Genomic DNA, 50,508 nt, shown 5'->3' with positions numbered 1-50,508 from the left:
GAGCTACCAAGGGGCCCTGCCTTCATGCACCCACCACCGGAAGATCACCCCGGCGGGAAACCCGTTCGACTCACACGTTCCATGACCGGTTGAGACACGGCTTCTTAGACATGCCGTGAGAACTGCTGATGCAGGTACATGAGAAGTGCCTGTTCGCCCGGCTGAGAGTTGCAATACGAGGACGCCTTTGACCTTGGGGTTCGCCTTGAGCGCCTATCCCCCGCTCGATACCGCATGCAACGGAAGAACCCACCGATCGGCGAGCGTGCCCCCAGACTTGCCTCGGCTCGGCTCGGCGAGCCGAGGGAGGGAGGGGAGGGCCTCAAGGACGGATCGGTCCTCGTTCGAGCCCCACACCGTTCTACCGATGCTGGAGGGCAGGAGAGCGGGTCGCCCCCGCTTGTGCGGGCTCTACCGATCCGCGAAATGTGCAGGCCCATTCGTCCCCGGGTCACTCCCGCCTACGCGGGCTCCAGTCGGTCAACGGCACCACGGGGCTGTTCAACTGCGGGTCACTCCTGCTCGCGCGGGCGCTACCACCGCGCGCATCAGGCTCCCACCACCGGGCGCGGGTCACTCCCGCTCGCGCGGGCTCTACTTCCGTGCTGTCGGCCGGTGGCGCTCATCAGCCGGGTCACTCCTGCTCGCGCGGGCTCTACCGGGGTAATGGTCTCTGCGCTTACGTCCTGCACGGGGCACTCCCGCTCGCGCGGGCTCTACAGGGCCTGCGTGATCTCGCCCTGGTCGAGCGCCGGGTCACGCCCGCTCGCGCGGGCTCCACCTTTCCGGCCTGGGCCTTCTGAAACGCTTTACCTGTTCTTTGCTTGTGGCTGGCTGGTGAAATGATGCCACGACAGGGGTGGGGCTGAGGGGTGATTGGCCCAGGTCGTGCCTCGTAGGGGTTTGGGCGCTCTGTGTACTGTCGTGCACCGCGGCCGCCACACCGATTGCTGTACGGACCAAAGGTGCCGCTGGCCGACAATTGCCACTGCCCCTCGATGCGCGTCCTTCGCGCCGGGACGACCGCCAACCGCGTGTGACCAGTCATGGTGAGCGCCGCGAGCCGAACGCCTCGTCGCGATAACGGGGACCAGACTGCCGCACGCGATGGCCCCGGGCTGGCAGGAATCCGATTCCAGAACCGCCGGAGTCCCGCAGTGTACGGCTGCACGACGCAGGGAAGTCAGTCCCACTCGCCCAGGCTCCAGTGCACCCGCGTAGAGGAGGAGCCCTGCGGACTGGGCAGGTGCCGTAGAGCCCGCCCGAGCGGGAGTGGCCCGTTATGTGGGCTGTTGCCCCCCCGCCGTGTCCAAAACGTCAAGGGCGAGCTGTTGAAGAGCCACGGTCCTTCCCGTCAGGGGGTCGAAAGTCGCTTCTGCGGGGGTTGATTGAGAGCCAGCCGTCCGACGTAGGTGCTCGATGAGTGGGCCTGTGAGGTGACCACTCATGGCTAGCAGGCGGGCGAGAACGCCTTGGGGCAGGGCAGGGAGAGTGGGGAGCAGTGCGGCGACGTGGGTGGCGAGGTCGCTGTCACGGCGCAGGCGTGCGGCAAGCGGCTGGTGCATGTAGTTGGGAAACTCGTTATGGCGGGCGATGATGCGTGCGATCTCCAGGGCGACGTCGGTGAATTGCTGCGCACTGCTGCTGGAAGCTGCGGATAGTTCGGTCCAGGCCAGGAACCGGGCCCAGGGCACGCGGCCGCTTTTCGGGGAGGTCGCCTCGAGCAGTGAGGGAGTGACGGTGTCGGGTCGCAGCCGTGCGAGTGCCGCGACTTCCCCGTGGACGGGCAGGAACACAGAGGTGCTACTCGGGTCTTCCTCCCAGTTCCCGCGGGCATTGATCAGCTCGTTGACCCACGCGCGCGTTCGCGGGTGATCAGGGAATATCTCGGTGAGTACACGCAGCGCTGTCCAGGCCGGCTGGACCTCGCTGTAGGAGAGCGCCCGACTCGCCTGCAGGACACTCTGGGTGGCAGTCCACAGCAGATCTGCGGGAACGCTTTGACTACGCCACATGAAACTGATGCCGGCGGCGGTCGCGGCAAGCTCCGGTCTGCTGGTCAGCAGTGCGGTGAGGTCGTCATAAGTCGTGGGGTAGTCATGAGCGACCAGGAGGATCTGCTGCCAGAACTCGGTACCGGAGGACGTGGGGGAGTGGAAGCGCCGGGCGAAGCCGTCGCCCAGCACTGCCTTCACCTCGCTCCAGGAGCGGCACACATAGCGGCACAGAAGCGAACTGTCTCCCAGGTAGGACCGTCGGATCGTCAGCGGTTCGCCTGGCGCGTGAGGCTCGGTCATGTCGGTGAGGATGTCCAGGCGGCCCAGTTCAGCCAGTGCGCAGAAGCCCGCGGCGCTGGCCCCCTCGTGCCCGTAGTGGGGGGTCTGCAGGAGTTCGGTGAACAGGGAGACGACAGCATCGTCCACTGTCCCGGCGCTCTTGTGCCGTCGAGCGAGCGCGGCCGCCGCGACGATCTGCACCGTCTGGTCAGGGTCCCGGACCGGACGGTGCAGGAGGGTCGTGGCTTCCGCCTCGGCAATGGGTCGGGCGGCGAGGGCTTCGACGAGCCGTACGCGCAGCGGCGCACTCAGTGCCCTCATGCGCCCGGCAAGGGCGGTGCGGACATGGGGATCCTTGCGCAGGCCGTAGGCCATCGCACCCAGCGGGGCGTCATGCGCGGCAAGGCGCGCAAGGGCCTGGTCGTGCACCGCTGGATGGCGGCAAAGGGCGGAGGAGTAGAGCAGTTCCTCGGACGGGCTGCCCGGCCCGTCGGAGTTGCCGTCCAGGAGCCATTGCATGAGGTGATCAACGTGGGCGTCGCCGTAGTCGATGCCCGCTGTCAGCAGAGCGTCGAGCGATTGCACCACCGCGTCCTGGTGCTTAGTTCCCGGCACCAGACCCGCGAGCCGTGCGAGGGCCTCGTCGCTGTCAGCGATGATCTGGTCGAGGTAGGCGACAGCGGCCGCCGGAATCTCGGTGGGCTTCCCCTCGATCAGGGCAGTCAGGGCCTGCCTCACCAACGGGTCCTGGGGCCAGCCCTCAAGCAGAGCCTTGATGATCCACCCCTTTCCCCAATCACCGTCTTGAGAGAGCAGACGGTGCATCAGCTGGTCACGCACCGCATCGGTGCGGACAACCAGCGAGCACCTGTACATCTGCGGGCTGCTGATCGGGGACTCGGCCAGCTCCACTACCAGGCCCTCGACCGCCGCGATGACCTCCGGATCCTCCCGCCAGGCCGCGGGCACCCACAGCCAGGGAATTTGGTCGACCAGCAGCGTGGCGTGATCGGCGAACAGCCCGCGCTCGGAGGAGAGCAGCTTCAGGAAGTACAGGCGTGCCTCAGGGCGGTCGGGGAAACAGCGCAGGACCAGCGAGACGACGGGGGCTTCCCCGTACCGGAAATGGGTCTCATCGGTGGGATCGGCATCACGTAGATACGCGTCGAAGAGTACGTCGTCGTCCTTGAAGAAATCACACAGCAGCTGGGTGAGGCCCTTCCGCCAGGCCGACCCGCTTTCTCCGCCCTCGAACAAGCCCATCAACGCGTCACGGTGGGCGTCACCGCGGTTACCGCGGCGCAGGTCCGCGGCGACCGAGGCATGCATCACCGCATGGTGCGGATGCTCCCGTCCGGACTCGATGAGAGCGTCAAGCGCCGAATGCCCGGGCCACCCCAGTGACAGCGCTTCCGTGGCCGCAGCACGCCGCCCCCACAACTGCGTCGTGGACGCCAGACCGGCCAGCCTCTCGGCCACGTCACTGTCACCGGCAAAGACACGGCTCAACCCACGGCCGGCCGTCCGCTGCGCCTCGTCGTCGTCGCTGAGCAGCCCATGCCACAGCATCTCCAGCGCGGCATCATCACGCTCCCACTTCGAGGCCGCGTTCAGCACCGAGACATACTCCTGACCAGGACGGGCATCGAGCCAGATCCCGAACCGTTCGCACAAGCCGGTGCGCAGCTCCCTTCGTGCCAGCCCTGGTACCAGCAGTTCCACCAGCCGTGCCCGATGCGCATCGCGTGCCCCGGTCTCGATCTCACGGATGACCCGGGCGAGCAGCCGGCGACGCAGCGGTGCATCCACTGCCCCTGTGCCCACGGCTACCTCGGCCGCCAGCACATCCACCGCCTCGCCCAGCAGACCGTTGTCCGCGGCCTGCGCTTCCAAGGCGTCAAAAATGTTCGCGATTTCGGCCGGCCGTACCAGACCGCGCAGCATGAAACGCAGCACCTGTCCCCACCGGCCGTCGGTGACATGGCGCGTGAACAGAGCGATTTGCTCATCCCCTGCGACAGCCACCAGCCGCTCAGCGGCAAGGAACTCCAGAACCGACCGGTGGAAGAACTGCGTCTCGTCGGGCGCCGGACGCACCATCAAGCCCATCCCCGGGCTGAGCGCGTTGACCAGCAGCCCCGCGATCGTATGCGCCTCGCTTCGGGGGTAGCCGATCAGATCAGTCAGAGCATCGCGGAAGACCTCACGCAAGTCGCTGTCGCCGATCGTGATCACAGATGACCGGTGCATGTGTTCCGCTGTTGCCCCGCTCACCTTGCGGATGTCCCCGGTCGTCGGAAACACATCAGCCGCCCCCGACGTCACGATCTTGCGCCGCCGGTGCTCCCCGATCAGCCGGGCCACCACCTCGCTCAGCACCGCATGCAGATCCTCGGGAAACTCCGTCCGCTGCTCTCTGCTGCGCAGCAGCAGAGACAGGAACAGCGGGAGGTCGGCCAGCTCAGCCAGATGTGCCGACGACTCCACCTCAGCCGACCAACGCGCAGCCTCCTGCTCCACCAGTGCCGCATCCATCAACGGGGCAAGCCACTTCCTGATGAACGCCCGCCGCTGCTCCTGATCCAGCGGGGCCAGGGTCGCCGTTCGCCACCGTGCGGTATCGATCGGCAGTTCCGCCGTGCTGAAAGGGCGGGAGGAGGCCAGGACGCTCACCCGCTTGGTGCCGCAGAACACCTCGAGCCGGTTCAGGCAGAGCCGTGCCGCATCAGGCGATGCCCACTCATCCAACCCGTCGATGACCAGCAGCAGCCGATCATCGTCCAGCGCCCTTTTCACCAGCGGCCATAGACCGGCGCAATCGTATGCGCCCAGCCAGCTGCGCACCGCCCCCAGCACACTGGCACATTCCCGGTCACGGCCCACTGCGGTCGTCCAGAACGCGAAAGGGAGCCACAGCGGCAAAACGGACTGCAGCCGGTCGACGCCGCCCGACAAATCGGGTTCTTCATCCAGTACGTCCAGGACCAGCCGGCGCAACAGCGCGCTCTTGCCTGCTCCGGGCACCCCGACAACCAGATGCCGCGAGCCGCTAGCCAGCCAGTCCATCGTCTGCACCCGCGGGGCGTAGCCAGCAGCCGCAGCCGTCGCCCCAGCAGCAGAGCTCACCTGTCCGGGCGTCCGGTCGCGGAGGAACACCTCTTGGCCGCTCGCGACCCCCGCCCCTGCAACAGACCCGCCCAAAGCGGGCATCGACGAGCCGACGTGCTGCCTCTCCAGGAGCGTCACGTCAGGCAACACGAAGCGGTCCTCCAGAGCAACATCGACCCGATCGCTGTGGATGCCCCTCTCCAGGCCGCGGAACACCTCCCTGTACAGGCGCCGCAGGCTCGCCCGGTACTCGATCACATCACCGGCATCCAGCCGCTCACCCAGAGCCTCGGCCGAACGAGCACCGCAGAACACTCCGACCGCCTCCCGGCCGAAGAAGTCATCGACCAGCCGCGGATGGTCCTTGAGCGCCGCGCTCATCGACGTCTCATCCCACACCTCGAAGGCAATTCCCTGCTGCGCGAGGCGGCTTCGTTCCTCCTCAATGCGATCGGCAGCTTGGGTGGGCTCCATATTCGCAGTGACCGCCAGCACGAACTTCTGGCACTTCTTCACCCAGGCGCCCTTGAGGAAGACGTCCACCGCGGCTGTGATCTTCGCAGCGGGGAACTCACCACTGCTGCGCTTGCACTGTACGACCATGTAAGAGCCGTCCTGCAGCCGGGCGTACAAGTCGATGCCATCCTGAGCCTGGCCGTTCACTCCGAACAGCCGGCATTCCTCAACGGTCCCCTCGAGACGGGTCACGCGGTAGCAGAGCCGCTCGAAGTCTTTGGGCTCCAGCGACCCCAGCGGCAGCAGCTGCGGACGCGTATGCGTCGGAGCTTGGCCGCAAGCCTGCGGTGCGGTGGCAACATACGCTGCGGCAGAAGTCAGGATGCCCGTGGTCATGACGACGAGAGTAATAGTCAAGACCTGTGGATCAGTGAAGTTATCGCCTGATACTCCGGCGCCATCGAATCTCGTCTTCGTGCCATTCGCCGGTAGGCGTGAGGCCGGCTGCGGTGGCGACGGCAGCGGATGCCTGATGTTCGGGGTGGATGTGGGCGATAACGGTCTGCGCCTGCTGCTGGCTGAGCCAGTCGACGAGTTCTCGGGCTGCTTCGGTGGCGATGCCTCTTCCCTGCCACGGGGTGCCCACCACCCAGGCGACCTCGGAGATGGGGCCGTGTCCGGAAGGGCTGATCGTCGCCTGGACCGTGCCCGTCAAACAGGCCTCGCCGCGGAGCCGGATCACCCAGTTCAGCCAGGAGACGGCCGGGTCGGGAGAGCCTGCGGTCATGCGCTGGTAGCGCGAGCGCAGGGCCTGCGGGGTGTCCGGTGTGCCGCCGGTGAAGGCGTGCAGGGCGGGATCGGACAGCACGGCGGCCATCTCTGCGGCATGTTCGACGTGAAGCGGCAGCAGGTCCAGCCGCGCGGTGCTGATGGCCTGGGCCACGATGGTGCTCACGCTGCCGCCTCGGGGCGTTCGACGAGGAGGCCGTTTTCGAAGCGGGCGCCGGCGCGAACGAGGGTGACGAGGTGGGGTGTGGTGACCGCGCGCCAGCGGGCCTGGGCGGACTCGGCGAGTTTGAAGACCATCGCGAGGGCGGCGGCCGGGCTTCCCGCGCCGCGGGTGACCTTGGTCCGGAGTCTCACCGTGGCGAAGGTCGACTCGATGGGGTTGGTCGTGCGCAGGTGGATCCAGTGTTCGGCGGGGAAGTCGTAGAACGTCAGCAGCTCGTCCATGTCATCGGTGATCTTCTTGACAGCCTTGGGCCATTTCGCGCCGTAGGTCGCCGCGAAGTCCTTGACGGCCCTCTCCCCGTGAGCGCGGTCCTCCGCGTTGTAGATCTCCTGCAGCGCCTTCTTTGCTCCCGGCTGCGCGGACTTCGGGACGGCGTTGATCACGTTTCGGGTTTTGTGAACCCAGCACCGCTGATGGCGGGCGGCGGGGAACACCTCGGCCAGGGCCTTCCACAGGCCCATCGCACCGTCGCCGACCACCAGCGCGGGGTCGCGCATGCCGCGCCGACGGCAGTCCCGCAGCAGGTCGGCCCAGGATTCGGTCGACTCCCGCAGCCCCTCGTCCAGCGCGATCAGCTCCTTGGAGCCGTCGACGCGCACACCCATGAGCACCAGGACGCAGGAGTGCACCTGGCCGAGGCGGACCTTGGGGTGCACCCCGTCGGCCCACACGTACACGAAGTCGGAGTCGGACAGGTCACGGGCCTGGAAAGCGGCGTGGTCATCGGTCCATTGCTTGGTCAACCGGGTGATAGTGGCCGGCGACAGCCCGGCCGCCGAGCCGAGGAACTGCTCCAGAGCGGGCACGAAGTCCCCGCTCGACAGCCCGTGCAGATACAGCAGAGGCAGCACCTCGGACACCTTCGGGGACTTCCGGCACCACGGCGGCAGGATCTTCGAGGAGAACCGCTGCCGCTCACCGGTGGCCTCATCTACCCGGCGGTCGTTCACCCGCGGCGCCCTGACCTGCACGGCACCCGCGGCGGTTGTGACTGCGCGTTCGTGGTGGTAGCCGTTGCGGACCACCAGGCGTCGGCCCCGCTCGTCCTTCTGGTCGGCCAACTCGGCTATGTACTGGTTGACTTCAGCCTCCAATGCGGCGGCGAGCATCCGCCGGGCACCCTCCCGGACGATGTCGTCGATCAGGGAGCCGGTCTCGGTGGTGCCGTCCTCGTTCACTACGCTGAGCATGGGCGTGCCTTCCCAACCGACGGTGCAACGTCGGTCTACTCGGTGACCTATCGATCACTCGGGAAGGTACGCCCTTCGCGTCCAACCCGAGGTCGATCCACAGGTCTTGAGCATTGCTCTGACGAACGATTCTCGCACTGCGAACCCCGACCCGGCCTGTCTCCCAACGCCAGCTCACAACCACGGGCGTTACGCGAGCGCACGTCCTTCTTTCGTCTACCAGCCCCAGCTTCCGGGGCGAGAGAGCGTGGTCCACCCGCTCGCAGCGTCAGAGGTACGGTACTGGCACGAAGAGGCCGATGTGTCGTCGTGCAACTATCGACGCCAGCCCGTCATCCTGGCTTCGTCTACCACGGAGGCGGAGGCGGGGCCGGGGGTCCGGCTCAGGGGACGGTGTCCCGTCTGGTTCGAGCCCATAAGGCCACAAGGTGGCCCACAGGGGTGTCATGTCATGGCGCCAGGGGGATGCGAACCCTCGGTCGACTGCTTCACGAGCTGTTTGCCGCAGCTCCGTAGGCGTCCCCAACATCGAAGAAATCGACGAGTCTCTCCCGCTCGCGCGGGCTCTGCATGTCGTAGACGAAGCCGGACTCTACGACTTGCGGGTCATTCCCGCTCCCGCGGGCTCTACGCCGAGCACTGTGCTGACCGTGCGATCAGCGCCGTGTCACTCCCGCTCGCGCGGGCTCTACGACGACTCCGGCACCCCCGAGGGCTGGGAGCTCGTGTCACTCCCGCTCGCGCGGGCTCTACCGGGCCGTAGTGGTGCTGGTGGAGGTAGATGGCGTGTCACTCCCGCTCGCGCGGGCTCTACGACTCCCCCTCGCCTGGGGAGAACCCGCTGGACGCGTCGCTCCAGCTCGCGCGGGCTCTACCTCCAGCCCACGGCTACGAGCAGCGAAGAATCCGGGTCACTCCTGCTCGCGCGGGCTCCACCCCATCGTCGAAATGAACTTGGAGTACATCGCTGCGTCACTCCTACTCACGCAGGCTTTACCCCGACCCCAACCGGTGCGCCAAGGCCCGGTGTCGTGCAGCACCCCTGCTCGCGCAGCTTTCCCCGACCAGCGAGGATATCGTCCGCTATCGGGCCGAGTCACTCCCGCTCGCGCGGGCTCTACCAGGACATGGGCGTGGGCGAGTACGTACTCGTCGCGTCATTCCCGCTCGCGCGGGCTCTACCCGCGCCTGGGCGCGCGCCGCACCGACATCAGCGCGTCACTCCCGCTTGCGCGGGCTCTACTGCGGCGGCTGCGGTGCGGACACTCTTGAATCCGGTTCACTCCCGCGCGGGCGCTGCCTGCACCCCGACTCCGAGGTCTGGCTCACCGGCGGGTCACTCCCGCTCGCGCGGGCTCTACATGCGCTCGTTCACGACCCGTTCGGCCTGTCGCGGTTCACTCCCGCCCGGGCGGGCTTTACTTACCCACCCGCAAAGCGATCATCGAGCGGACCGAGTCATTCCCGCTCGCGCGAGCTCATACGTCTCCGTCATCGAGTGGGGTGACGGACAACTACGGGCCAGTTCCGCTCGCGCGGACTTTGCCGAGTCCATCCTGCTTGCGCAGGCGCTACGCCAAGTTTCAGGCTGAGGCCGAGATGGCCGACGGGTCGCTCCCGCTCGCGCAAGCACCACCGCAGCAGACTCATGCGGCTGCGTGCGCAACGCGAGTCACCCCCGCTCGCGCAGGCTTCACCAGGAACTGGGGCTTCACACCGCCCAGAGCCTCAGGTCACTCCCGCTCGCGCAGGCTCTACACAAAGGACATCCCGACTGCGGAGCAGCTCGCCGGGTCACTCCCGCTCGCGCGGGCTCTACCCGAACTCCGTGACGAGGTCGGCGAGCGGCTGCGTGTCACTCCCGCTCGCGCGGACTCTACCTCAAGCGTGAACCGATGGTGGCGTCACGGATCGAGTCACTCCCGCTCGCGCGGGCATTCCCGCTCTGGCGGGCTCTACTACGCCGGCATCAACGTCACCACCACACCCCTCGGGTCACTCCTGCTCGCGCAGGCTCTGCAAAGCGGCGGTCACCGTTCTGGACAAGAAGTCTGGGTCACTCCCGCTCGCGCGGGCACTACGAGTTGCTGCAGATCGCCGGGCGGGCCCTGCGAGGGTCATTGCCGCTCGCGCAGGCTTGAACCAAGATAATCGTCGTTGACCGGGGCAAAGTCGGGTCATTCCCGCTCACGCGGGCTCTACCTGGAGGAGCTGGCCCGGCAGCCGGATACAGCGGCTCATTCCTGCTCGCGCGGGCTCTACTGCGGCGGCTGCGGTGCGGACGCTCTAGAGTCTGCGTCACTCCCGCTCGCGCGGGCTCTACCAGTGAGCGAAGAACGCACATCACAACAAGCTCGAGGCACTCCTGCTTGGGCGAGCCTCATCGGAGGCAGATGAAGTGGCCGGTCATGCGGTCAGAGTCATTCCCGCTCGCGCGGGCTCTACGAATTGCAGTCCTGGCGAACGAGCACACCATCGGGTCGCTTCTGCGCCCGCTCGAGCGGGCATTACATCCTGGCTCGCGCGGGCTCTACGAGTCGGACGAGGTAGCCCGGCTCCGGCGCGGCGCGTCACTCCCGCTCGCGCGGGCTCTACATCGCCTGGGCCAGACCGGACGCAACGAACGTCGCGTCACTCCCGCTCGCGCGGGCTCTACCCTTTTTGACCTGGTCATTCTGACAGGCTTTGCCTGTCATTTACTCGCGGCTTGCTAGGGAGATGATGCCACATCAGAGGTTAGGCCCGTATGAAGATGGACGGGCGGAGCGTGGATTCTACGGGCACGAGGTTGGTTGCTCTGGGTTTGGGTGATCATGCGGTTGCGGGCTCCAGGAGGTGTCAGCGTGGGGGGATGGGAGCTGTTGAGGACGCCCGGTACGGCGGCGTGGACCTTTGTCCGTGGGGAAAGTTCGATCGCGCGACGCTGATGGCGTATTCGCTGCTGTTCCACTTGATCGATGTGGGTGCGGTGGCCGCGGTACTGTGGGACCGGTTTTTGACCCCGAGCCAACGCAACGTCATCAGTGCCGGGTTCGAAGTCCCGCAGGAGCAGGCTCGTTCGCTGGTGTCTTTCCTGGCAGCCATGCATGACATCGGGAAGCTGATCCCGAACTTCCAGTTCTGTGAGCCCTCGGCGCGCATTCGTCTGGGGGATGACCTGCTGGCGGACACGGGCCCGGTGGTGAACGTGCCGCACGCACGCGCGTCGATGCACGCGGGACTGCGTCTTCTGGGCGAGCTGGGATTCGCCGTCGGCGGCAACGACAGCCCCGCCGTACGTGCTGCTCAGTGTCTGGGCGGGCACCACGGCCGGTTCCTGCAACTCGATGTGGACGGGGCGGCGTCCGGCCGCCGGGCCCAGGCCGCCCTGGGCGGGTCCGTGTGGCAGGATCTGCGCCGCCGCTACACCCGGCTGCTGTGGCACCTGTTCGGCGTCGATGAGGCTCCGGGTCGGATGTCGGCCGAGGCTGCGGTGCTGATCACGGGTCTGACGATGGTCGCCGACCGGGTCGCGAGCCAGCGCCGGTACTGGGTGCCCAACGCGCACACGCCGTCCTTCGCCGCCGCCGAGCACTACAGTCACGCCCGCCAGCAGGCCGAGGAAGAAGTCGAGCGGCTCGGCCTTGCCCGCTTCGTACTGGACCAGGTTCCGTTCACCATCGCTCATCCGGGACTTAAGGTGCCCAACGCTCTTCAATCCTCCGTGATGGAGGAGCTGCCGCGGCTGGTCGCCGAGCGGGGGAGCGGCATCGTGGTGGTCACGGATGCCATGGGGGCGGGCAAGAGCGTGACCGCCTTGGAGATGGCGCGGATCTTCAACGAGCACTGCGGTACTCAGGGGGTGACATGGCTGCTCCCGGCAACGGCCGCAGCCGACCAGGCCTACGAGGTCCTGGACCGGTACGTACGCGCCCACCAGCCCGAGTACGCCCCCGTGACGCTGGTGCACCACCACAGCGACCTCAACGAGGCATACACCAACCGGCGCCTGTCCCCGGCGGACACATCCGTCCTGGACGGACCAGCCGACGACCCGTTCGCCAACGAACAGGACGACCTTCTCGCCGGCGATGAAACCGAGTACGGCCCGGGTACCGCAGGCCCTGACCGGTGGCTGCGCGGCCGGGACCACGCGCTCCTGGCCCAGTACACCGTCACCACCACCGACCAGGCGCAGATGGCCGTCCTGCCCGTCCGCCACAGCGCGCTGCGCATGCTGGCTCTCTCCGGCAAGACCGTCGTGATCGACGAAGCCCACGCACTGGACCCGTTCAGCCAGCTCCAGTTGCTGCGCCTGCTGAACTGGCTGGGAGCCTTGAACAGTCCGGTCGTCCTGCTGTCGGCGACGATGCCCGCCTCCACGTCCACCGAACTGGTGCGGGCCTACCTGTCCGGAGCCGGCCGGACCGGTCTCCACAGTGTTTCGTTCACCCCCGGCTATCCCGGGTGGCTGTTCGCGGACGCGGCGACCGCCACCGCCCATCACATGTCCGAACCAGCTCAGAGTGAGCAACGGGCAGCCCAGCGCAGGACCGCCCGCATCCGTATCCGCCCGGTCACCTACCGGCGCCTCGGACAGGCCGGCCGCAGCGTCGAGGCGGGGGAGCGCCTGGCCGTGATCGCCGACGTGCTCCAGCCGGTGATCCGCTACGGCGGGTGTGCGGTCGTGACGTGCGCGACCGTCGCCGACGCTCAGGACGCCTACGAGTACCTGCGGCGCATATGGACCGGTCCGCCCCACGACCTGGTTCTGGTCCACTCCCGGGTGAGGGAGCGGCGACGGCAGAACACACTGGGAAACCTCCGCCACGAACTGGGGCCCGTCGGCCCGCGTCCGGCCCGACGCATCTTCGTTACCACCAGCCTTCTCGACGTGAGCCTGGATATCGACGTCGATCTGATGGTCAGCGATCTCGCTTCTCTGGCACGGCTGTTGCAGCGTCTGGGCCGTCTGGGCCGCTTTGCCCGCCGGTGGACCGGACAGGACCGCCGGCCTGCCTGGTGGGACCGTGACACCAGCCCGACACTGACGGTGCTGCACCCGGTCAACTCCCGCGGGGCGACCGCCCTTCCGCCCGGCTGGGGCACGGTCGAGCCCTCCGTCACCCTCCATGAAACCGCCCGGCTCCTCCCGGACCTGGAGAAGGAACTCCTCGTTGTACCCGACGATGTTCAGCCTCTCGTTGAACAGGTCCACGGCGTCACTTCCGGTTTCGCGGCGGAGACGATGCGCCTGCAGCAGCTGGCAGCCGCACACCAGACCCGCACCAGCCGTCAGCAGCAGCTCAGCGCCATCCACCTGATACCCCCGCCGAAACGGGTCTCTTCCCTGGCCGACCTGCACCGCCAGCACCTCACCACCACCCAGGCGGCCACCCGGCCTGGGGTCCAGCCCCGCCGCCTGCTGCCCTGCTACCGAGGCCCCGACGGCACCCTGACCCTCGACGCAGCCGGCCTTCTCCCGCTCCCGGACCAAAAGCACCTCAGCCCGCGCCACCTGCGCAGCATTCTGGAACACACACTGCCCGTCCCGGCCGCCTGGGTCGCCCGTGCTTCCGTGCCGCACCAGCCACCCGCGAGCTGGAAGCAGCACCCCCTGCTCGCCGACACCCTGCTGCTGCCCACCGAACCTGTCACACGGAAGAGTGAACATGAGAAGGGGCAGTGTTTCGGCCACCACTGGCTCCGCATGGACGAAGAGCTCGGCCTCCTGCACCACAAGCAGCAATGATCACCGTGCGTGAAGATCATTACCGAAAGCATCGCGCCATTACTTGATTATCGGACTTTCTCGCCGGTAGTGAGGCGCTGCGACGGCATGATTCGCTGTGCCCGCACCACCGAACACCTGGTCGCACATCGCACACCATTTCGCCCCATAAGGGCGCTGCGATGCCCCCTGCGCAACACCTGGTCGCGCTCGGCCGGCCCCCGCCGCCGCGCTGCCCCACAGCAGCAGACCACCCGAGAACACCACCCGGCCCTGGCTGCCCGCACCCCCGCGGCCCGCCTCCGCACGCCCCTCCCTATCTCCGGAAGACACCCTTGCCCTCGTTACCCCCTCCCGCCACGTTCAGCGTCGCCCACAAACCCTGGGTCGATGTCCGCACCGGCCCCCAGTACGACCAAGTAGGCCTGCTAACCCTGTTCCTGGACGCCCACCGCATCGAAGATCTCGCCCTGCCCCACCCACCGGCAGCCTCCGCCCTGCTACGGATCTTGGTCTCCATCACCGCTCGGATCACCGGCCTGGACGACCCCGAGCTCACCGCCTCCCAATGGAACGCCCTGCGCCGCCGCTGTCTGGACCAGGGCCGCTTCGACCCGGACGCCGTCCACGCCTACTTCGACCAGCACGCCTGGGATGTCTTCGACCCCATCCGGCCCTGGCTGCAGGATCCCTCGCTGCGTACGCAGTGCGACCACAGCACCGGCATCAACGTTTTCGTGCCCGGCCGCCCGGGCGGTAACAACCTGGCCTGGTTCAGCGCGCACGGCCACCACACCGCCGAGCCCGTGCCCACCCCTGAGGCCCTGCAGATCCTGCTCATCCACCACTGCTTCGGGCGTCCCGGCAAAAGCACCCTCCGCACCATCGACAACACCACCATCGCGAAGCACAGCAGTGGCCCCCTGCGCGCCAGCGTCTCCTTCCACCCCCTGGGCCGCACCCTGCACGAAACTCTCCTCGCCGGTGTGCCCGCCTTCACCGGCGACGACCAGCCACCCGGCGCCGATGCCTGCCCCTGGGAAGAACCCGCACCACCCGACCCGCAAGCCCCGCTCCGCACGGCGACCTGGCCCGGCCGACAACTGACCGGCCTGAGCCGGCACGCGATCCTCCTCGTGCCCGGCCAGGGCGGCGCCACCGTCACCGACGCCTACATAACCTGGGCCACCCAGCAGCCCAAGCCGATCATCACCGACCCCTACCTCGCCTACCGCTTCATCCCCGAACGCAAGAACGTCGCCCGGCGCCGTACCCTCCACCGCGCCGACGCGTCCCGCGCATGGTGGCGTGACCTGGAGACCCTGCTCCTGGCCCCGGACGAACACGGCACACACCGCCGGCCGGCCATCTTCGATACCCTCAACGACCTTCCCGAACCCGTGCGGCGCAGCCTGCGGATCCGCGTCCACGGATTCGACCAGGACAGCAGCCAGGCGACCGACCGGCAGTGGTACACCGCCATCACCCCACCGCTGCTGAACTGGACCCAGGAACACGACCCGGTCAAAGCCCAGCGCATCGCCGAGTGCTGCCGGGAAGCCGAACACACCGCCCAACGGCTGGCGACCGTCGCCAAAGAAGCCTGGGACACCGCCACCCACAGCCGCACCACACAGCCCCCCTGGGCGAAGAAGGCCCTGACCCGGTACTGGCCGAAGGCCGAGACAGTGTTCTGGCGGCTCCTGGACGAGACCGACGCCGACGCACCCGCCGCTTTCGCCGCGGCGGCTGCCGCCGCTCTGCGGGAGGTCACCGAAGCCGCCCGGATCAGCCACAACTCCGCAGCCCGCGCTGTCGCCTATGCCGTCAGGGATCTCTACCGCCGGCCCTCAGCACCTCGGAAGGCCGCCTGATGCCCACCACTGCCGAACACCGCGCCTCCTGCGACGCGTTCGTCGCTCACATCCACCTCCTGTGCGCCGAACCCGGTGTCCGCGTCCGCCTCAGCCGGGGGAGAGGCAGGCCCGTCGAAGAGTGCGCTCCCATGGACCGCTACCTCTCCCGGCGGACCGCGCGCCGCGCCGGGCGCCGCGCCTACTACACCGTCGCGAGCCTCATCGCGACGGCCGGCCCCCAGGCCCACACCCCAGGCGTGCGCCCCGACCCGGACGACGGTACTGGTCTCATGACCGTGGGAGCCGATCCCGGACCCCACGTCTCTCCCGTTCCCCTCGTCGAACCGCCCCTCGCACCATCGCCTCCAGACCCGGAGGCATGGTTCGCCCGGCCGAACCTCGGCGCCACCCTCGCAACCGCCGTACGCAAAGCCGGCCATGGCGCCGAGCGCACCGAGGATCTCCTGAGCGTTCTGACTCGCCTGAGCGACGACCAGTTGCACCGTCGCCTGCCCGCCGCTGTCACACGGCTCCTGAAAGACGGCGTCACCCCTGACTGGGGTGTCCTCCTCTACGACCTGGTGCAGCGCCCTTACCAACGTGACCAGGTCGGATTGCGCTGGCGCGACGCCTTCTACCTCGCCACCCCCGAGCCGCGGCGTTCCTGAACCCTCGCCTCAACCGGCTCCGTCCCTTTTTGCAGGCGCTGCCCTCCGGCACATCACCCCGGCGCGGACCGCCCGGCAGCTCACGTTCCGGGCCCGTCCGGCGCCCCTCGGGCCCCGGACGCCCGGCCTGGACCGGCCGGCGACGGCGCATAGACCGGCCCCGACCATTCCCGCAGCCCACGGCACCACGTACCCCATGGGGCTGTCCCGGCGGTATGCCCGCCGCCTCACCGAAAGAGTCATCTCATGCATACTCCGGCACGCTTCCTCGACCTGCACGTCCTGCACCCCGTGACTGCGGCGAACCTCAACCGTGACGCGGACAACGACCCCAAGACCATCTCCTTCGGGAACGCGACGAGGGCCCTCGTCTCCCCTCAGGCATGGAAGCGTGCTATCCGCCTCAATGTCGAACAGGATTTGGGAGAGCACGCCGCCCGCACCCGCATGGTTCCGCCCCTCGTCGCCCGGAAACTGCAGGAAGCCCAGTGGCCCGAGGACCTCGCCACGTTCGCCTCCGCACAGATCGTTCACTCGGCCAAGAAGGACGGCCTGCAGCACAACGCCAAAGAGGGCTACCGCACCCAGGCCATGCTCTACCTCCCCACAGGCGTCATCGACGACCTCGTCGCCCTGTGCGAAAAGCACCGCACCGAACTGGAGGAAGCACTCGCCGCCCACAGCCCCAAGAAGAAGATCTCCCCAATCCTGCCCACCAAAGACCTCGCCGCGCACCTGACCAGTCGCACCGCGAGCATCAACCTGTTCGGGCGCATGCTCGCCGAACTGCCCGCCGGCCACGTCGAAGCAGCCGTACAAATGGCTCCCGCCTTCTCCGTGCACCGCAGCGACCCGCAGCCCGACTTCTTCACCGCGGTGGAAGACCTGCCCCAGAACGGTGATTCGGGAAGCGCCCATCTGCAGACCGCGTTCCTGACCACGAGCCTCTTCTACCGGTTCGCGACCATCAACATCACCGACCTCCACCACAACCTCGGATCCTCCACCCCCGCTGACACCGTCAACGACCTCGTCGAGCTTTTCGTCCGGCATTTCATCCTGAGCATGCCGGGCGGAAAAAAGACGTCCACCGCACCGCACACTGTCCCCGACCTCGTCCACTACACGATCCGCGACCGCCGCTCTGTCTCCTACGGCGCCGCCTTCGAACAGCCCGTCAAAGCCGCCCCCCAGGGCGGCTACACCGCCCCCGCCCGCCAGGCGCTCACTGACTACGCCGCCACCATCAGCCGTCTGCTCGGGGCCCGCCACCTCATCGCCCACGGGCACGCTGTCACCACCGCCAAGCCCGTCAAGGACCTCGGTGCTCACCACACGTCCTTCGACGACCTCGCCGCAGCCTGCGCCGCCGCAGCGACCGCTGCTCTCGCCCCCGTAGGCCGGCCGTGACCGGGCTTGTCCTGCGCCTGGCAGGCCTGCTCCAGTCCTCCGGCGAACGCGGCGTTTTCCACTACCGCGACACGTGTGCCTTCCCCACCCGCTCCCAACTCATCGGGATGTTCGCCGCTGCCCAGGGCCGCCCCCGCGAACACGCCCTCGACCCCTACCCTCACCTGCAGTCACCCGATGACACCACCGCCCCCAGCCACCGCGACCTCACCTTCACCATCCGCATCGACCAGCCCGGCACCCTCTACCGCGACTTCCACACCGTCGGTGGCGGCTACCCGCGCGAACAAGGTCTTCTCTGCGGCGACGGCACCCGGCGGTCTCAGGCAAAGGCCACGCTCGTCACCCACCGCGACTACCTCACCGGCGCCGTTTTCACCATCGCCGTTCAAGGGCCCGCAACCCTCATTCACCACATCGCAGAATCCCTGGAGCGGCCCCGCTTCGGACTGTTCCTCGGCCGGCGCGCCTGCCTGCCCGACGAACCCCTCGTCCTCAACGCCCACAGCCCCGACCCCATAACCGAACTCCTCACCCGCGCTCCCCTCACCCGCAACAGGCCCCCCGCCCCCACCGACACGCACCTGTCCACCACCTTCGTCTGGGAACACCCACCCCCCGGCACAGACCCCACCACCCCACCCGACCGGGAAAGCACCAGCGAACCCGTCAACCTCACCCCTCACGCCCGACGCCACCTGCCCCGCCCTTTGTGGATGACCACCGAACACCTCCCCGTCCACCTCTACGCAGGACCCCGACCGATCGACACCCTCACCGCGTACGTGCACGGAGAATCCGCATGACCAACCTCACCCGTATCGTCCTCGATCCCCACAATGCGGCGGCCAAAGCCGACCTCGCCGACGTCGACAGCCTCCACAAGACCCTCATGCGCCTGGTCCCCGACCTCATCAGCCCCACCCCCCGGGCCATAGCAGGCATGCTGTTCCGCACCGAACCCGGACCCGACCCCACCCTTCTCGTGCAGACGGACCACACACCCGACCTCACCGCCCTGCCCACCAGCTACGGCACGGCCCGGACCCTCGACCTCGCCCCTCTGCTGAACTCCCTCACACCCGGGCGCACCATGCGCTACCGCATCACCGCCGCCCCCACCATCGCCCGCTCCGCAGGCAGCCCCACCCGTCACCCCGTCACCGGGAAGCGCCGCGGCAAAATCACCCACCTCACCGGCGACGAGGCCATCGCCTGGTGGCGGCGCCGGGCTGCGGCCGTCGGACTCGAACCCGTCACCGTCTCCTCCCTCCCCAGGCCCTTCCCTCGCGCCCGCAGCACACGCTCGTCCCCCTATTTCACCCTCACCCAGTTCGACGGCGTCGCCCACATCACCGACAACGGTCTCCTCACCCACGCCCTGAAGAACGGCATCGGCAGGGCAAAGAGCTACGGAGCCGGCCTCCTCTCACTCGCCCCCGCCTGACCTCAGAGGGAGCACCGCCGTCATGCCACACATCCCTGACCAGAACGCCCTGCGCTCTGCCGCCATGCACCGCCTCTACACCCTCGAACAGTCACAACAGCTCACCCGCTCCCGGATCATCGGCGTGGCCGACGCCTTCGGCGTCGACCCCCGCACCGTCGACCGCTGGCTCGCCAACGCCCGCGCCAACAACGGCACCTACCAACCCCAAGGCCGCCCCTGCTTTACCCTCACCCCGCGCATGCTCGACGCGGTGGCCCGCTGGCGCGGCAACGCCACCGCCGCGTGGCGAGAACTGCGCGCCGACGGCCACCCCGTCCCGTCCCTGCCCACCTTCCACCGCGCCGCGAACAGAGCCCTCACACCGGGGGCACGGGCCGGCCTCCGCGGCGGTGAGAAGGCCCGCCGCCGCTTCGACATATCCGGTGAACGCGACCGCCACCACCGCAACTACGCCTGGGAAACCGACCACGTCGAAGCCAGCGTCAAAGTCCGCGTCGAAGGCCACATCCGCAAACCATGGATCACCTTCTTCGTCGACTGCGCCACCTCCGCCATCTGCGGCCTCGCCATCACCCCACAACGCCCCAGCCGCGAAGCCGTCCTCGTCGCCATCCGCGACGCCGTCCTCATCGACGAACACCACGGGCCCTTCGGCGGCATCCCCCTGTACGTACGCGTCGACGGCGGCAAAGAATTCCTGTGCACCACGGTCAAAGAAGCACTCGGCGTCCTGGGATCCGAAATCATCGAATTACCCCCCTTCACCCCCGAAGGCAAAGGCAACGTCGAAGCAGTCAACGGAGCCATCAAAAAGACCCTGTTCGCCGGTATGCCCGGCTACACCCACGCCCCCACCCTCCGCGGCGGTAAACCCGTCGACCCCGACCAACCGCTGCTCCACTTCGAAGCGTTCGTCGGCCTGGTCCTCCAATGGGTCCACCGCTGGAACCACGAGAACACCCTCAAGAGCCTGCGTGGCCAGACTCCCCGCCAAGCGTGGGACGCGGACCCCGCGCTGATCGAGACCGTCACCGCCGAAGATCTCCACACCTATACCCTCGAACGCCACGGCAAGCCCCTGGTCATCAACAATGGTGGTGTCCGCTGGCGCCAACGCAATTACATCGCCGACTGGATGCACGGCCGCGTTGGCGAAAAAGTGAGCCTGCGCTACCTCCCGCACCACGATCACCGCGTCGAGCTCTACGACCCACAATCCGGCCGCCACCTCGGCGCCGCCGTCATGGCCGAACAAGCGACCCGGGAGCAGAGCCTCAGCCTCAAACGAGCCCGGCGACGCGAAGCCGACCGCCTGCGCGCCCAGCTGAAGAAGGCCGAGAAGAACCGCAACACCCGCTATGCGGCCGCAACCCGCCCCGCCCCGCCCGTACCCCTGGACGTGATGCCCGAGGAAGAGGCCCTCGAGCACCTGCGAGCCCTCGACGGCTTCGACCCGGCCGCAGAAGCACTGCCCGACCTCATCCAGCTGCCCGAACCCGACGCCGAATGGACCCTGCCCATCGCCCCCAACACAGCGCCTCCACCCCAGCCGCCGACACACCCCAAGGACCAGCCGTGAGCACCCCCACCACCTCGCCCCGCCCCAGCCAGCTCCCGCCACCCAGCCAGGACCACTACCTGGGCCTCACCGGAGCCAACGCCATGGCCACCAAAGCCGTAGCCGAAACTGAATCCCGCATCCTCAAAGCCATCAAACACAACGCCATGGTCTGCATCCACGGACACGTCGGCCTCGGGAAAACCTTCGCCGTCCACACCGTCCTACGCCGCCATGCCCCCGAAACCACCGTCCGGCTGCGCTACAACAGCGGCGCCAACATGAACGAAATCCGAACCCAGCTCTGGCGCCGCCTCGACCTGCCGGGAGAACCGTCGCAGGCCGTCGGCCCCTGCGACCAGCAGATCCAGGACGCACTCGAAGCACAGCCGCGCGTCCTGCTCATCGATGAAGTGCAAGGACTCGGGACGAAGGCACTGGAGTACTTCCGCAACCTGTGGGGCGACGACGCCCGCCGAGCGGCCATCATCCTCGTCGGCAGCGGCAACGCCCGCCAGAAGATCCTCAACAACCAGGCCCTGCACTCCCGGATCCTCGACTGGTACCAGTTCAGCCCCCTCACCCCCACCGAAGTCCAGGCCGTCATCCCCGCCTACCAGCGGATCTGGGCCGGCACGCAGCCCGAACTGATCCTGTACACCGACGACATGGCTGGCCATGGATCGTTCCGGAACTGGGCACGAATCACCCTCCTCCTCCACGACGCACTCGAGGTGAACCCAGGCCTCACTCTCAGCAAGGACCTCATCCGCTGGGTACTCAGCCGCGTCGACCCCACCACCCGCCACACCCCGCAACGCAGTTGACTGCCTTGCCAGCACGTAACTGGGTGCCGCTGCGCAACGGAAGCACCCCTGGGGCGGTTGTTAGCGGACGTCGCGGGTTTCCCAGCCGGGTGGGAGTTTAGGCAGGCCGATCAGCGCGTCGATGTTGAGGTGTTCTTGGAGGAGGGCTTTGAGGCCGCGGCCGTCGATGAGTTGCATGCGGCCGGTGCGCTGGGCGAAGTCGTGGCTTGCTTTGCCGAACCAGGCGGTGGTGACGAGGATGCCTTTGGCGGCGGCTTTGTCGTGCATGACACCGGCCAGGGCACGGACGGCTTCGGTGGGCACGGTGTTCTTGGTGCGTTTGGCCTGGATGATGCACAGCCCGCCCATGATGGGGTCCTCGTTGGTGGCGACCGCGTCGACACCGTCGTCGCGGGAGGCCTGGGTGACCCAGGCCTTGAGCCCGATCGCTTCGAACAGACGGCGAACCAGGTGCTCGAACTCGATCGGGTCCAGCGCTACGAGGTCGGGCCGGTTGTCGAGGCCGGCCACGACGTCGACCTCGGGCGCCCGCTTGTACTTGCTCAGGTCGAAGGTGACCACCGGGCGCACCGGCTCCAGATCGTAAGGGTGCTGCGAGACCACCGCGTTGAGGTGGCGCAGGCATGTCACCGGGTCGAGTTCCGGCTCGTCCAGCACCAGGTCCTCGAACGTCTCGCGGCTGCTGCGGACACTGACCAGGCACGGCCTGATCGCTTTCCCCGTGGCACGGTCCTTGGAATGCACGTGTCCGTTGAACGCCACTACGTTGACCAGCGAGTGGGGAGTGACCGCGAACGCCTCGTCGATGGCCCGCAGGGAAAGGCGCGCCACGAGAGTCCGGTAGAGCTCCTTGACCTCGGCGTCCTTGCGTGGCTGCGGCACCACCGCAGGGGGCACGGACGCCTTGAACCGGTAGTGCGCCGCCGTCGGCGCCACATCCTGGCCGGGAAGGTCGATCTCCAGCAACAGCTCTCGCGTCTCGGGAGCGAACGCCGAACGCCACGCCCCACGCAGCCCCTCCGGATACGGCACCGCGGCAAGTACCTGGTCCACGGCGGCCATCAGTCCTTCAGGCCCCTGTCGCAACAGTGCTTCCTCTACCGCACCCCGGTGAGCCCGCAAACCTGAAGGGCGCTCCACCAGCACCGACTGCATCAGGGCAACCTGCTGCCGTACAGCCTCTGTCCGCTCCTCCGCCTCCTGCCGCAACTGCTCGGCTTCACGCTGCTTGGCCAGCTTCGCGGCCTCCGCCACCTCCCTCGCCAGGGCCTTCTTCTTCAGCTCCGCCTCACGCTCCCGAGCCGCCTGCCGCTTCTCCAGGTCCCGCACCACCTGCTCAGCCTTACGGGCCTGCTCCGCCTCCTGCCGCTCCTTCTCCTTCTTCGCCCGCACCCACTCCTGCGCCTGATCGCGCTCCAGCTTGGCTGCTTCCCGTTCACGCTGCCGCTGTGCCTGCGCAGCGGCCTTCTCTCTGCGGGCCTGCTCCTGCTGCTGACGCTTCGCCTCGGCTGCCTTCGCCTTCTGCGCATCGCGGTACGCCTGCACCACTTGAGCTGCCAGTGACTTCTTACGCGCCATGCCCCCACCCCCGCTCTGCCCAACCCTGATAAGCACTGCCCCATAGGTGGAGCGCGCAACCAGCGACATCAACTCCAGATCGCGGCAAGAGAGACCGCGGTGAGGAGGAGCGCCGGTCACCGCATGCCCGACGCGAGTTTTGGGCCGAGGGCTGCTCACTCTCGCGATACGGTTCGCTGCCGATGACGCCGTTGCCGGCTTCGGTCTGTCCGCCTTCCTCGGGACCGCGTCGCTCACGGTTTTCGTCTGAGCCAGGAGGCGTCATGATCGCGCCATTCAGTGAGGGTTCGCATCCGCAAGGGTTCTGGGTTCGGTAGACCTTGTCGTCGACCAGGTGCCTGGTGTGAGCCGGGCGCCTTCTGGATTCCCGGGGGTATACGTATGGAAAGACAGTCATGGCTTGGCGGCGTGCACATACGAGGGCTGGCGCTGCTGGCGGTTGCTGCTCTTGTGCCTGTGGCACTGCCGGCTTCCGCGGCGGAGCCGGAGCCGCAGCTGCGTGCGGAGACCTTCATGCAGCTGCCGGGTGCAGCTACACCCGCGCTGAGCGCACTGCAGACGCCGCGGGCGCGCAGTGCCCTGACAGGTGAGAGCCGCCGCATTGACGATGTCCGCACGGCGCTGGAGACGGTGGGGCCCGCGGCGTCGTTCGCGCCCAGGACCAGCACGCCGGCGGCTACCGCGTCGGCGTCATCCGGCCAGGCGCTGGCGGCGCCGATGGCCGTCACGTATCCGGCGCCCTCTCGTGCGATGTCGCTGGACGAATGCAAGCGGAAAATGGCCGGTGATGCCAAGGTCTACATCAAGTCCCGCTTCGCGGTGTGTACGGGGCTGAAGGTCACCACGGTGTGGCAGCGCCGCAGCGGTGCCATCGGCACGAGCACGTTCACGGTATACGTGCGGGCAACAGTGCCCAAGGAAGCCGACCGCACCATGCACTTCGACTACGACGTCGTCGACTTCACTCAGATCGGCACCACGGGCGCATCCGGCCTCAAGATCGGCATCAAGCCCAAGATCCCGCAGGACTGGCCGGCCGCGGCCAAGCCGACCCAGAGCGGGAACCTGCCCGTCACTAGAACCTGGCAAGAGCTGCGGCTGATGAACCCGGCGCACTTCAAGCACACCGTGCGCTACGCCCCCGGGCAGGGCACCGGGGCAGGAGCAGCCGATACCGTCTTCGCGGTGTACCAGCCCGAGATCACCTCGACGCTCCCGCCCGGATGGGTGGGGGAGAGCCCCAAGACGGGCAAGCCGTTCATGATCGCCCCGCGCTGGGATGCCGCGAAGTACCTGAACAATTCCACCGGGGGCGGTAACCCGGTCAACAAGGGAAGCGCCGTGTTCAGCTATCTCGCGACGCTGAACTACAGCTCCAAGCAGACAGCCGCAGAACGCGGCGTGGCCCTGCACATCAAGAAGGCCTACACCAACCCGGGCGCCACCAAGCCCCCGAACGCCCTCAAAAAGGTCCCCGGACAGAACGCGAAGACCCCTTTGCACCGCCTGTACTTGGATGAGCGGCGGCGCAAGGACAACCGCGCCCGCGCCGTCACCAACTGCCGAAGGCACTTCGGCCCGAACTACACCGACGGCGGCAAGCAATGCGACGAGTTCCCCTTCGCCACCACATACGAAGGGTGCGCACAGACCGAATACGACCCGCACGCTGAGAAGAACAACTTCTCCGTGCTGCCCGTGAGCAGCGCCGAGAACCGGGACGCGGGCATCCTGCTTTCGCAGTTCTACACGAAGAACCGCCTCATCGACGGCATGGACGACGGCTTCATCGTCAAAATCAGCTGACAGCCGGGCGGGGCAGCAGCCCAGCTCCTGCCCCGCCTTTCATGCATCAACGGGCCAAAACTGTGCCAGATACCGTTCCACACCTTCCGGCACCGACTCCTCGGCCAAGCGCCGCACTTCCTCCCGGCCCGCACAGTAGACCCGCACCCGCCACTGCCTGCCCGCATTGGGAAGCTTCACGTACTCGGGCATGGGGCCGGCCACAGCCCACAGCGCCAACTCCCCGGACGCGCTGTGAATCCGCGCCTCACCCTGCTCCTCCCACACCTCGCGCCCCTCCGCAAAAGGAGGCTCCGCGTCCCACACCTCCACAGTCAGGGAAGCAGTGTGGGTGTGCCCGCCGCTCTCGACATCGATACGGCCGGGATGCTCCGTCAAGAACGCTTCCGGAACACGCCCCTCCGGGTAGCCGACCGGCACGAACCGATCGTCCACCTCCTGGAAACCGAACCCGAAGAAGTCGACCTCGACACTGAGCTCCTGCTGCTGGACCAGTCCCGCCACGCCTACTCCTTTGTACTCGTCAACCACCCTGCCTTCGCGCGAGATCGTATAGGCCCGACTGGAACACCGCGGAAGAGCCCTCACCGCTCCCGCCGCTTTCCGGCCATGCCGACGAGTGCTGCAGACGGCCACAGCCAACCCGAAGACCAGGACCTGGCTGGCTTGCCTGCGGGTAAGCACAGCACTTCGCCACGGTGGACAAGGAGCCCTTGGCGCATCGTTTTTGCAGTGGCCTGATCCATCCATACGAGTGGGTTGACTCCCTACGGACCCGGGCCAACCGGCGGAAGACGCTACGCATACGGCTGTGATCAGGACTCTTCTGCGGGCCGCTTCGGCCGCCGCGCTCGCCATCCTGCCCCTGACAACGACGATGTCTGTACCCGCCCACGCCGCCGAGACCATCTCCCTCACGGAGGGCATCGAGCGGCTTGCTTTCGCTGCCGAGTCCCGCGACGGATACCAGCGCACCAGCTTCAAGCACTGGAACGTCGGCAAACTCAACGACGGCTGCAACACCCGCGCCGAAGTCCTCATCACCGAAGCCACTGAGGCCCCCTCAGTGGGGGAGCGGTGCGCCCTGACCGGGGGAATGTGGCATTCCTACTACGACAATCAGCACGTCACCGCAGCATCCGCTCTAGACGTGGACCACATGGTCCCGCTCGCCGAAGCCTGGAACTCCGGGGCCTCGCAGTGGACTGCGGCTCGCCGCGAGGCCTACGCCAACGACCTCGACGCCGAGCGCTCCCTGGTCGCCGTGACCACCCGCTCCAACCGGGCGAAGGCCGACAAGGACCCTGCCCAGTGGCTGCCCCCGGCCGCCGACGTGCACTGCCAGTACGCGGCCGACTGGGTCACCACCAAACTCCGCTGGGACCTGACCCTCGACACCTCTGAGCACGACGCCCTGCAGATGTCGGCCGAAGGCTGCGCCAGCATCACCGTTACCTTCGAAGCCGCCCCGTAGCCCACTGCTCCCGTGCTCGAGCTCGGCACTGAGAACATGAGCTTAATCCGCTTGGATCGGTGCTGGGCTTACGAGACAGTCGGGTCTTGCCGCAGGTGACGGTGTGGGCGGCGTATCGATGAGCGCTTCGTCACCACTCACACGAGTAGCTGGTGAAGCGCGCCCATGGGGCAGAGCTCTACGACTCATCTCCTCGGTGGGCCTGCTCCCATGCGTCGAGAACTGGTGCGGGGATGCGTCCGCGGAGTGGGACCTCATAACCGTTGCTTCGGGCCCATTCCCGGATTTCGTTCGTGTTGACAGGAGTTCGGGCCGGAGCTGGAGGCGGAGTCCAGGCGCTGGGATCAGAGGGCACGAAGCTGGGCGGCCGTTCAAGGAGGCCCCGCGGGAACTGAGGTACGGCCGTTTCCCCGCTCAGCACCGACACGAGGAACTCGGTCACGGTGCCGTCGAAGGTGAACCACTGGGGGCCGCGAGCTTCGTTGACGGCAATCCGCCAAGTGTTGGGGGCGTCTTGTGGGTCAGTGATCCAAAAGAGGTATTCACCGTTGTCGGTGCCTCCCATCGTGAACAAGTGCCGGGGGTCATACGGAACGGGGTGTGTGCCCTGGTCGTAGTCCCTCTGCAGCTGGGCACGGATCTTGGCGGGCATGGGGCCGGTAAGGTCGACGTACGGGGTGTAACCGTGCGGATGGTAGATGTGAATGAAGTCGGCGAAGCGCCCCGGGCCGTAGGCAGTCGCGAGTTCCTTGTAGTCGGTGGGGAGCTGAATGCCGAGTTGGGCCTCTACAGATCGCCATTCGACGGGGCGAGGCGTGCTGTCGGGTGGCGAGCAGAGTCGGGTCAGAGATTCGAAGGCAGTCACTAGATTCCTCGGCGGCGTCGGTCCTGTTGTGCGGCGTGGTCAGGGTTCTTGAGTGTCTCCTCAAGTTTGAAGCCTTTGTTGCCTTCGGCTTCCATCTGAATCCACTTGGGCACGGAATCTTTATTGTCGTCGGTGTACTCGAGGTAGACGCTGTACTGGACGATCTCACCGTTATCGGGGGACACGGCGTTATAAATGGACTGCTCGAGGTCCCGCATGTCAGGGCTGTTCGTGGGGTTCTGCGTGAGTGTGGCCAGGTTATCGAGTGTGTCGCCGGACCCGCCGAGCATCCGGGCCAGCAGGTGTCCGCGGGCCTGGTTGTGGTCTGTTCCGTGGACGAAACCGGGCGGCCGCAGTCTGTTGTCGGCGTGGGTCCCTTCGTCGAGCATGTCGCGGGTGACGGTGGCGTGCATTTCGTACGGGCGGCCGTGCTCGTCCCGAACGAAGACAACCCGCCCGCCCCAGGTGGGATCATTCTCGCAACCCGCGAGTCCGAGCGGGTCGGCCAGGGTGAAGGGGTTGGGGACGTAGGTGTAGTGATTGACGGCGGCAGCCAGACCGAGGGGGTCAGGCGAGGTGTAGCGGCCGAGGTCGGGGTCGTAGTAGCGGTTGACGTTGTAGTGGAGGCCGGTTTCCGGGTCGAAGTATTGACCGGGGTATCGCAGCGGTGTGTAGGCAGTGGCATCTCGGTGTGACTGGGTCGCGCCCCAGGCGGTGCTGCGGCCGCGCCAGGTCGGCGCTCCGTCGGGACCGATGAGTTCGCTGGGGGCTCCGGTGAGGTCCGTGACGATGGCGAAGAACCGGCGGTCGATCTCTTCTTGGGTCTCGTCGGCCTTGGATTCGCGTTGCGCCAGAGGCTGCAGGCCCAGGTAGTCCCACACCAGGGTGACACCGTTGTTCTGCTGTTCGGCCAACTGGCCGCCGTCCCAGCAGTAGGTGGTGGATTCTTCGATGTGCCCTTCGTGGTCCAGGCGCTGCTTTGCGATACGGCGGCCGAGGGCGTCGTAAAGGTAGCGCCAGTGAGTGTTGCCGGGAGCGCGAACGTGGGTGAGCCTGTCTTCCGCATCCCATGTGAAGGACCAGATGAGTGTCTTGCCGCTGAGCGTGGTGATGCGGCGTTCGGCAAGGCGGCCCTGCGCGTCGTACTGGTAGTGAGTCCGTCCGGCCTTCGTGATGCGGCTACCGGTGTAGTGGCGCTCTCCGGCGGCATTCTGGCCGGGGGCTTGGGCGGGGAGCGTGGCCTGCGTTTGGTCGCCGTCAGGGTTGTAGGCGTAGTGCTCGCTCCACTTATGTGCGCTGACGGCGGTGATCCGGCCGGCTTCGTCGACGGTGTAAGTGCTTCGGCCATAGCGGCTGTCGTCGACGGTGTGCGGTGTGCCGTCGGGATGGTAGGCGACGGCGCGCTCGAGCAGGGTGTCGTGTGGGCTGGTGCAGGACTGGTGGACGAGGCGGCCGACGGGGTCCCAGTCCTGGTGCAAGGTGAGGGTCTCATCGAGGGTGCGGGTGGTTTCGCGGCCCAGGGCGTCGTGTTCGAAGCGGAAGGTGTGCTCGCCTGCCGTGTAGGCGGTCAGTCCGCGTTCGCCGTAGGTGAGAGTACTGTCTGCGCCCGAGGGAGTGCGTCGGTGGGTGCGGCGCCCCATGGCATCGTAAGTGCGGATCAGAGCAAGGCCGTTGACGCGTTCGGTCACGATGCGTCCCGCCCGGTCTCGTTCCAGGTCGATGCGGGCGTGGGCGTTGGCCATATGGCAGACGTGGCCAGTTGCGTCGTAGGCGAATGTAGAGGTGGCGCCGTCGTCGTGGCGCAGGTGCAGGACGCGGCCGAGAACATCGCGCTCGTACGTCAGGGTTTGACCGGCGGCGTTGGTGCGACGGATCAGGCGTCCGAGTGCGTCGTGTTCGTAGGTCAGGGTGCGCCCGTCGAAGTCCGTCTCGGATATCAGGCGGCCGGCCGGGTCGTAGTGGTAGTGCCACTCCAGGCCTTGGGCGTTGGTGACGGTGGCCAGGCGCAGTTCGGTGTCGTGGGTGAAGCGGTACTCACCGCCGTCACTGCTGTGAGTGGTGGCACGTCGGTCGAAGTGGGTGGCGGTGTGAGTACTGGTGCGGCCGGTGCGGTCGGTGTGGCTGAGCAGATTGCCCTCACCATCCCAGGTCCACTCCTCGCGGGTACCGTCGGGCAGTTCACGCCAGGCAGGCTTGCCCTCGGTGGTCCAGCCCTGGCGGACTGTTGCGCCGAGGGCGTCAGTGGCTATGGTGATGCGACCGAAGGCATCGCGCGAGAAGGTGCTGCGAGCGCCGTCGGGTGCCGTGATCTCTATGGGTAGCCCGGCAGCGTTGTTCCGTATGCGGGTAACCGCGCCAGCCGGGTTGCGGACGGCGGTCACGTGGCCGTACTCGTCGAACTCGTACTGGCTGAGGGCGCCATCTGGACCGGTGACGGCAGTCAGGTTTCCCCTGGTGTCGTACTTGAAACGACGCTGCGTGCCGCCGCGCTCTGTGACGACCACGGGCAGATTGAAGTCGTTGAACTCGGCGGTGGTACGGATCCCGTCGGCGGCGATCAGTGCAATGAGGTTGCCCTGGTCGTCGCGTTCGAAGCGAGTGGCGTTGTTCAGCGCGTCGGTCTGCTCAAGGAGTCGGCCCCGGGTGTCGTACGCGAAGTGAGTGGTCTGCCCCAGGGGGTCCACCTCGGCGATGGTCTGAAGCCGCTGATCCAGGTAGTACGTGGTGGTGGCGCCGGTGGAGTCGGTGTAGCGGGTGACCCGGCGCTCCGCGTCATAGGCGAACATCGACGACAGATAGCCATCGGGACCGATGGTCTGAACCGTGCGGCCCGAACTGTCGTACACGTAGCGGAAGGTGGAGTCGTTCCGGTCGGTCCATGCGGCGATGCGGGCCTCAGCGTCGTAGCTGAACGTCAGGGCCCGCCCGGAGGAGTTAGTCACCCCGCCGAGGTTTCCTGCCGCGTCGTAGGAGTACGCCGTCACGCGTATCGTGTCCTCGTCCCCTTCCTGGGTGCGCAGTGCAAGCTCACGAATGCGGCCCAGGTGCCGGTCCCCCCTGATCGTGACGTCGTAGCCACCGCTGTGCGTGACCGAGAGTGGCATGCCGGACGCATCCCGGTGAACGTCGATCTGGTTCCCGTTGCGGTCCTCGATTGTGGTGAGCCACAGCTGCCAGCCCTCAGTGGACGACCGAGAGAAATAGCGGGTCAGCCCCGACTGCGGCTCGGTGACTGCCAACTCCATTTCCGGGGCGCCGAGTGGGCTGACACGATGCAGGGGTATGCGAGGTCCCTCGAGGGGCAGCACCTCCGGCTGCTGTGGGGTCGGCAGCTGATCGTAGACGAGCAGCGAACCGTCCTCGCGGGCCCACACGGCCTTGTTGCGGATGTCGACCTCAATCCGCTCGTCCAGCGTCGAGGCCCAGGAACGACCGAACCACATACCGAACGAATAGTCCGAGACGTGAGTGCGCTTGAGGACCAGGGGCAGGATCCCAGGAAGGCTGAGATCGGTCTGCGGAAGGACCATCTGGCCAGTAGCCACGTCCACCGGGTCGTTCTCACACTTCCGCATGTTGATCGGAACGCCATGCCGGCGCGGGTCATCGCGCGCCTTGCGTAGTAGATCCGGCTTGGTCTCGGCCGCTCCTTTGTGTCCGCCGGGCGTATCGCCGCCCCTAGATGGTGGGTTGGGGCCGCCCTTCCCATCCCGATCCTTGAGGATCTTGTCCAGGGCATCGGCTGTGCCGCGCTCATTGGACTTGTGCCTGCGCGAGCTGTCCCGCACGTTCTTGGGCACCGTCTCGCCAGTGTGCTTGATGACCGCTCGGACGGCCTTCTTCATGCCCTTCGTGGCGCCGTCCAGCACGCCATCGATGGGCGCGGTGAAGGGGTCCTTGCCGCGGGTGCGACTGTGCGCGCCGTGGGCGCGGTCCAGGGGGCCCGACAGCTTGGCGAGGGAGTCCTTGCTGACCCGGTCCAGGTGGCTGGCGCCCTTCTCGTACTCGTCGTGGTCGATACGCAGGTTGCCGGTCTTGCCCGGCCCTATACCACCGCCTGTCGAGCCGCCCGCCGAGTTGAGGTTCATGTCGGAGGCGCCCGACGAGCTGCCGCCTTTTCCCTCAGGTGCCAGGGCGTCCGTGGCCAACTCCAGGACAGCGTCCGAGACCATCTCCTCCAGTTTGGCAGCGACTGGCTCGGTCACCATGGTCAGTACCTGGTCCACGATCTGGTCGCCGGCCTCCTTGATAATCCGGCGCACCACCTCCCGCATCGCCGTGATCTGCGCTGCCCCGATCAGCGCTGACAAACCGCCAGTGACAAACGCCAGGCCAACCGAAATACCCACCGAGGCCGCCATCACACCCAGTTCGATCTCGGCCTTGACCTTCATGGCGTAGATGACGTCCGCAACCACATCCATGGCATCCGCGAACAGCCTTGCCACTTCAGGCAGCTGCTCCAGATGCGAGGACTTGACCTTGCCCCAGTGCTCCGCCAGGGCATCCACCGCTATGCCCTCGCTGGAGGACAGCAGGCGGCCCACCGCCCCGTTCACCTCGCCCGCATGGTCCTCGAAGTCATCCGCAAGCTCCCGCATGGCATCGGCCATCTCGCGGTAGTCATCCTCATCCACATTCGGCCAACTGATGCCGATAAAATCGAGAATCTCATCCAGCCAGCCGGGCAGAACGTAGCCCATCCCCCGTCAACCTCCCCCGTAAGACGCCAGCGCGCACACGCCCCACCGATCACTGTTGATCATCGCATACGCGAATCTGCACCGTAACTGATCGACCAATAGCCCCACAGGGCCTTCGTTCTTTCAGAGCCCCAAGAACCAGTTTCGACGGTGCCCAAACTCCTGGGGACGGACCTTCGGCATGGAGCGGTCGTCCGACGTGGCAGGAGGCGGTGGAACGTTCATCTCCTCGGACGGCCCGGATAGGACCCGGCGGGTGTCGTCGGGGGTAGTGGTTCGGTCGGCTGTATCGCTCGTGCGGCCGCCGTCATGTCATGGTTGCGGGGCGGCGGATGTCTGCGTACACGCGGACCTTCATTCCCGGCGTTCCGGGTTCGCGTCGTACGGGTGTGATGCCGGAGGTGGCCCACCGCTGTTCCAGTTCGGCCATCACCGCGCGGGCGGTGGTCTTGGCTTCGTTGATCTGCACGTGGGCTCCGTCCGCGCACGGTGGCTCGCTCCCCGACCGCTGGGCCAGCCCCACGACGACCCCGTCAACGCCGCGTGCGTTCTGTTCTTCCATCGTTCGCGCCTCCGCTTCGGGGCCCGGGTGGCCCTCGTGCCCTACAGGCGTCGCGGGACAGAAGAGTGGGTTTCTTAACGAAGTTGAGGCGGATGTGACGCCTGTGGCGCCGGTTTCCCCTTGGCGGAGTCGCAAGGCCGGCTGCCGCGGAGGCCGGAGCCGGCGAATCCGGAATCCGCAGGTGCCCGGCCAGAACGACTGAGATCATGGCCGGAGGGTCAGTTCATGATCACGGCCAGCAGTGGGGGCGGCGATGGACGAGAACAACACGGTGCGCGCGGTCGCGATCGATTACAAGGCGGTCCTGCGCGCGCCGGGGCACGCCCACGAGGGGATCGCCGAGCTGCTGCGGTGGCTCGATGAACGCGATGTGGCCTGGGTCCTTCTGACCAACGACCCGATGGACGCCAAGTCGGCCCTTGCCGCGGCCGGCCTTCCCGAACCAGTCCTGCACCTGTGCCGCGACGACATCCCGGACAAGGCGAGGCGCGGAAACGGCGCCTGGCTGGCGGCGGTCGCGGACAGGCTCAGCCTCCGCACGAACCAGCTCATCCTCGTTGGGACCTCCCAGTTCGACTGGTACACGGGCATCCACGCCGGCGTCGTCCACATCCACGCCCGCTGGGCCAGCCGCCTGGGCCAGCCGATCACCTCGCTGACCTCCGACGAGCCGGCCGACGTCATCGAACTCCTGGAGCACTTCCTGCTGCACGAGCCCCGCTGGGCGTTCCGACTCGACGACGAGGACCGCGCCTTCGAGATCCGCTCGATGCTGCCCTTCAACGCGCAGTTCCCCCGCGGCGGCGGCCGGACCTTCACGGTCAAGGACATCTTCACCTACGACAAGACCGTCAAGGTCGGTGACCAGGACGCGCGCGACGTCCTGATGCTCCACCTTCTGTGTGCGGCCTACCTCGACGGCACCCTGCCCGGTCAGAGCTTCTTCTGCGTGTACCCCAGCAGCACGCCGGCCAAGGGCAACCCGCAGCTCGCCGGCTTCCTAGACCGCGCCAAGGTCATGACGGGCTCCTCCTACAAGGAGGATCTTCTCGAACGTGTCGCCCAGGCCCCGGACACCAGCCTGGAGCGGTACAAGAGGAGCGTCGGCCAGTCGACGGGCCGGGACATCTCCATCGCGGCCCAGGCCCGCACCGTACGAGTCAACCCGGCCTACAAAAAGAAGATCGTCGGCAAGACGGTGATCGTCTTCGACGACTTCACCACCGAGGGCAAGTCCCTGGAGTGGGCCCGCACCCTCCTCAGCGAGGCCGGAGCAGCACGGGTCATCGCACTGACCATCGGAAAGTACCCCTCACGCCACACCGTCTACCAGCTGCGCCCCGGCGTCACGATCGATCCCTTCACCACCAACGACATCACCCTCGCGCACTTCCAGACGACCACGGGCCCTGGAGGAGCGGAGGAAGGGCCGTCGATGGTCCTGACCACAGCTATGGAGCATTTCGCCGCCGCTGAGCAGGCCGCCGTCGAACCCCAGGCCCCTGAGGCAGCCCCTGCCCGGATGGCTCATCCGGCACCCCGCCCGGTTCCTGCCGGCACCCGCTCTCCCATGACCGCCTACAAGATCGCCCGGCAGCAGCACCTCGCCGACATGCTCACCCACCTCCAGCAGCATGCGTACCCCCTCGTCTGGCGCGGCGAGTACCTGATGCCTGCCGGGAAGACGACGACCACCGCCTTGTGGTGGATCGCCCTGCCAGGGCAAGTCGAGCAGTGGTACGACACCAACGAGGCAGAGCGCCTGGTCAGCGGCATCTGTTTGGCCGTGGGGATCATCTGGGAACCGGTCGCGGCGCCCGGCGGGGCCACCCAGCTCGCCGAAGCCCTCGCCCGGATGGAACAGCGGCGGCAGGGCTGAAGAACCGGCCCGATGCCCCCCTTCCTGTCCGTACAGGGGCTCCGTACGCCATGATGGAAGTGGCCCGAGAACCGCGCTTCATCCTTCGAACATCCCGGGGCCACGAGTAGAAGGACACCCTGATGGACCTCGATATCACCGCTGACCAGCACGCTCTGCTGACCCTGTGCGCACTGCGCGCCGGCGATGCCACCCTCGACTGGAGCCTGCTCGCCCGCGGCGCCCAGAGCCCCGAGGGCCTGGCCGCGCTCATGGACGGACAGCTACACGAGGACTCGCGTGCCGCGACCAAGAACCGCCCCCTGCTGCAGCAGGCCCTGGCCGCTGGCCTGGACGATGCCCGAGCCCGCGTCGACGACGAGCTCGCTGCCGCCGACAAGATTGGCGCGCGCCTGGTCACCGTCCTGGACAAGGACTACCCGGCGAACCTGCGCGTGATCGGCAACCTGCCGCCGTTTCTCTTCTACTGCGGCGAGCTCGATCAGCGTGACGCCCGTTCCATCGCCGTCGTCGGCACCCGCCAGGCCTCCGAGGACGGGTTGCGCCGGGCGGCCCGGATGGCCCGCGAGCTCGTCGATCACGACGTCGTGATCGCCAGCGGCCTGGCCAAGGGCATCGACGCTACCGCCCATCAGGCCACGCTCACGGCGGGGGGCCGGACCTTCGCCGTCATGGGCACCGGCATCGCCGCCCCGGTCTACCCGGCCGAGAACCATCCGCTCGCGAAGGCGATCCTCAGCGCTGGGGGAGCGCTGCTGAGCCAGTTCTGGCCCACCCATCCCCCGGCCAGGCACACCTTCCCCCGCCGCAACGTCGTCACCAGCGGCACCACCCTGGGCAGCGTCGTCATCGAGGCTTCCAGCACGTCGGGCGCCAAGATGCAGGCCCGCCTGGCCGCCGAGCACGGCAAGCTCGTTTTCCTGATCCGCTCCCTCGCCGACACCCAGCCCTGGGCGAAGAAGATGCTGGACGAGGACCGGGCGATCCTGGTCACCGCCTCCAGCGACATCACCGACCGCCTCGGCCAGGCCGCGGACGTCCAGGCCGTCGGCCAGCAGCGCCAGCAGCTCGCCCTGGCCGGCCTGTGACGGCAGGCCTCCCGGATCCGGCAGGTTTCCCCGACTGCCCGGTCTGCGCCTACCGCATCACCGGTACCGCCCGCCTGTGCTCCGACTGCGCCGACCGCACCCTCCAGCCGGTCGCCGAGCCCCACTGTCCGGTCTGCTCCCAGGCCGTCGCGCCCGGCAGGCAGTGCAGCAACCGGGTGTGCGCGCTACCGGAAGCCGAGCGGGGATTCTCCCGCGTCGACGCGGTGGCCATGTACTCCGGAGCCTTACGCGACAAGATCCACAAACTGAAGTACGACGGGAGGACCGGCTGGGCGATGATCTTCGGCCGACTTCTCGTCGGCTGGATGGAAAGCCACCCCGATCAGATGCGGGGCGTCGATCAAGTCGTCGGCAACCCCACCCACACCGGCCGCCAGCCCATCCAGCACATCGAGGCGATCATGGATGCCGCCTACACCGAGGACGTGACCCGAGCCTTCCCGCTCAGCCCGCCGGGCGCGCACCGGCTGGTGAAGCACGCCGAGACGGCCCGGTCCGCGAACCGCACCCTGGATGAGAAGCGCGCGGCCGCGACCGCGCATGCCGCCGCCCTGACCTGGACTGGAGACATCGGCGACATCAGGGGGGCCACCATCCTGCTCGTCGACGACGTGTTCACCAGCGGATCGCAGCTTCAGCATGTTGCGCTCCGGCTCCGGGCGACCGGTGCGGCCGAGGTCCGGGGGCTCGTTCTTGCCCGAGTCCCCTGGAGCGGATGACACACCGGGACTGGGCCTGTCGCCTGGCACCGGCCGGTCGGACAGTGCCGGACGCTTCGTGTCGAACTCACGCGGCTTGCCCAGGACGGTGGTCATGTGGCGGCTGAGGCGCTTCGAGGAGATCCGTGAGGAGTAGCCCGGCGCCACCGTCACCAACCCGGGCCGGTGACGCGGTGGTCGGGGCGTCCGCGTCGGGAATCACGACGATCCCGCCGACGTGGTGCCGGAGCGCCTCATTAGGGCTGGTCTCATGCCCGGAGAAGTGACTCAACGCGGCTGCCCTTCTGCGACTTGGCCATGGCTTCCTCATCATCCCCCCGGCACCAGGTCCGTCGTGGCCGATCCGGCGTCCTCGTGACCGCCTCCCGGGCCAGACCGCGTTCGATCCGCGCTGGGTCCCGCCACGCGATCCGATTCCCCGATATATGCGATAAGAGACTGGACAGCGCGGTACGTTGGCAAGCAGTCCTCCCGGGCGTCGCGTCCCCCCGTGCGCGGCGTCCGGGGGCACACCCGCCGGATCCTGCGTGACCATCGACCGCCGCCTGTCTGGTCACGGCAAGCCGCCCGCCACGCGTTCACCGCCATTCGGGCGTAGCGCGCTACTTGCTCTTCGGCAGCAGCGCACGTAGGCGTGGGTAGCGGGCGAGCAGCCGGGCCAGGTGGGTGCTGAGGCGGCCCGGCTTGAGGGCGGAAGCGACGTGGGCAAGCCAGAAGTCCTCCACGGTGCGCCTGGCGTGTGTCAGGGCGTCCTGGGACGGCGTGGTCTCGTCGTGGTCGGGAAGGTGCCGGCCGTAGACGGGAATTACCTCGATGCCGGCGGCACGCAGTGCGCACAGGCGGTGCTGGCCGTTGGTCAGATTCTGCTGGCCGGTGTCCCACCAGATGTGGCCCCCTCCGATGAGGGAGCGAAACCAGGCGCGGTCGCGCTCGCTCAGGTGCGGGGCGCGGTAGAGCTGGTCCTGTTCGTCGCTGTCGGGTTCGGCGCGGGCGAAGGCGAGCACGGCCGCGGTGATCGCCCTCCAGTCGTCGGCCTGGTGATAGGGGCAGGCGGCGAAGTCCTGATCGCCGAGCCGGGTGAACAGCTCGGCGTGGGCGGTTTTGCTGTGACCCTTGGGGTAGGTGGCGGCCAGGGCCTTCGCCCGTTCACCGTAGGGACACTTGAACAGGCCATGTGGCCAAGGAAGCTGGGAGGCGGCGACGGGGCGGATGCCGGTGACGCCGTCCAGGTGCAGAGCCCGCTGGGCGGGGCTGCTGAACCTGCTGGGGTACAGAGCTTCCTCCGAACCAGGTGGCTCCGGCCGTAGTCGGGCATCGGCGTGGAGCTGCTCGGTGAGGTCGGGTTCGGTGACACCGGCCAGTTCGTAGAAGGGACCCTCGTGCCAGGCTTCGTCCTCGTCGGAGCGGCGACGCTCCGGGTTGGGCTGGATCAGGACGGTCACCGGAACCTCGGGCAGTACGAGGATGCCGGACAGGCCGTGGACCGAGGCGAGGGTAAGGCGACCGCGTGCCCAGGCAGGATCGTTCAGCACTGCGTCGAGGGCTTCACCGGCGAGGTGGCCGATCCATTCGACACGGTGGAATCCTTCGTCGATGCGCATGTCCCACTTCGGGTGCCGCAGGGCATGGATCTGCAGGTAGTCACCAACCATGACCATGTGGGCCGGCTTGTCGAACACGGCTGCTCGCTGCCGCGGCGGCTGCGGCTCGGTCTCGTCGGTCGGCGCCACGAGGTCGGGGCCGTGGATGGTGCTGCGAAAGGGGTGTGGTCCGGCGGCCAAGCGGCTTCCGGTGAACAGGGGTTCTTGGGTCTCTGGCCACCAGGGATGGGCGGAATCCCAGTGGGCCCGGCCGCTGTCGACCTCGCCGAGGGTCCACTGATCACCCTCGCGCAGCATGACCGGGCCCGGCATGCCGTGACAGAACACGACCGCGATCTGTCGGGCTGCCCGGGTACGCACGTGGGTGGAGTCCGGAGTCAGGAAGCCGATGTCGGTGATGACCTCCACCCGTTCGATCCGGGCGAACCCTTCGCCGTCCGGCACGCCGTCGACGGCCATCCGTTCGGAAGCGATCTGGAGGTAGTCCCCCGGGCGAAGTGCGGTACTCACGTGCGGAACGGTCATTCCCTACCCCCGGTGCGCCGCCTCACAGTACGGCAGTCTGTGATCTCCTCGTGTATACCGCACCGGACCAGCATCTCCTGCCCGGCCTCATGAGAGGACGGTGCTGTCAGTGCCCGTTGATAACGTGCTTCGTCCAGTCGCGGAGTTCATGAAGGGACGGAGTACGTGCGAGATGTGAAGTGCCATCAGATTGGCGAGCAGCGGTTGGCCGAGGCGCTCGACGATATCGACGGGCGGGCCTACACGCGGTGGCACTCGCTGCAGTACGGCAGCATCTCGCCGGCCCTGATCCGGGCGATGGCGGACGAGCTTCTCGACCATGTCGCCGCGCGAACGGTGACGGAGCCGGGGCTCGATGCTGCGGCCGGGACGGTCGCCATCACCGCCGCGGAGTGTGTGCACGGGGTGCTGAGCGTCATGTGTTTCCCGGACGGGGACCAGGAGATCCGGTTCCCCCTCGTCGGGGAGCGGATCAGCACGGACCCGGACGACGACGAGTTCGGGGACGGGCCCATTACCTTCCGGGATGTCGTCCAGGAGGCGCCCACCGCGCGGACGTGGCTCGACATGTTCGAGGTGTGTGTCGTCAGCGGGCATGTGTGGGACTGGGAGAAGGTCACCGGGCTGCTGCTGCGCGGCGACTACGCGCCCGCCATCCGTGACGGCGTGCCCTACAACCGGTACACCTCCGTCTCCGACCCCGCCGACCTGGCCGCCATGGACGCCCTGTGCCCCTATCTCACCGAGGCGGCCGGGCATCTGCCCCGCGACTGGCCTACGGTTCCGCTGCGCAAGCCGGACGCCGGGGAGCGCGCGGAGGCCGCCCGGCGGCTCGACGAGGTCGGTGACGCGTTGAGCGCGGACCAGCGGCTGCTTCGCGTACTCCTCGAAGACGACCAGCACGCATTCGAGGACGCCCTAGTCGCCCGGCTGGTCGCGTACCGGGAGAGCGTCGAGGCCGATGCCGGTGATCCCGCGCCCCGGTCCCTCCTCCCCCTCGGCACCCTGGCCCTGGCCTGCCTCGCTGTCCAGGTCCATGGGTGGGAACTCGGTGTCCGGTCCGGGTATCTGCCGTCCGGTCTGCTGGGATCGCCGGACGCGCTGCTCCGGGCGGCGGAGGGGAACCGGAATAGCTTGGGCTGCTGGGCCGCCAAGTAGGCCACCCGGGGTGCGGAGGTGGGCCTGGCCCGGCATCCAGGACATCGTCGTGGAGACGGACTCGTCCCCACCGAGGCAGCGCGTACGTCTGTGCGATAGCAGTCGGCGCCCCGAGCCGACGAACGGCGTGGCGCCCCCGTCGAGTCGAGCCCGAGGGATACGGTGGCGCCCTGCGGCATCGGTCTGCTGCTCCTACGCGAACCTCGGCCCACTGGTTCAAGGCGGAGGCGAAGAAGCTCGGCTTCGATCAAAACCATCTCACCGACCGCACCACCGCACACCAGTGCCTGTTCCTCACGCTCCGCGGGCCGACGGAGCGGAGCGAAAGGTACCCGCCATGTCGGCCACCCAGACCAGCAGCCGGGCCCGGACGTACGCCCTCTACACCGGAGCTCCCCGCCAGCTCGCGTGCGAGGTCGTCGCTGGCCTTCCCCGGCGCGCCCCTCTCATCCCCGCTCCCGCCCACCACGAGCAACTCCTCCTCGAGTCCGAGGTGTTCTACTGGATTCTCGGCTCCCAGCGGAACTTCTTCGAGTTCCCCTTCGGTATCCAGTACGTGAAGCCCACCGCGGACGGCATCAGGCTCCACCTGGAGAGCAACGCGAGCCTCGACAGCCTGCTGGCCGGCCTGCTGCCCGGGCGGGTGAGCGTGGGTAGCGGCGACGACGAGATCCACGGCCTCAACGGGTGCCGGATCACGGCACGAAGCGAGCGCGGCATCGAACTTCGCCGCCTCGGACAGCCGACCAGCATCCGGCTCACCGGACCCTCCCGACGCGCCTTCCAGAAGGCCGAAGCCGCGCTCGCCGAGCGCATCCGTGACCACGGCGGCGAGGCCAGCTGGCTCGCTGGCGACACCTGGACCGCCCACGAACGCCGTTGGGAAAACGAACGCCAGCCACTGCCCTACGAATCCACCTGGCGTGACGCGGCCTGGCTCCCCAGCGGGCTGCTGCGCCGCCTCGGCCTCCTGCACACCGTCGCCGTCCCCCAAGTCGTCACCGGCCACGAGTCCCGGCTGGGGGAGTGGTGGATCCTGGAGCTGGACCACGATGCCGACACCGGCCTGCGCCGCGCCGAGTTGGTCCAGGCCCTCACCGACCCGGAGCACGGTCTTCCGCTGGAACTGCGGGGACACCGTGACCTGACCCCCGGCAAAAGCCTCGGCCTGATCCTCCTGAAGTCCCCGGACAACACCGCCACCCTCCAACTGCGCTACGACCGCTTCGACTACCCGGTCAAGCCCGAGCGGGCTGAGATGTTCGCCGCGATCCGGCGACGGATCAGCACCGTGACGGGCGAGGCCCCGCTCCCGGCGATGCCCGACTGCTCGGCCACCGGCTGAGACGCCAAGCACCACCAGGACCGCCGTCAAGCCCCCGTCACCCGAACGGATTGCCGTCTCTCGGCGATCTCCTACGCCCTGTGTTCGTGCCGTACCGTTTTCGGACTGCGCCTGCCCGGGGGAGGGTAGGGGGCCGGACCAGGGAGAGGACGGCATCGGGGTGGTCGGGGATGATCAGGACTGGAGTGAGCACGCGGCCTGCCGAACCGCCGATCCCGACGAGCTGTTCGTCGAAGGCGCGGCACAGAACAAGGCCAAGGCCATCTGCACCGGCTGCCCGGTGCGCACCGAATGCCTTGCCCACGCCCTCGACCTGCGCATTGAGCACGGCATCTGGGGTGGGATGACCGAGCGCGAACGGAGGGCTCTTCTGCGGCGGCGCCCTCTGGTCACGTCGTGGCGCCGCCTGCTCGAGGCCGCCCGATCGGAGCACGAACAGACCGCCGGTGCCGAGGACGGACAGGCATGGGGCTCCACCGGATGACGAGTGGCTGCCTCGGCCGAACGGACCTCCCCAGCGCCGGCGGTCACATCAGTGCCGTCCGCCCGGCTGGCCGTTCCTGACAGCTTCGCTCCCCTCACCTGCAGCCGACTCACTAACGTCACTCCTTATGGCGACAGACCTCGTTAGCGGCCCGACCCGCAGCTGCATGCGGGAGATCAGCTCACGGATTGAGCTCTCCCCACTCCAAGCCTGCTGGGACGGCAGCGGCTTTACCCCCGGACCACCGAAGGACACCTCCGGCGCCCAGAGAAAGCGGCTCTTCTCCTCCTACGCCGACCACATCACCTGGAGCGACCCCGAACAGGTCACCCGCGCCATAGCCGTGTTCGAAAGGATGCTCCGCGCCTACCGCAATGAGGTGGAGAGATACACCGGATCCGGAGAGGAGACGCCCCAGCAGAAGTGGGCGAAAGAGCTCGACAGGATCCGTCGTGACTTCGAATACGACGGCTATCAGATCACAGACAGCCTGCGCATCCGCAAGGCCGGAGAGCGTCGGCCTGATCATGAGAGGGCCGACGCGGAGCTCTACACCGAAGCTCTGCGCGTTCTACGCCAGGGTCTGTCAAACGTTCGGCTCTGGCCCGTAGTCGGTGGTGACGCCGGGTAGCTTTCGTGATCATGGTCGCGTGATGGATGTGAACTCCTTTATAGCGACGGTGTTTTCGGGGCTGTCGGCGTTGGTCGTGGAGGACGTGTCGGACGGCGGTGACGTGGTGGTGGTCACGGCTCGCACCCGGCAAGACGCGGTGCCGTGTCCGGTGTGCGGGACTCCGACGGCGAAGGTGCACGGGTACCACGGCCGGATGGTGACGGACGTGCCGGTCGATGGCCGCCCGGTCGTCGTCCGCGTCCGGGTCCGGCGGCTGGTCTGTCCGGTGCTGGGCTGCCGACGGCAGACCTTCCGCGAGCAGATTGCCGGGTTGCTGGAACGCCATCAGCGCCGCACAGTGCGGCTGACGAGCCAGATATCGCAGGTGGCACGGGAGTTATGCGGGCGGGCGGCGGCACGCATGGCCGCCCTGCTGGCCGTGCCCATTTCCCGCAGCACCGCGCTGCGCCTGCTACGGCGCCTGCCGGTGCCGCAGCAGGCGGTCCCGCAAGTGATCGGCGTGGACGACTTCGCCCTGCGCCGCCGACACCGATACGCCACGATCATCACGGACGCCGAGACCGGCCGACGCGTCGCGGTCCTGCCCGACCGCGAGGCGGCCACCCTCGAGTCCTGGCTGCGGGAGCACGGCAGCGGTGTCGAGGTCGTGTGCCGGGACGGATCGGCCACCTACGCCGAGGCCGTCCGCCGCGCCCTGCCCGACGCAGTGCAGGTCAGCGACCGATGGCACCTCTGGCGGAACCTCTGTGACAAGGTCCAGCTCGAGGTCCGCGCCCACGCCGGCTGCTGGGCCACCATCAACCCGCCCCGCCCCGGCGGAGTACACGAGCAGACCACCCGCGAACGGTGGAACAAAATCCACGACCTCCTCGGCCAGGGTGTCGGCCTGCTCGAATGCGCCCGCCGCCTGCAACTGGCCCTGAACACCGTCAAACGCTACGCCCGCATGCCCGAACCCACCGCCCTGCGCATCGCCCCCTCCTACCGGCCCACCATCGTCGACCCCTACCGCGACCACCTGCGCGAACGACGCCAGGCCGACCCCGCCATCCCCGTTACCCACCTACTGCGCGAGATCCGGGAGCTGGGCTACACCGGCAGCGCCAACCTGCTGGTCCGCTACCTCAACCAGGGCCGCGCCGAAGGCGACCGCCCCGTCACCACCCCGCGCCACGCCAGCCGCCTCCTGCTCACCGACCCCGAGAATCTGCACCCGAAGGAGACCGCCCTGCTGGAGAAGATCACCGCGGCCTGCCCGGAGATGACCGCGCTCGCCGATCTCGTACGCGGCTTCGCCACTCTGCTGAAACCGGCTGAGGGCAACGATGTGAAACTCACCGAGTGGATTGCCGCCGCCCGTGCCGCCGCCATGCCTCACCTGCGCAGTTTCACCAACGGCCTCGAAATCGACCGGGCCGCCGTCGACGCCGGCCTCACCCTGCCCTACCACAACGGCCGCACCGAGGGCGTCAACACCCGCACCAAGAGGATCATGAGACAGATGCACGGACGCGCCGGATTCGACCTCCTCCGGCACCGCATCCTCCTACCCTGACCGTTACCCGGCGTCACCACCGACTACGGGCCAGAGCCGCTCGTTTGACAGGCCCCGGCCCGGGAGCGCAGGTTCACACCGTGCGCCCGGAGTGCCAGGACATCGGCCGAGGAATCCGGGTCGACTTCCTCCGACGCACCAGGTCCGTTGCAGGGGTGCGGGTGGGCTGCCCAGTGTGTCTGACACTTGACAGCCCCGACGCCGACCCGCGAACTATGCGGTCACGGCAGCAGTTGCCTGCGGGCCGCATCCGCCATGGAGGGCGGTGAGGTGAGGGCAGGTGGCCTCGTGCAGGTCATGAGACACCGTGACTGAGCGTGTCGTCCGCGCGCACACACTCGATGAGGTAGTCACCTGTGTCCGGGTCGATGGTCACGCCGTGCGCCTCGCTGTGGAAACCAGGGAAGGCCCGGTCGAAGGCCTCCAGGGCGCTGAGGTAGCTCAGGACGGGTCCGTCGGGTGCGCCCAGCGCTTCTCCAGGCATCAGGACAGGGATGCCCGGCGGCGTGACAGTAACCATGGCGGCGGCGATCCGCCCCGCAGCCTGAGCCAGTGGCAGGCGTTCCGTGCCGCCCCTGATCAGCCGCTGATAACAGTGCTGCGGAGGGTGGACCGGCTCAGGAAGTTGCTGGAAGGCGGTGTCCAGAGCGGTGATCAGTTCGGCGCGGGTGAGGTGTTCGTGCATGTCCTGGCACAGGCCGCGCAGGGTGACGTGGGCGTAGCGCTGCGGGTACTGCCCCACCAGTTGGGGCAGGACCTGCCGCAGCGGGGTATCCGCGTCGTGAAGCGACTTGAAGTCCATCAGGGCGTCCATGAGTGTCCCCCACTTCCCCTTGGTGATTCCCATGGAGAACAGGACGAGCGTGCTGTAGGTGTCGGTCTTCTCGACTACGATGCCGCGACGCGCGAGATAGGAGGTCAGAACGCGGGCGGGGACACCCCACGGCTCGGTCTCGCCCGTCGCGGTGACCCCGGGACAGGTCAATGTCACCTTGACGGGGTCCAGCATGCACTGCCCCTGGCTCAGTCCCGGGAAGCCGTGCCACTCGGCGCCGGGTTCGAGCAGCCAGCAGTTCGGGTCCGAGGCCAGCAACGTCGGTGAGGCGTCCTCGAAGGCCGTACGGGTTCCGGAGACCGGATCGGTCACCGTGCCGGGCTGCCAGACACTGAAGAACCACGGCAGCCGGTCGCCGGCGTCGGCGATCCTGCGGCCAGTCCGGACGACGGCCTGCCGGAACCGGATCGCCTCCGCCACCGCTTCGTTGACCAGCCATTCGCCTTGGGGCCCGTCCATCATGGCCCCGGCCACATCGAGCGAGGCGATGGCCGGGTACAGAGCCGAGGTCGTGCCGTGCATCATGAACGCTTCGTTGAACCGCTCGTGCTCAACCGGCGCCCTGGGCGAGGACTTCACGTGCACCATGGCGGTCTGAGAAAGGGCTGCCAGCAGCTTGTGGGTGGACTGGGTCGCGAAGACGGTAGGACGCTCGTCCTGCTCCTCGAACGTCTCAGGTCCGACCGCCATGCCGTACCGGCCGGCGTAGAGCGGATGGAAGCGCGCGTAGGCGAACCACGCCTCGTCGAAATGCAGTCGGGGAGTGCTGGGCGAGAGAGCACGGGTGGTCTGGAGGGTGTCGTAGCACAGACCGTCGTAGGTGGAGTTCGTGATCACGGCGTACTGCGCCTGCGCTGACACCGCACCCGAGGCCAGAGGATGCGCGGCGATACGAGCGGCCACAGCCTGCTCGCCGATCTCACTGGCCGGCAGGGGGCCCGCCAGCCCGTACCCGTTGCGGGTGGGGACAAGGTAGACCGGGCGGGCGCCGGAGATGACGAGTCCGTGCAGGACGGACTTGTGACAGTTGCGGTCCACCAAGGCGATCTCGTCGGTGGTCACGCAGTAGTGGCCGACCATGCGGTCCGCGGTGGAATCACCGTGCAGCACGAAGTAGGTGCGATCGGCACCAAAGATCCGGGCAGCATTGCGCTCTGCCTCGCCGATCGGGCCGCTGTGCTCGAAGAGGGAGCCGAGCTCTCCCACCGAGATCGACAGGTCGGTCCGGAAGAGCCGCTCACCGTAGTAGTCGAAGAAGGCCCGGCCCACGGGCGACTTCAGGAACGCGACCCCTCCCGCGTGTGCGGGGGTGTGCCAGGAGTACTCGTGGGCGTCGTCGAAACGGCGCAGCGCCTTGAAGAACGGCGGCAGGACGGAGTCACCGTAGGCCTGTGCCGCACCGGCCACACGCCCCGCGATGAAGGAGGGGGTGTCCTCCAGAGGCCAGATGTACCCCACGGCGATTTCGGCCACCCACAGGGGAAGCCTGTCCAGGCCGTGATCGGACTGTTCCGTCATCACGACGAAGGTGGGAAGGTCCATGAAACGCTGGGAGATCTGCCGCAGGACCGGCGCCCCGCCGCCCTCGGCGCTCCCGCCGGCTTCGGACTGAAGATCCCAGCCCACTACGGCCGCGGTCAGCCCGGCCTCTGTGCGCAACACTGCACAGGCGCCCTCGGCTGTTCGTGCCCAGCGGACCTCCAAGCCTCGGTTCTCCAGCTCCTTGCCGATACGCCGAAGCTGGTCACCGCCCACCCCGTCGCCCAACGGGTCCTCGCGCAAGGCCAGCAGGACAGTTCCGTTCGCCATGACACTCTCCATCGGGTCGGCTGGTCTTCACTCCACAGTCGAGTGTTCCGGTGGCTTACGGGAGGTTCGGCGACTCCCGCACGGATCACTCGAAAGAGGAGCGAGGGCGCGATGGCCAGGGACGATGGAGAACAGTGGGCTCGTCCGGTCATCCCGCGAACCGGTGCAGGTGCCGTCCCGCGTGCACGGCCTCCGCGACCGTGATCTCGGCGAACAGTGCGGTGATGGTCCGCAGGGACCACTCGCGGTGGTGCACGAGGTCGCGGCAACCGAACGCGGCGCCCAGTGCTGTGACCGGGAACGTTCACCGCGTTTGGCCGGTGATGGTGTGGGCGACTTCGGTGGCCCAGATGTCGAGGCTGCCGGGGAGTGGGCTGCTGGGCACGGTGCGGCGGGGCGGTGCCTGACGCTTCTCGTCGGACGGTGGGGCGTTGTGGTTGGTGGTGCCGGTGACGGCGTTGATGATGACCTTGTTGACGAGCATGGCGTGGAGGGGAGGGTGCCGGTGCGGTCGTCGCCGAAAACTTCGGCGGTGGCGAGGAGGCTCGGTCATCACCGTCCTCGTCATCGGCCCCCGCCCGTAGAACAGGCTGAAGGGGGAGATCAGCAATTGCTGATCTCCCCCTTCAGCCTGTCCGGCACCCGAGCAGGTGGTGAGCGACGTCAGATCTCTCCGTCGGCGGCCCGGCCACAGCCGCAGACTGTGAACCGTTCCGGGTTTGGTAGAGATCTCAGATGTTGGGTGTGACCTGGGGTTTCGTGGTGTTGAGGTAGTGGTTTGCTTCGTACTCGACGGGTGGGATGTGCCCTATCTCACCGTGGAGGCGGCTGTGGTTGTACCAGTCGACCCACTCGGCGGTGGCCAGCTCAACCTGGGGCAGTGACCGCCAGGGTCGCTGGGGCTTGATCAGCTCGGTCTTGTAGAGCCCGATGGTCGATTCCATCAGGGTGTTGTCCAGGGCATCCCCGACCGAGCCGATGCTCGCCGCGATGCCGGCGACGTCAAGATGTTCGGCCAGCTTGAACGAGGTGTACTGCGACCCGGCATCCGAATGGTGTATCAACTCGCCGCGTACATAGGGGTGTTGGTCGCGGTCGCGTTGCCACAGGGCCATTTCCAGCGCGTCCAGGACGAGCCGGGTTTCCTTCGTGGCGGCTGCCGACCAGCCGACGACGCGGCGGGAGAAGGTGTCCACGACGAAGGCGATGTAGACGACGCCGGTCCAAGTCGCCACGTGGGTGAAATCCGCCACCCAGCAGCGGTTCGGTGCGTCGGCGACGAAGTCGCGGTCGACCAGGTCCGGAGCCCTGGGCGCAGCCGGATCCGGGATCGTGGTGATCACCCTTTTGCCGCGGACGGCTCCGGCGATACCGAGTTCACGCATGAGGCGTTCGACGGTGCAGCGGGCCACGGGATGGCCTTGGCGGTTCAGGTGCCGCCAGATCTTTCTGGCGCCGTAGACGCGGTAGTTCGTGTCGTAAGCCTCCTGGACCAGGGGCTTCAGCACGGCGTCGCGGACGGTGCGGGCCGCGGGTGCGGCCTGGCGTTTGTGGTGGGCGTAGTAGGTGGAGGGGGCGATCTTGCAGGAGTGCTCGGTGAGGACCCGGCAGGATCGGCTCGACGCCGCCGAAGCGGCCCTTGTGCTCGTCGATGAACGCTACGAGCGTGTGTGTGGCCGGTCGAGCTCGGCCGCGAAGAAAGACGCCGCGGCTTTGAGAATCTCGTTGGCCCGCTTCAGCTCGGCGTTCTCCTTCTTCAGCCGCTTCAGCTCGGCCGACTCCTCCGTCGTAGTCCCCGGCCGGGCACCGGCGTCGACCTGGTCCTGCCGGACCCACTTGCGAGCGTCTCGGTCGTGCCGATCCCGAGCTTGGACGCGACCGCCTTCATCGCGGACCACTCGGTGTCGTACTCCGGCCGTACCTCGGCGACCATACGGACAGCTCGTTTGCGCAGCTCAAGCGGGTACTGGGAAGGACGTGCCATGACTCGATCCTCTCAAATGATCGAGTCCCTATCGAACCCGGAACGGTTCACTCTCCCCGAACAGCCCCTCCGCCTCGGCGCACACCCCCAGACGTGACCGTGTTCAGTCTCGGTCAGTGCGTACTGCCCTTGCCCGTGGCGGCCCTTGTCCTCCTGCACGGTGAGAATCATGCCCGGACCAGGAGCGGACACTGAAGCTGAACTTTCGAAACACGGCGTAGGTCGGAACACTCTGGGGCCGGAAGATTGCGTGAGTCCCGCGCTCGTCCTGGCAGCCGTGTGATCGGTGGGCAACCATTCCTGCGACCCGATGGTCATGTACGTGCCACCCGTGTACCGGGTGGGCATTGTCAGCTCCGCCTCGGGACGTTCCTGAGGCGCTGGAATATGGGGGAAACGCCTTCATGCATCACCGCACCACCGTGGCAGGCTTCGCCGGGGCCCTCGCCCTGTCCGCACTCACGATTCCGGCGGCCGCCCAGGCGGATGACTTCTCGGGCGACATCAGGATCACGAAGGTGGTCGTCAACGGAGGGAAGGACATCGTCCTGGGGACCACGGACGTGAAGACGTTCACCATCGCGGTGACCGCCACGGACGACTCGGGCATCGAGGTCGGAAGTACCTTCCCGGTCATGTGGCACACGCCCCTCCCGAGCGGCGACTACTACGCTCTCGTGACCCCCGACAACAAGGCGGGCAAGTGCGTGCGCCAGAGCTCCACCACGACCACCTGCACCTACACGCTGAAAATCAACCCGCGCATCGACCCCCAGGACAACACCACAGCCGGGACCTGGACCGTGAGCGCCCACGCTCTGGCCAACGACGGTGACTACATCACCAAGGACTCCGCCGCCAAGGCGAAGGTCCTGCGCAACTCCAAGCTGACGGTCAACGCCTCGCCGGAACCGGTACAGAAGAACAAGACGATCACCGTCACGGGCGCCCTGACCCGCGCCAACTGGGAGACCTACAAGTACGGGGGCTACACCAAGCAGCCGGTGAAGCTCCAGTTCAAAAAGAAGGGCACCAGCACCTACACAACCCTCAAGACCGTCACGACGGACAGCAAGGGCGTCCTGAGGACGACGACGAAGGCCACGGCGGACGGCTACTTCCGCTACTCCTTCGCAGGCACGTCCACCACCCCGGCGGTCGCCTCCGCGGCGGACTACGTCGACGTGAAGTAACCCTCGGGAGGTTCATCCATTCTCCAGCAAGCGCAGAAGGGCCCCAGCCCGAGATCCTTCGGTCTGGGCCTTCTTGAGCCCCGGCTGTTTCCCGGCCGACGGGCCGGTCAGCCGCTGCATCCCTGCGCGCTCTCCAAGCTGATCGACGATCTCGGCGCCCCCAAGACTTCCAGCCGCACCGCAGCAATCCGAAAGCAGGCCCAGGGACGTCCGTCTCCGCCGCCCCCCTGTCTGCCACTGCGTCCTCATATCCCGCTTCACCTCCGCGTTCGGTGGAACCCGGAACCAGCATGCCTCCAGCGGCCATACACGGTTATCAACAAGCAGGGCTTTAGGGTGAATTGGCGACAGTTGACTGGTAAGCCCGCATGTTGAGGTGTCGCGTATTCGGCGCGCGGTTGGCGGCTTGATTACTGACTGTTGCCGGTAGCGGTGGTCCAGCGCGGGTAGATGCGGCCCAGCCATGTGCGCGTCGAGGTCCGGGACGACGAAAAGCCCGTATACCGCCCTTCGAATGCGCCTCATTGCGGCTGGATTTGCCGGGATACGGCAGCCGGCGCCTCTCGTCCGCTGCCGTCCGACCTCGTTGTATGCCGCTTTGGGGCTGATGAATGATGGGGCGCAGGAGGTGGGCGATGACAACACATGCGTGGGTGACGGCGCGTAACACGCGCGGGGTGCCGGACGGGAACGGTGCCGGCCGGCGGTCGCTGGGCCGGGTGCGGTTTATGGGTGTGCTGCTGATCCTGCTGTCCCTGATACCGGCGGCAGCCTCCTACGCGGTGTTCAGCTGGTGGCTGCCCTCCGATCAGAGCCGCTACCAGGACTACCGGGCGGCCGAGCCGTGTTCCGCCCACGCTATCGGGAAGGAGCAGACGGACTGCCTGAGCACCTGGCGCCTCACCGTGGAGAAGACGGTGAACAAGACCGGCGGGAAGAGCTCCTCCTACGAGGCGACCCTGACGGACCAGGACTCCTGGCGGGGAACCGTGTCCTTCGGCGACTCGGGGCCACTCCTGGCGCGGCTCAAGACCGGCGACCAGGTCACGGCCACCATCTGGCGGCGCGACATCGTGGTGCTCCGCCAGGACGGTGTACGGCAGAACACCTCCGAGGCGCCCCGTGACGAGCTCCAGATGAACGCCGCTATCGGCATGATCGCCGCGCTC

The 50,508-nt window shown here is 67.6% G+C and carries 31 protein-coding genes and 1 pseudogene; 20 read left to right on the top strand and 12 right to left on the bottom strand.

Going from position 1 to position 50,508, the window contains the following annotated elements; all coding sequences use genetic code 11:
- Positions 1–1,280: 1,280 nt before the first annotated feature.
- The 3 genes from ABD374_RS08445 to ABD374_RS08435 are packed head-to-tail and all read right to left on the bottom strand — an operon-like array spanning position 1,281 to position 8,042.
- A complete protein-coding gene (locus ABD374_RS08445) occupies positions 1,281–6,236 on the bottom strand; it encodes an NACHT domain-containing protein (RefSeq protein WP_344493066.1) in 4,956 nt (1,651 codons plus the stop codon).
- Between the two features lie 40 nt (positions 6,237–6,276).
- A complete protein-coding gene (locus ABD374_RS08440) occupies positions 6,277–6,795 on the bottom strand; it encodes a GNAT family N-acetyltransferase (protein ID WP_344493064.1) in 519 nt (172 codons plus the stop codon).
- Positions 6,792–8,042 carry an IS256 family transposase gene (locus tag ABD374_RS08435; protein WP_344493062.1) on the bottom strand — a complete coding sequence of 417 codons (1,251 nt, stop codon included), beginning with the start codon at positions 8,040–8,042 and terminating at the stop codon, positions 6,792–6,794. The genes ABD374_RS08440 and ABD374_RS08435 overlap by 4 nt, the downstream gene beginning before the upstream one ends.
- 2,746 nt (positions 8,043–10,788) lie before the next feature.
- On the opposite strand from ABD374_RS08435, the gene cas3 reads away from it, so the two are divergent.
- The 8 genes from cas3 (at position 10,789) to ABD374_RS08395 (ending at position 21,521) form a co-directional block, all read left to right on the top strand.
- Positions 10,789–13,773: a CRISPR-associated helicase Cas3' gene (gene cas3, locus ABD374_RS08430; protein WP_344493060.1), complete on the top strand. Its 2,985-nt coding sequence runs from the start codon at positions 10,789–10,791 to the stop codon at positions 13,771–13,773.
- A gap of 314 nt (positions 13,774–14,087) precedes the next feature.
- On the top strand, positions 14,088–15,626 hold the full coding sequence (gene casA / locus ABD374_RS08425; RefSeq protein WP_344493058.1) for a type I-E CRISPR-associated protein Cse1/CasA: 1,539 nt from the start codon (positions 14,088–14,090) through the stop codon (positions 15,624–15,626).
- Complete coding sequence (casB, locus tag ABD374_RS08420) at positions 15,626–16,276, top strand: type I-E CRISPR-associated protein Cse2/CasB (RefSeq protein WP_344493056.1); 651 nt, start codon at positions 15,626–15,628, stop codon at positions 16,274–16,276. Before casA ends, casB begins: the two co-directional genes overlap by 1 nt.
- A 246-nt stretch (positions 16,277–16,522) precedes the next feature.
- Positions 16,523–17,686 (top strand): type I-E CRISPR-associated protein Cas7/Cse4/CasC, encoded by a 1,164-nt coding sequence (gene cas7e, locus ABD374_RS08415; RefSeq protein WP_344493054.1) that lies wholly within the window; start codon positions 16,523–16,525, stop codon positions 17,684–17,686.
- Positions 17,683–18,492, top strand: a complete 810-nt coding sequence (cas5e, locus tag ABD374_RS08410) for a type I-E CRISPR-associated protein Cas5/CasD (RefSeq protein WP_344493052.1) — start codon at positions 17,683–17,685, stop codon at positions 18,490–18,492. Before cas7e ends, cas5e begins: the two co-directional genes overlap by 4 nt.
- Positions 18,489–19,133, top strand: a complete 645-nt coding sequence (cas6e, locus tag ABD374_RS08405; protein WP_344493050.1) for a type I-E CRISPR-associated protein Cas6/Cse3/CasE — start codon at positions 18,489–18,491, stop codon at positions 19,131–19,133. The genes cas5e and cas6e overlap by 4 nt, the downstream gene beginning before the upstream one ends.
- A gap of 22 nt (positions 19,134–19,155) precedes the next feature.
- Positions 19,156–20,715, top strand: a complete 1,560-nt coding sequence (locus ABD374_RS08400; protein ID WP_344493048.1) for a Mu transposase C-terminal domain-containing protein — start codon at positions 19,156–19,158, stop codon at positions 20,713–20,715.
- The gene (locus ABD374_RS08395; protein WP_344493046.1) at positions 20,712–21,521 is read left to right on the top strand and encodes an AAA family ATPase; all 810 of its coding nucleotides are present in this window, start codon (positions 20,712–20,714) and stop codon (positions 21,519–21,521) included. Before ABD374_RS08400 ends, ABD374_RS08395 begins: the two co-directional genes overlap by 4 nt.
- Positions 21,522–21,581: 60 nt before the next feature.
- Here ABD374_RS08395 and ABD374_RS08390 read toward each other — a convergent pair whose 3' ends face one another.
- Entirely contained in the window at positions 21,582–23,099 is a 1,518-nt protein-coding gene (locus tag ABD374_RS08390; protein WP_344493044.1) for a restriction endonuclease, read from the bottom strand.
- Between the two features lie 381 nt (positions 23,100–23,480).
- On the opposite strand from ABD374_RS08390, the gene ABD374_RS08385 reads away from it, so the two are divergent.
- A complete protein-coding gene (locus ABD374_RS08385; RefSeq protein ID WP_344493042.1) occupies positions 23,481–24,905 on the top strand; it encodes a NucA/NucB deoxyribonuclease domain-containing protein in 1,425 nt (474 codons plus the stop codon).
- A gap of 39 nt (positions 24,906–24,944) precedes the next feature.
- Here ABD374_RS08385 and ABD374_RS08380 read toward each other — a convergent pair whose 3' ends face one another.
- Complete coding sequence (locus ABD374_RS08380) at positions 24,945–25,409, bottom strand: hypothetical protein (protein ID WP_344493040.1); 465 nt, start codon at positions 25,407–25,409, stop codon at positions 24,945–24,947.
- Positions 25,410–25,716: 307 nt separating this feature from the next.
- Between ABD374_RS08380 and ABD374_RS08375 the strand changes: the two genes are divergently transcribed.
- On the top strand, positions 25,717–26,379 hold the full coding sequence (locus ABD374_RS08375; RefSeq protein WP_344493038.1) for an HNH endonuclease family protein: 663 nt from the start codon (positions 25,717–25,719) through the stop codon (positions 26,377–26,379).
- Between the two features lie 178 nt (positions 26,380–26,557).
- Here the strand turns inward: ABD374_RS08375 and ABD374_RS08370 are convergent, their stop codons facing one another.
- The 3 genes from ABD374_RS08370 to ABD374_RS08360 form a co-directional block, all read right to left on the bottom strand.
- The gene (locus ABD374_RS08370) at positions 26,558–27,244 is read right to left on the bottom strand and encodes an Lsr2 family DNA-binding protein (RefSeq protein ID WP_344493036.1); all 687 of its coding nucleotides are present in this window, start codon (positions 27,242–27,244) and stop codon (positions 26,558–26,560) included.
- The gene (locus tag ABD374_RS08365) at positions 27,244–31,947 is read right to left on the bottom strand and encodes an RHS repeat-associated core domain-containing protein (RefSeq protein WP_344493034.1); all 4,704 of its coding nucleotides are present in this window, start codon (positions 31,945–31,947) and stop codon (positions 27,244–27,246) included. Before ABD374_RS08365 ends, ABD374_RS08370 begins: the two co-directional genes overlap by 1 nt.
- A gap of 307 nt (positions 31,948–32,254) precedes the next feature.
- Positions 32,255–32,416 (bottom strand): DUF6207 family protein, encoded by a 162-nt coding sequence (locus ABD374_RS08360; RefSeq protein ID WP_344493032.1) that lies wholly within the window; start codon positions 32,414–32,416, stop codon positions 32,255–32,257.
- Between the two features lie 346 nt (positions 32,417–32,762).
- Here ABD374_RS08360 and ABD374_RS08355 point away from each other — a divergent pair, with 346 nt between their 5' ends.
- From ABD374_RS08355 to ABD374_RS08345, 3 genes are all read left to right on the top strand, one after another.
- Positions 32,763–34,388 carry a hypothetical protein gene (locus ABD374_RS08355; RefSeq protein WP_344493030.1) on the top strand — a complete coding sequence of 542 codons (1,626 nt, stop codon included), beginning with the start codon at positions 32,763–32,765 and terminating at the stop codon, positions 34,386–34,388.
- A gap of 122 nt (positions 34,389–34,510) precedes the next feature.
- Entirely contained in the window at positions 34,511–35,476 is a 966-nt protein-coding gene (locus tag ABD374_RS08350; protein WP_344493028.1) for a DNA-processing protein DprA, read from the top strand.
- Positions 35,473–36,216: a ComF family protein gene (locus ABD374_RS08345; RefSeq protein WP_344493026.1), complete on the top strand. Its 744-nt coding sequence runs from the start codon at positions 35,473–35,475 to the stop codon at positions 36,214–36,216. Before ABD374_RS08350 ends, ABD374_RS08345 begins: the two co-directional genes overlap by 4 nt.
- A 602-nt stretch (positions 36,217–36,818) precedes the next feature.
- Here the strand turns inward: ABD374_RS08345 and ABD374_RS08340 are convergent.
- Positions 36,819–38,327 (bottom strand): hypothetical protein, encoded by a 1,509-nt coding sequence (locus tag ABD374_RS08340; RefSeq protein WP_344493024.1) that lies wholly within the window; start codon positions 38,325–38,327, stop codon positions 36,819–36,821.
- A gap of 180 nt (positions 38,328–38,507) precedes the next feature.
- On the opposite strand from ABD374_RS08340, the gene ABD374_RS08335 reads away from it, so the two are divergent.
- The 5 genes from ABD374_RS08335 to ABD374_RS08315 all read left to right on the top strand — a co-directional run bounded on the left by ABD374_RS08335 (position 38,508) and on the right by ABD374_RS08315 (position 43,518).
- Positions 38,508–39,500, top strand: a complete 993-nt coding sequence (locus ABD374_RS08335) for an immunity 49 family protein (RefSeq protein ID WP_344493023.1) — start codon at positions 38,508–38,510, stop codon at positions 39,498–39,500.
- Between the two features lie 337 nt (positions 39,501–39,837).
- A complete protein-coding gene (locus ABD374_RS08330) occupies positions 39,838–40,845 on the top strand; it encodes a hypothetical protein (protein WP_344493021.1) in 1,008 nt (335 codons plus the stop codon).
- Positions 40,846–41,005: 160 nt separating this feature from the next.
- Positions 41,006–41,329, top strand: coding sequence for a WhiB family transcriptional regulator (locus tag ABD374_RS08325; protein WP_344493019.1), 324 nt, complete (start codon positions 41,006–41,008; stop codon positions 41,327–41,329).
- A 166-nt stretch (positions 41,330–41,495) separates the two neighbouring features.
- A complete protein-coding gene (locus ABD374_RS08320) occupies positions 41,496–41,960 on the top strand; it encodes a hypothetical protein (protein WP_344493017.1) in 465 nt (154 codons plus the stop codon).
- Positions 41,961–41,982: 22 nt separating this feature from the next.
- On the top strand, positions 41,983–43,518 hold the full coding sequence (locus ABD374_RS08315; protein ID WP_425577163.1) for an ISL3 family transposase: 1,536 nt from the start codon (positions 41,983–41,985) through the stop codon (positions 43,516–43,518).
- Positions 43,519–43,813: 295 nt separating this feature from the next.
- Here the strand turns inward: ABD374_RS08315 and ABD374_RS08310 are convergent, their stop codons facing one another.
- The 3 genes and pseudogenes from ABD374_RS08310 to ABD374_RS08300 form a co-directional block, all read right to left on the bottom strand.
- Positions 43,814–46,162, bottom strand: coding sequence for an Orn/Lys/Arg family decarboxylase (locus tag ABD374_RS08310; protein WP_344493015.1), 2,349 nt, complete (start codon positions 46,160–46,162; stop codon positions 43,814–43,816).
- Positions 46,163–46,466: 304 nt separating this feature from the next.
- Entirely contained in the window at positions 46,467–46,646 is a 180-nt protein-coding gene (locus tag ABD374_RS08305) for a hypothetical protein (protein ID WP_344493013.1), read from the bottom strand.
- A gap of 247 nt (positions 46,647–46,893) precedes the next feature.
- Positions 46,894–48,146, bottom strand: a pseudogene (locus ABD374_RS08300) (IS3 family transposase).
- Between the two features lie 404 nt (positions 48,147–48,550).
- Here ABD374_RS08300 and ABD374_RS08295 point away from each other — a divergent pair.
- Together ABD374_RS08295 and ABD374_RS08290 are read left to right on the top strand one after the other, a co-directional pair.
- Positions 48,551–49,339, top strand: coding sequence for a DUF5707 domain-containing protein (locus ABD374_RS08295; RefSeq protein ID WP_344493011.1), 789 nt, complete (start codon positions 48,551–48,553; stop codon positions 49,337–49,339).
- A 635-nt stretch (positions 49,340–49,974) separates the two neighbouring features.
- A partial coding sequence (locus ABD374_RS08290) for a hypothetical protein (RefSeq protein WP_344493009.1) occupies positions 49,975–50,508 on the top strand: 534 nt, incomplete at its 3' end.

This window comes from Streptomyces enissocaesilis, assembly GCF_039533765.1.
In the GTDB taxonomy this organism is placed as follows: Bacteria; Actinomycetota; Actinomycetes; order Streptomycetales; family Streptomycetaceae; genus Streptomyces; species Streptomyces enissocaesilis.
This window is presented reverse-complemented; position numbering and strand designations above follow the sequence as displayed.

Excerpts from the sequence above, each read along its gene's own strand:
- ABD374_RS08445 (WP_344493066.1), bottom strand. The coding sequence starts at position 6,236 with ATGACCACGGGCATCCTGACTTCTGCCGCAGCGTATGTTGCCACCGCA.
- ABD374_RS08435 (WP_344493062.1), bottom strand. The coding sequence starts at position 8,042 with ATGCTCAGCGTAGTGAACGAGGACGGCACCACCGAGACCGGCTCCCTG.
- cas3 (WP_344493060.1), top strand. The coding sequence starts at position 10,789 with ATGAAGATGGACGGGCGGAGCGTGGATTCTACGGGCACGAGGTTGGTT.
- casB (WP_344493056.1), top strand. The coding sequence starts at position 15,626 with ATGCCCACCACTGCCGAACACCGCGCCTCCTGCGACGCGTTCGTCGCT.
- cas7e (WP_344493054.1), top strand. The coding sequence starts at position 16,523 with ATGCATACTCCGGCACGCTTCCTCGACCTGCACGTCCTGCACCCCGTG.
- cas6e (WP_344493050.1), top strand. The coding sequence starts at position 18,489 with ATGACCAACCTCACCCGTATCGTCCTCGATCCCCACAATGCGGCGGCC.
- ABD374_RS08400 (WP_344493048.1), top strand. The coding sequence starts at position 19,156 with ATGCCACACATCCCTGACCAGAACGCCCTGCGCTCTGCCGCCATGCAC.
- ABD374_RS08390 (WP_344493044.1), bottom strand. The coding sequence starts at position 23,099 with ATGGCGCGTAAGAAGTCACTGGCAGCTCAAGTGGTGCAGGCGTACCGC.
- ABD374_RS08385 (WP_344493042.1), top strand. The coding sequence starts at position 23,481 with ATGGAAAGACAGTCATGGCTTGGCGGCGTGCACATACGAGGGCTGGCG.
- ABD374_RS08365 (WP_344493034.1), bottom strand. The coding sequence starts at position 31,947 with ATGGGCTACGTTCTGCCCGGCTGGCTGGATGAGATTCTCGATTTTATC.
- ABD374_RS08355 (WP_344493030.1), top strand. The coding sequence starts at position 32,763 with ATGGACGAGAACAACACGGTGCGCGCGGTCGCGATCGATTACAAGGCG.
- ABD374_RS08350 (WP_344493028.1), top strand. The coding sequence starts at position 34,511 with ATGGACCTCGATATCACCGCTGACCAGCACGCTCTGCTGACCCTGTGC.
- ABD374_RS08330 (WP_344493021.1), top strand. The coding sequence starts at position 39,838 with ATGTCGGCCACCCAGACCAGCAGCCGGGCCCGGACGTACGCCCTCTAC.
- ABD374_RS08320 (WP_344493017.1), top strand. The coding sequence starts at position 41,496 with ATGCGGGAGATCAGCTCACGGATTGAGCTCTCCCCACTCCAAGCCTGC.
- ABD374_RS08315 (WP_425577163.1), top strand. The coding sequence starts at position 41,983 with ATGGATGTGAACTCCTTTATAGCGACGGTGTTTTCGGGGCTGTCGGCG.
- ABD374_RS08310 (WP_344493015.1), bottom strand. The coding sequence starts at position 46,162 with ATGGCGAACGGAACTGTCCTGCTGGCCTTGCGCGAGGACCCGTTGGGC.
- ABD374_RS08305 (WP_344493013.1), bottom strand. The coding sequence starts at position 46,646 with ATGCTCGTCAACAAGGTCATCATCAACGCCGTCACCGGCACCACCAAC.
- ABD374_RS08295 (WP_344493011.1), top strand. The coding sequence starts at position 48,551 with ATGCATCACCGCACCACCGTGGCAGGCTTCGCCGGGGCCCTCGCCCTG.